The organism is Pseudomonas sp. So3.2b (assembly GCF_019464415.1).
Lineage (GTDB): Bacteria > Pseudomonadota > Gammaproteobacteria > Pseudomonadales > Pseudomonadaceae > Aquipseudomonas > Aquipseudomonas shahriarae.
The window spans coordinates 170,305-226,302 of record NZ_CP080494.1 but is presented as its reverse complement, the minus strand read 5'-3'; the positions used below and the strand labels follow the sequence as shown (position 1 = coordinate 226,302).

Genomic DNA, 55,998 nt, shown 5'->3' with positions numbered 1-55,998 from the left:
ACGACTGCTCATACAGCCCAGAATTCCTTACTCAAGAGCCGAAGCAGTAGTCTGGATCTGATCAAGTGGCTGGCGATGCTGACCATGGTTATCGATCACTTACGCTTGGTGTGGCCGGAGATGAGTAATCTGTTCATTCTGGGGCGGCTGTCTTTTCCGCTGTTCTGTCTCGCCATTGCGGCCAACGTGGCGCGCTCCAAACCGGGTGAGTGGCTGACTGCTGCGAACGGACGCTACCTCGCCTTGATGCTGTTGTTCGCCGCCATTTCAGAAGTGCCTTATCGCTACATCAGCACCTCGGGATCATTCAACGTGTTGGTTACCCTGGCGTTAGGGCTGGTGATTGCCTGGGGGTGGCAACATCGCACTTTGTTGAGCGGCGCTATGGCGTTGATGGCCGCTGCAGTTGCCTACGTGCTGGATGATCCTCTGATGTACGGCTTCTACGGTGCACTTGTTCCAGCGGCTGTCTTAGTAGCAATAAAGAACCCAGGTGTTCTTTGGCTGCTGCCAGCGGCTCTATGCCTGTTGAGCAATACCCGCAGTAGCATCGTAACCAGGGCGTTGGACTTGGAAATCTATTCAATGCTGGCTTTGAGCACCGCATTCGCGGCCCCCTTGATCGGACTTTGGCTTCTGCGTCAGACCTTCTCCTTCAAGATCTGGCCGGTCGGGCAATGGGGCTACTGGTTCTATCCGGGGCACCTTGCCGCTCTGCAAGCCCTACGGCTCCTAGTCTGAATGTCCGACAGCTAGCCTTAGCAAATCTTAGGAACTTACAATCATTTGTTGGGCCATCGGCGATGTTGATCATCGATCACGTATGGATGTTCGTGATCCGCACCTTCCTGGCCGTCGACGTGCGTGTGATCGCCCGGCAGATTCTCATGGGTGTGCTTGATAGAGTCTTGGTCATGAGCTGGACGCCAGATCACGATGCTGACCACCAGCGCACTACCTGCCACGACAGCGAGCCCAACAAACGACGCAGTGAGGCTGATGTTCGCACCCAACCATCCCGCCAATGGGTAGGTAATCAACCAGCAAGCATGGGATAGCGCAAATTGGGCGGCAAACAACGCTGGGCGATCTTCGGCATGTGCCGAGCGACGCAACAGTCGACCGCTCGGGGTTTGAGCCAAGGAGTAGCCCACCCCAAGCACCACCCACAGCGGTAGCAGGAAGTTATAGGTGGTTAGGTTGATGCCAACTGCTAAGCCTGCGACCAATACTCCTCCACCAAACAACATGGCCGTTCGGTCTTTGATATTTTTCAACAGTCGAGGCAAGACCAGGGCCGCCACCATGGAACCGCCACCAAACGCGGCCAGCGCCAATGCCGTAGAACTCTGCGGCAGAGCGAAGCGCGACTGCACCAGCACCACCGTATTGACGATGACCATAGCACTGGCGGCCGCAACCGTAAGATTGAGAGCCAACAGCCCTCGCAAGCGAGGTGTGGCCAGAAATATGCGCATGCCACGGGTGGTTCGTTCGTAGATGCTGCGTCGTGGTATCTGCTTCGCCTTAGGCAGCAGCACTGTGGCGACTAGGGCCGCTGAGGCAAGGAACCCAATGACCGTGCCGGCGAACAGGCTATGGAAGCTGATCACCGTCAACAGTGCAGCGGCAAGCATCGGGCTCGCGACACTTTCAAGATCATAGGCCAGACGTGATAGCGACAAGGCACGGGTGTAGTCGTCTTCATCCACCAGTATGTCTGGAATGGTCGCCTGGAACGTCGGAGTGAACGCTGCCGAAGCGGACTGAAGGACGAAAATCAGCACGTAGATTTGCCAGACTTCCGTCACAAACGGAAGAGCCAGTGCGACCAGTGCTCGCACCAGATCCAGAGAGACCAGCATTGCCCGGCGGGGTAAACGCTCTGCAAAAGCGGCTGCGATTGGCGCAACGCCAATGTAGGCCGTCATTTTGATCGCCAACGCCGTACCGAGCACAGCGCCCGCATTGGCACCTGCAAGGTCGAACGCTAATAGGCCTAATGCAACAGTGGCAAGACCCGTCCCAATGAGCGCAATCACTTGAGCCAAGAAGAGGTGGCGGTAGGTACGGTTGGCTAGGATTTTCAGCATGAAATATCTCAAATAGCGAAGTGCGTAACCATGTGGTTACCGAACTTTCCACGAAGAGACGCAATCAGCTGGTTTCGTCTCTGTTGATTGCTGCATCCTCCCAGGGGGGATGTGGTTCGATCCTAAACCATAGACCTAGGCAGCTCAAGAGATAGGCGCTACGCCATCTATCGAATTATTGAAGTGCCGGGCCGCCCATACGGCTTGTATTGGTACTGCGCGGCGAGGCGACGTGCTGAATGTTTCGAATGCAGCATTCAGATGCTGCAACGCTGCTGGTCGGATGGATTCCCTCCCTGGGTTGTATGGCCAATTGGAACGTGTGATTATATTGTTCTAATAGGTAGGGGGGGTATGGTATGAGTCACATGAGATCAAGCAAAGACAATCTTCTTAAGCGCGTAAAGCGAATCGCTGGGCAAGTCCAGGCGATTGAGCGAGCACTCGACTCTGATGATGACTGCTCGAAAACCCTGCTTTTGGTCGCTTCTGCCCGTGGCGCTATCAATGGGCTGATGGATGAAATTATCGAAGACCACGCTCGTGAACACGTCGCGAATCCGACACTCAGCAATGACGAAAGAGCGAAAGGTGTCGACGAGCTGCTCGAAGCCATTCGCCGCTATTCCAAATAGGATTTGCCCAGATGAGTAATTCGTACGCCGAGTATTCCCACGACCATATGTTCCTTGGGAAATCACATGAAGAAAACGCCAAGCGAACCTTGTGGGTGGTGGCCCTGACCGTCGTAATGATGGTTGCTGAAATCACCGCAGGTTATCTCACTGGCTCAATGGCGTTGCTTGCCGATGGTTTTCACATGGCAACGCATGCAGGAGCACTCGGCATAGCCGCAGCTGCTTACGCTTACGCTAAAAGACATGCCTCAAGTGCTCGCTACAGTTTTGGAACTGGCAAGGTGGGAGACTTGGGTGGCTTCGCTTCTGCTCTGATTTTGGGACTGGTTTCCTTGGGAATTGCTGGAGAGTCGCTGTTTCGTCTCTTTCAACCGACTCAAGTGCAATTCGGGACAGCGACTCTAATCGCGATTGTCGGACTAGCAGTGAATGTGGTGAGCGCGCTTTTGCTGTCTGGCGGTCATGATCATCACCATGGGCATGACCACGATCACGATGAATCTCACCATGCGCATGGCCACGACAATAATTTGCGCTCTGCTTACGTTCACGTCATTGCAGATGCACTGACATCAGTTCTGGCCATCGCAGCCCTTCTTGCTGGTCGATACCTTGGTTGGGTATGGCTCGACCCTGCAATGGGGATTGTGGGTGCCGTTGTGATTGCACGCTGGGCTTGGTCGTTGATGCGGGTGACTTCGGGTGTATTGCTCGACCAGACAGATGATCATGTCGCTGAAGAGATTCGTGAACTGGTTGAGCGACCGGGAGATGCTTCGATCATTGATCTTCATGTCTGGCAGGTTGGGCCGCAAGCCCGCGCCGCGATTGTGAGTGTTCTGGGCAGCCCAGCAGTCAATGCAGAAAACATACGAGAACGGCTTGCGACGGTTCATGAGATCACTCATCTGACAGTTGAGTACCGCACGAAGTTGGGCGCTGACGCACCCGATCAGATCGCCGTTCTGGCTTAGCAATGAAACCGCAGCACGCATAAGTTCGACGAGGAATTGAACAATGGCAAAGGACATCGAAAATCCCTGTATTTCTGTTTGCCAGCTGAACAGCGAACTGTGCGTTAGCTGCGGTCGCACCAAGGAAGACATCAGAAAATGGAAACGAATGAAGCGTCCAGAAAAAATGGCCGCTGTACAACGCGCGACCCTGCGTCTGAAGAGCCTTCAAAAAAAGAACTCTTAAGCCACCGTCATTTACGTTTTCTACTGTTTCAGCCGAGACAGATGTCCTGATTCGGGAAGGTACGCTGAGGGTGCAACGCCATCTCCGAACTTAACACTATCGCGATCAACTGCGCAGTGCTTGTCAGCATGCGGAGGATGGGGTCATCTCAAATTCTTATTGAGGACTGCGGTTCGGGGTTATCTGATTAGGCACAAGCATGCCTTTACGACGGCTGTTGATCGTCTTTAGCCATGGCTTGAGAATGAAATCGAAGGAGCATGTCCCGCTGCATGGTCATGAACGCTGACCATGCTGTGACGGGAGGGATGGGGTGGGATTAGTTTTGAGGGTACTCAGCAATGACCTGATCTGTGCCAGCTTTGGTCAGGCCGATTATCTGGTAGGCCTCATGCACTCCGTCGACTTCCATTCCTGGAGAACCAGGTGGCATGCCAGGAGCAGCGATCCCGAGAAGGTCGTCGCGTTTACTCATCGCAATTATTTGCTCAGCTGGCACGTGGCCTTCAACAAACTTCCCGTTGATCATCGCGGTGTGACAAGACGAGAGTCGTGGAGCGACACCCAGATCTAGTTTGAGAGCACTCATGTTGGTTTCTTCATGATCGATGACGGTGAAGCCATTGGCCTCAAGATGCTGAATCCATTTTTTGCAACATCCGCAGTTTGCATCACGATGCACATCGATGGTGAGGGCCTGCGCCGCTTGAGCCGTTGAGCCAATGAACAGCGCGGCGAATGTTGCGATACGCAGAAATCGACTTGAAAGTCGGAAGCTACCTGTCATGAATATTTCCTTTTCCCTCGGAGACGGCGAGATGTTCCATGAAGCAATAGAACCCCACTCAAGCGTTTATGCCGCTGCAAAGGTTACATTGAAGGATCTACTTTAGAGTCGGGGAGCCAACTCCCCGATCATTTGAATCCGTAGGGCTAGTGCTCAAATCGCTCAGAACCACATCCGAATACCAGCTACAAATCGGGCCTCGTTTGTTTTTTCCCCTTCATCGCTGGCCAGGTCAGCCGTTTTACCGTATGAGCGATTCCAGCTAACACCAATGTAGGGTGCGAATTGACGAGTAATTTCGTAGCGCAACCGCAGGCCTAGTTCGGTGTTGGCCAATCCAGATCCTATGCCGCGCTGAGGATCATTTTTCCCGTACAAGTTTACTTCGGCGGTCGGCTGCAAGATCAGGCGATTGGTCAACAGGATGTCGTAATCGCCTTCAAATCGAGCAGCGGTTTGACCGTTCTCACCAATATAAGCAGTCGCTTCAGCTTCAAAGTTATAGAGGGCCATGCCCTGAATACCGAGCGCTCCCCAGGTTTGAGGTGACCCGGGTTTGAAATCTTGTCGAATACCGGTGACGACATCCCACCATGGACCGATGGCGTGTCCCCACAGAGCCTGAAGTTCAGCGTTTTCGGTTACGCCATTTGTACGTTCACCTTCCGAACGCAACCAGAGGCGGTCGACGTCACCGCCGATCCACCCTTTTGCATCCCAAGCCAGCGCACTGCCGTTGTCAGCGTCTTGGTACTCAAATTTATCCAGGAGGATGAACGAGTTAATTTTTTTATCGTGCACACCATGGCCTGGTACGTCTGGAAAAGCGGCGGCCCGGTCAGCGTCGGTAAGTACGGGGATCGGGGTTCGGCTTGTGGTAGTCGCCCCTCCATCCATGCTTTGCATACCGTCCATTTGCCCGTTATCCATGCTCATCTTGCTGTGATCCATCGCGGCATCTTTCGCTTTGGCTGGTTTGGATTTTTGTGCAGTTGAAGGCTTTGCGTCCGCACTTGATGGCATCGCCATCGACGGATCCATCTCTTCAGCGGCTTGAGCCATAAAAAAGAATGCTGGACCGGTGGAGACTGCAAGTGCCATCAGCGTTGGGCGTAAAAACTTACTGGTCATGATCTCAATCTGCCTTTTTGGTTTTTTGGTCATGATCCATCGACTCATGGCTCATCTTGCTATGGTCCATTGACCCGTGATCTAGCTTCGAATCGTTTGCCGCTGCTGGCTTGTCCGTTGCTGTAGCAGGAACAGTGGTTGAATGATCGCTGCCATTTTCCTCTGCCAGCACCGTGGACGAGAGTCCACTCAGCAGGACAGCGGCAAAGAGGCAACCCACGAGGGAATTACGATTTAGGTATGTGCTCACAGATCGTCTCCTTTACTCATCAACCCGTACTTCACGGAACATGCCCATTTCCATATGGAAAAGCAGATGGCAGTGATATGCCCAGCGGCCTAAGGCATCAGCGGTGACTCGATAGCTGCGTTTGGTACCTGGTGGCATATCAATCGTGTGCTTGCGCACCATGAACTTGCCGTTCTCATCCTCGAGGTCACTCCACATGCCGTGAAGGTGGATGGGGTGGGTCATCATGGTGTCGTTCACCAAGGTGATGCGCAGACGCTCGCCATACTTCAGGCGCAGCGGTTCGGCGTCAGAGAATTTGATGCCGTTGAACGACCACGAAAACTTCTCCATGTGACCGGTCAGGTGAAGCTCGATGGTACGATTTGGCTCGCGGCCGTCAGGATCTTGGAAAGTGCTTTTCAAGTCGGAGTAAGTGAGCACTCGACGACCATTGTTCCGCAAGCCTATGCCAGGATCGTTCAGCTTTGGCGTTGGACTCATGGCTTGCATGTCAACCAAGGGATTGTTGGTTTCAGAGGCTGGGTGAGTCTGCATTTCTCCACCCATACCGCCCATGCCAGCCATCCCTGACATATCGCCACTGCCCATTCCTGCCATCTTGCTGTGGTCCATGCCAGCCATGTTGGACATGTCGCCTTTGTCCATGCCAGCCATCTTGCTGTGGTCCATGCCAGCCATGTTAGTCATGTCACCGCTGTCCATGCCGGTCATCCCGGTCATGTCACCTTGGTTCATCCCTGCCATCTTGCTGTGATCCATGCCGGCCATGTCGCCGCCGCCCATTCCACCCGAGCTGCCATGGTCCATACCAGCCATACCGCCCATCCCCATGTCATCCATAGTTACTATAGGACGTGGGTCAATCGCAGGTATCGGTGCCTTTAGGCCGTCACGCACTGCAAGTGTTCCGCTGGCGTAACCTGTGCGATCCATAGACTGAGCGAAGATGGTGTAAGCCTCATCAGTAGCAGTCTCCACAATAACGTCATATGTTTCAGCTACCGCAATACGAAACTCGTCGACGCTCACCGGCTTGACATGTTGACCGTCTGCGGCAACCACGGTCATCTTCAACCCAGGAATGCGGACGTCGAAATAGCTCATGGCGGAGCCGTTGATAAAGCGCAGACGGAGTTTCTCACCCGGTTTGAAAATACCAGTCCAGTTACCGTTGGGTGCCTGGCCATTCATGAGATAGGTATAGGTATCCGCGCTGACATCGCCGAGGTCAGTAGGACTCATGTTCATCTCAGCCCACATCTTTCGATCTGCTACCGTCGAAGACCAACCTTTGCTGCTGACATCGTCTATGAAGTCTCCGACGGTGCGCTTGTGATGGTTGTAATAGCCCGATTGTTTCTTGAGCTTCGCCATAACGCGACTGGGATCTTCGTCGGTCCAGTCAGTCAACATCACCACGTAGTCGCGATCGTATTGAAACGGTTCAGGTTCTTTCGAATCGATGACGATTGGACCGTAAACGCCTGCCTGCTCCTGCAAACCCGAGTGGCTGTGATACCAGTAGGTTCCGTTCTGATGAAGCTTGAATTTGTATTCGTACATGCCATCGGGTGCGATGCCATGGAAGCTCAAGCCAGGCACACCGTCCATGTTGGCGGGTAGGATGATCCCGTGCCAATGGATTGATGTGTCTTGGTCTAGACGGTTTTTTACACGCAGAGTGACGGTCTCCCCCTCACGCCAACGCAGCAAAGGTCCGGGCAATGATCCGTTGATGGTCATAGCTGTGCGAGGCGAGCCTGTGATGTTTACAGGGCTTTCACCAATAAACAGATCAAATTCGTTACCGGAGAGTACGCTCGGCATACCAGGACTTGTCACCGCCCATACAGGAGTGCGCCAAAGGCCAAGGCCGCCGAGAATGCCACCAGCGGCCAAGCCTTTCACGAATGTCCGCCTAGAGGTTTTGGAGTGCATGCCGTTATGTCCAATCAGTCAAAAGGGAAGCCGCGCGAAACAACAAATGAATTGTCTGGATGAGACTCACTCACCGTTACAAAAGACGAACTCAAACGGTAAGCGAGCTCAGAAGTTGCCACATTTAAACCACCACAGTGATTACATTTCTGTCAGCTTGTGAGCGTAGCTCAAATATTTAGCAATTTTTGTGGTCCATCGCCCTGGCTTTGCTTTCCGCGACAGGAGGCTGGGCATTTTTCGTTTGGGCTACTTGGTACGATTCCATCGAGTTACTCCTGGCCGCTTCCATACGTTCGAAAGTGCGGTCACCTCCGCCTTCAGCCATAGCAAAAGAAGATACGGTCAGAGCAGCGATGACGAACAAGGTTTTGATAGGGTTCAATAGGGTTCATTTGGGTTTCCTCTGATAGATGGTAGCCCCTGAATCCACAACAAAGTTGATGCTCAGGGAAGAGCTTAAGGCTCAATAAGACTATAAGACTGATTCCCTGTCAGGCAGCTTAGGCCAATATTACAGTTGTGTCAGGTTCCGATATTTCTCTTGAGGTGCGATGTACTTAATCCGTATGGTCTATCCACTGTCGGAGTTCGCTGAAACCAATCTCCTAAAATTTAGCCGTTCGGTGTTCTGTGCTTTCGGTCACTTTCACAGGGCTTGACGTTTTTTGAATTTGCACCGGAGTTATAAGTCGACTTAGACGCACCACATTCAACACATAAGTGTTTGATATAGGTGAAAATTGGAAATAGTAGCGTAACGGAAGGTGGCCGCTTGTGAGCATTAATTTTGAAAAAGCGCTTGGCTCCGCCGAAAGAGCGTTAGTTTATCGCAGCCAAAGAGCCGAGGTACTTAGCAATAATATCGCTAACGCCGATACTCCTAACTTTAAGGCTAGAGATTTGGAGTTTTCTGCTGTGCTCGCCAGCCAGACAACACGAGGCTTGAATTCTCCATTCTCTTTGAAAACAACAAACATAAAACATATTGCCATTAACGAATCAGCAAGTGATGGTCAACGTGATGCTTTGTTTTACAGCACGCCTTACCAACCTTCAATTGATCAAAATACTGTGGATGCACAGCTTGAAGTTGCAAAGTTTACTGAGAACGAAATTCATTTTGAAAGCGCTTTTAATAGATTGAACGGAGCATTTAAGGGGCTGCTTAAAGCTCTGCGAGGTGATTAGTAAAATTTACCCAACAATGAAATCAGCGCCTTAAGCGCTGATTTGCGATGGGAAACCGAGTGATTCGACAGCTTTACGAACTTGCTCTGGGTTTTCGCTACTTTCAACGCTTACCTTACCTGCCGCGCGATCCACGGAAACTTTAGCCTCGCTGTCCAACGATTGAATCGCTTTAGTGATTTTGCTGACGCAGCTACCGCAACCAATGCCTGATACGTTTAAGACGAACATGGTTATTCCTCTTGTGCTGAGCGGTCTCTTTTCACCGCGATGACAGCATCAACGTTGACACCGCGGTAAGGTCAAGAGTTATGTTTTGTGGGGTGCGAGCAACGGTTTCGCTCAAGCTATATGGGTATTCCTCAGTCTCAAAGCATTGAAAACTACAGACGCAGAACTGACGCTCATGGCTAACGCAGCGATCATTGGCGACAGTAGGTGCCCCGTCAGCGGATAGAGTAGGCCTGCGGCCAAGGGAATACCCATTGAGTTGTAAAGGAAGGCGAAACCCAAGTTTTGCCGCATGTTTTTTACTGTCGCAACCGAAAGTGCCCGTGCCCGTAGAATCCCCATCAGGTCGCCTTTTACCAGCGTGAGCTGAGCGCTATTCATCGCGACATCAGTCCCTGTACCCATGGCAATGCCCACATCTGCACGCGCCAAGGCCGGTGCGTCGTTGATACCGTCGCCGGCCATGGCAACCTTTCGACCGTATCGCTGGAGGTCCGCCACCAGGCGCTCTTTGTCCTGAGGTTTAACTTCTCCATGAACCTCTTCAATACCCATCTCCTTGGCGACAGCACGTGCGGTGGTGAGCCCGTCTCCGGTGGCCATGATGATTTTTACGTTATCAGCTTTAAGCTTGGTGACTGCTTCTTTGGAGGTCGGTTTTATCGGATCTGAGACCGCCAGTAATCCTGCCAGAACCCCGTCAACTGCTAGATAGATGATGCTGATGCCTTCAAGGCGCAACAACTCTGCACGGTACTGTAAGACCTTAGTGCTTACACCGGCAGCGTCCATCAGTGCTGTGTTGCCCAGCTGTACCTTCTTGCCATCAACAAGGCCACTGACTCCAATCCCAGACCCGGACTCAAACGATTCAGGCTTGGTGAGCGCGATATTTTCAGTTCGGGCGTGATCGACGATGGCGTGCGCCAAAGGATGTTCGCTGCCTTGATCAAGGCTAGCGGCCAGTTGAAGAACATCGTGTGGGTTGAAATCTGGTGTGGCCTCCACACTGTGAAATACCGGCCGTCCCTCTGTCAGGGTCCCCGTTTTATCGACAATCAGCGTGTCGATCTTGCAAAGGTTTTCAATAGCACTGGCGTCCCTGAACAGCACACCCATACTGGCCGCTTTACCCGTCGAAACCATGATCGACATGGGCGTTGCGAGACCAAGTGCACAGGGGCAAGCGATGATAAGTACGGCGACAGCGTTGATCAGGCCGAAGACCCAGCTGGGTTCCGGGCCGAATAGTCCCCAGCCTAAGAATGTCAGCAACGCAATCGCGATAACCCCCATCACAAAGTAGCCGGCGATCGAGTCGGCCATTCTTTGCATTGGCGCTTTGGAGCGTTGGGCTAGAGCAACCATTTGCACTATCTGCGATAGCATGGTGTCGGCGCCGACCTTTTGCGCCTCCATCACCAAGCTCCCGTGAGTATTAAGCGTGGCGCCGATCAAACTATCCCCTGGTCTTTTCATTACCGGCACAGGTTCACCAGTGAGCATGGACTCATCCACCGCACTTTCTCCCTCGAGCACAGAGCCATCAACTGGCACCTTTTCACCAGGTCTGACCCGCAAATGGTCGCCCAAGTGAACATGGGTAAGAGGAATGTCTTCCTCCTGACCATCGGCGTTGATCTTGCGTGCAGTTTTGGGAGATAGGCCTAGAAGGGACTTAATGGCGGCGGAGGTTTGTGACCGTGCTTTTAGCTCAAGAATCTGCCCAAGCAAGGTGAGCGAGATGATGACTGCAGCGGCTTCGAAGTAAACGCCGATGCGTCCATCTTGCATGAAGGTGGTGGGAAAACTTTGGGGAAAGAGGGTTGCTGCGACGCTGTAAAGATAAGCTGCGGAAGTACCCAAACCTATCAGAGTCCACATATTTGGACTGCGATTTCTAACAGATGCTATGCCCCTTACAAAAAAGGGCCACCCTGCCCATAAGGTGACCGGTGTCGCAAGAGCAAACTCGATCCAGTTTTGAACCGAGCCATGGAAGAGTTGTAATGAATGGCCCGCCATGGCTAGAACGGTCACTATCACGGTTAAAGGCAGAGACCACCAAAAGCGGCGCGCGAAATCACGGAGCTCGGTTTTGTCATCGTCATCTAGCGCCGGAATGACAGGTTCTAATGTCATGCCACATTTTGGGCAATTGCCGGGCCCTGGCTGTTTTATTTCCGGGTGCATCGGGCAGGTAAATTCAGTGGCTACTTGGAGCGCGGGCTCTGTAGCCGCGATGCTGGGTTCAGTGCTGGGATGAATACCGCTGTAGTGCTCTGGAGCTGCCCGAAATTTCTCTTGGCATTTCTGGCTGCAAAACTGATAAATCTGTCCCTGATAAGACTCGCCAAATTTACTTGGAGGCGTAATCGTCATGCCGCACACCGGGTCACGTAGATCAGCGTCAGGGGGCGAGGCTGCGTGGGTAGGACCGTGATCGTGGTGGCTCGGTTTATTGGGCATAGCTATTTCTCTTCCTTGTTGGCTTGCGCCTGATTGCCATGGTCATGTGCGCCATGTCCATGCCCAAAAAAATGCATCAATGGACAGATCAACAGAATGAGATAGGGCAAGTATGGATAGACGTGGCTGAAATGCTCCCGCACCACGTAGAAGGCGCCGATCACAATGAACATAATCAGCACAACGCCTGTTTTGCGCGTCCAAAATGGGGTGGTGATGCTTCCAGCCGGATGCTGATGGTTATTCATGATCTAGACCCCAGCGTGTGAGCGAATTGCTCTGATGTCTGCCTCAGAGCGTAGCCAACTCTTGAGGAGACGCGGGTTTAGCGGTCAGTTCAGGCTCACTTCAGGTCAAATTGACCGACCATCCCAGACTGGTAATGACCTGGCACGTTGCAGGCAAATTGAAGTCCAGTTGTATTGTTGAAGGTCCAGATCAATTCCTTTGTTGCTCCTGGCTCGATCAGCATGCTGTTCGGGTCGTTGTGTTCCATTCCAACCATCTTCATCCCTCCCATGCTGTGACCCATGCTGCCCGTCATTTTCCCTGACCCGGTGGGTGTAAGCGTTCCATTCTGGAACATGCTCGCCATTTCTTTTTGGTGCGCCGCATGAGCGGCGGCTTGGCCGATATTGAATTCGTGCAGCAGTGCGCCCTTATTACGAAGGACAAAACGAATAGTCTCACCAGGCTTCACATCGATGTTTTTAGGCATGAAGAAAATATCACCCATCTCCACATCTACCGTACGGGTCACCGCAGAAGCGACGCCAGGCTGGCCGATGTCCTCTTTGCCATGACCTACGTCTGCCATGGCCGTCGCACCGAAGAATAAGGTGATCGCCGCAATAACTGGGGTAACGAGCTTAGCTTTCATGATGACCTCAAGAGCAAATGGAAAACACTAGCTATGCTAAACGGATAGAGCTGCCAGCTAACTGACGTGAACACTACATTTCTGTCAGTTTCCAAGAGTAGTACGGCGCGCATATGACGCCGTACCAACCGAGCGGATCAAACAGCCCATCGGAGGTACCCGGTTACTGATGGTTCTCAGAAAGCATCAGTTTGTGTTCGCGCTGCATTTGGTTCAAAACGTCATCAACCATAGCGTCGTGCTTTTCCATCCAGGAAAGATGTTCCTGAGGCGACATTGATGCTTTTGGGTGATCCTGATGGAGTTGGTTCATGATTTCGCCCAGCAGTTTCATATGCTCGGCCATGTGTACATGGCGCTCTCCCTCTGGGGCTTTTTCAGCTTGCACCAAGGTCGCTTCTGCTTTGTCGCGTAGGCTTTCCATACGCTCCGCAATCCGATCTGCGCCACCTTCAGCCAAAGCAGACGCTGAGATGAGTATCGAACCCACAAAGAAAAGGATTTTTAGATGATTCATGAGGAAGCTCCTTTTTGATCTGTTTTCCGGCTCCCCCAAGGTTTCATGCGGAGGCGTCGGTCGAGTACTAGGGAGTACCCATGCTCGAACCCTAGACAGCACTCGCTGACATCTACCTGAAGCCAATATTACTTTTCTGTCAGTTGCTGGTTGGCAGAAGCATTTCCTTGCAGACTCATCATCACAATCATTCGAGAGCCACCCCCATGAGACTTCTGGTTGCGGAAGACGAACCCAAAATAGGCATTTATTTGCAGCAAGGTCTTGCTGAGGCAGGGTTCAATGTTGATCGCTTTACCAATGGTAAGGAGGCGCTTCAACACGCGTTGAGCGAGGCTTATGACCTGCTGATTCTCGATGTGATGATGCCTGGGCTGGACGGATGGGAAGTACTTCAGAAGGTGCGGGCATCCGGAAAAAATGTCCCCGTGCTTTTTCTCACGGCGCGAGACCGCGTCGAGGATCGCGTCAAAGGACTTGAGCTGGGGGCAGACGATTACCTCATAAAACCCTTCGCTTTTTCTGAATTGCTTGCCCGCGTCAGAACGCTGCTGCGAAGAGGGAGTACAGCCCCCTCCCAAACTCATATGAAATTGGCTGATCTTGAGGTTGACCTGCTCAAGCGCAGGGTTGTCCGTGGAGGCAAACGTATATATCTCACGGCCAAAGAGTTTGCGTTACTCGAATTGCTGCTCCGTCGTCGAGGTGAGGTGCTGCCTAAGTCGCTTATCGCTTCCCAGGTGTGGGACATGAACTTCGACAGCGATACGAACGTCATCGAGGTCGCCGTAAGGCGGCTCAGAGCAAAGATTGATGATGATTTTGAGGTCAAGCTTATCCACACCTCCCGAGGCATGGGCTACATGCTAGATGCGCCGGATTCTGGGACGGGGCTGGAATGAAGCGAATGTCTCTGACTACCCGCATGAGCCTGATGTTCATGCTAGCTGTAACGGCGGTGCTCACCGTCGCTGGACTCAGTTTTAACAGCCTTAGCCGGCATCATTTCAAAATGCTAGATCAGCAGGCGCTAAACGAGAAGCTACACTCGACCCAAAGAATTTTGACGGGATTGAGTAGCATTGACCAGTTCAGTGATGTTAAGCCTGAGTTGGAGGCGCTGCTGGGTGCTCACCGAGATTTGATAGCCCTGATCTTCGATGGTCACGGCAAGACCCTTTTTGCTGATCCAGGTCCAATCGATATTCCTGAAGACTTTCGCACGACCTCAAACAACAACGTTTGGGAGTGGCGTGATGATGAGCAAACGTTCCGGGGAATAACGGCGCAGGCGATTGTGACTGGACAAGAAAAACCGCTGACCGTTATGTTGATCTTTGACGTTACGCAACATATGGCGTTCTTTGAGACGCTTGAACGCTGGTTTTTGATAGGGTTGTTTATAAGCGCGCTGGTCAGTGCGGCGCTGGGCTGGATGGTCGCGAGCAGTGGACTAAGACCTATTCGCCAGGTTACTCAAGTCGCTGCGTCAATGTCTGCTAAATCGCTCAAAGAACGGATTCCTTTAGCGGCCGTGCCTAAAGAGCTTCAGCAGATGGTGCTTTCTTTCAATGCAATGTTATCTAGACTTGACGATGCATTTGTTCGCTTATCAAACTTCTCTGCGGACATTGCTCACGAACTACGAACACCAGTCAGCAATTTGATGACACACACCGAAGTGGTGCTTTCTCGAAAAAGGAATATTGAAGATTACGAAGACAACTTGTATTCGAATCTTGATGACCTGAAGCGTATGGGGCGGATGATCGATGACATGCTTTTTCTAGCGAAATCAGATAATGGTCTGATTACTCATGAAAACAAACCGATAGACTTGGTAGCGCTAGTAGAAAAATTACTCGAGTACTACCGCTTGTTGGCTGATGAGCAAGGCATCGACCTTAAGGTGACAGGGAGGGGCAGCGTCCGAGGTGACGTTCTTATGCTCGACAGGGCTATCTCTAATCTGCTCTCGAATGCCCTCCGGTACACCCCCGCAGGGAAATGTATCAGCGTCGATATAAGGCAGGAAGGGACGTCAATCTCTGTCTCCGTGGAAAACCCTGGAGAACCTATCGCTCCTGAGCACCTTGAAAAACTGTTTGATCGATTTTATCGAGTGGACCCCGCTCGTAGAGAAGGAAACCCAAGTAATGCGGGGCTAGGCTTATCAATCACTCGATCCATTATCGAGTCGCATGGCGGCAAGATATGGTGCACGTCGTCAGATGGAAAAACAGCCTTTCATATACAGCTCCCATGTGCGAGTGCAGAAAATGCCTAATCAACGACACCATATACACCCGAGCAGCTATGTGGTCTTGCGAACGGTTTTCACGGTGTGAACGTCGCAAAACGGAAGCCCGTTTTAACCATTTTTTCAAGAAATTCAGCGTCCCAAAGCAGGTCCAAGCTGACTGAAATGTAATCGAATAGTTTGCGTTCGTGTGGCATCGTGTACTTGCGCTGTGACGTTGGAATTCTTGTGATTATTCCTGTCCAGCCCGCCCTAGAACACGGAATTTGCTAGGTAGCTCGCCAGTGTTTTTAATAAGCGTAAAAGTAATAACTAGATACTCATCAAAAACCTAGAATCAACAGCTTTTGCTGTGAGGAGTCTTGCATGTCATTCCTTAAAACCACCACCGTAGCTGTAGCACTGACAGCGGGTTTGATTTTGAGTGCAGTTGCTCAAGCACATCCAAAGCTGCTTTCTTCTACTCCAGCAGAAGGGTCGGATGTTGCTGCTCCTGCGAAAATTGAACTGCAATTTTCTGAGAATCTAACGACTCAGTTTTCCGGTGCTAAGCTGATCATGACCGATATGCCTGGCATGCCTAACTCCCCAATGGGCGTTAAAGCAGCCGTTGCAGGCGGTGGAGATCCTAAGACGATGGTTATTACGCCTGCATCGCCATTGACCACAGGTACTTATAAAGTTGAGTGGCGTGCCGTCTCGTCTGACACTCATCCAATCACCGGCAATTTTTCTTTCAAAGTGAAATGATTCATGAGCGACTCAATAAATATAGCTGTTCGCTTTGCTCTATATTTTGATCTGATGCTGTTATTTGGACTGGCAATATTTGGTCTTTATAGCCTGAGGGGAAAAGAGAGAGTATCGGGAGCGGTTTTAAATTTTGAGTCGCTTCTTTACAGTACATCTGTTTTAGGTGTAGCTCTGTCTCTAGCAGCCATGTTGTTGCTTGCGAAAGCTATGAGTGGTGTGTCGGGCTTCATGGAGCTACATCACCATATTTTTCAAATGGTTCTCATGGGGACTGACGTCGGTTTGACCTGGATGGTCCGGATAGTGGCGTTGCTGACGGCTGTTCTCGGCGTTGCTCTGAGCAAGCGCTTTCCGACACTCAGTCTTTGGATTGTCACTGTATGTGGCGCCATTGCGCTAGCGACGCTGGCATGGACAGGGCATGGTGCGATGGACGAAGGGAGCCGTCGTTACTGGCATTTTACTAGCGACATCTTCCATCTCTTGGCCGCAGGCGGTTGGTTGGGTGCGTTGGCAGCATTTGCACTGCTGCTGCGTTTAAAATCGCTGAAAGGTGATCAGGAAGTACGAGTTCTTGCTCGGGTACTGACAGGGTTTGAATCGGCCGGCGCGGTGATTGTAGTGATCATCAGTATAACGGGCGTGGTGAATTATCTATTTATCGTAGGACCGAGCCTCGATGAGGTGATGCTCAGCACTTATGGCCAGTTGCTATTTTTGAAAATCCTGCTATTTGCAGGGATGATCGTATTAGCCACGCTTAACCGTTTTCATCTAAGCCCCTTATTGGAGCGATCAGTTCGCAATGGCGAATACGCTGTCGCGGTGAATGCCTTGCGCCGTAGCATGAAACTTGAGTTTTCAATGGCGGTCATCATTATCTGTCTTGTCGCATGGTTAGGTACTTTAAGCCCTGTCATGGAAATGAGCGCAGCATAGACGTTGGTAACAGCCAATACAGGAGTCTTAAGGGTGAATTGTAAGGGCCATTTGCACCGTCTACACTTTAGCCCATGAAACGCTATGTGCGGTGTTGCCTGATTTTCCTAATTAGCTTGGCGCTTCCCCTTAGCGGGATGGCGGGTGTTCAGGCATCGACTGAACCATGCCCGATGAAAACCATGGGTATAGCGATGATGGATGGTATGGGTCAAGACTGCTGCCACGACATGAAAAGTACCGCTGAGCATGGCAAACCTTGTAAGTCGGGCCAGGAATGCAAAACGGGCGGCATGCTGCAAGTCTCGATCATCAAGCCTCCTATTACCTTGTCCAGTCCAATCGTTCTGCCCTTCTCCAGCCATTTCCCACTCGTACAAACCCCTTCTGGGTTATGGCGACCTCCCCGTACTTGATTCCTGTACCACACTGAGCCTCATTCCGCGTTAGCGGGATGGCATATCTGCGCGCATGTCTTATGAAGCGCGCGGTGGATCATCACAGGAATCGTGAACATGAACTCCAACTGCTTTTGCACAGGTTGGTCCCTCGTGGCCGGCCTGGCGGCAAGCGTACTGGCATTGCCGAGCCTTGCTGGTGCATTGACACTCGATGAAGCGCTGCGGCTGGCCGAAAACAATGCACCGTCGTTGACCGCACAAGACGCCAAAATTCAAGCAGCCACCAGTGCGGCCATTCCCGCCGGCGAACTACCCGATCCCAAGCTACTGCTGGGCTTGCAGAACTACCCCATTGGTGGTGCCGACAGATGGAGCATCGACCAGGACTTCATGACCATGCAAGTGGTCGGGATCAGACAGGAGATGCCCAACAGCGATAAGCGCAAAGCACGTATCGAGGTCGCGGATGCGGCTGTTGATCGAGCGTCCGCTGAGCGTCGAGTGGCGCGTCTGAACGTCCGACAGTCCACGGCATTGGCCTGGATCAGTAGCTACTCGGTTGAGCGTAAAGATGCGATGTTCCAGGACTTCTACAAAGAAAACCGTCTTCTGACCGATACCGTCAGATCTCAGATTGCGGGTGGCCGCGCCCAACCCGCCGATGCGGTGACACCTAAACAGGAAGCTGCCCAACTGGCGGAGCAGCAGGATGATTTAGTTCGCCAACGTGCACAGGCCCGGGCGGCCCTCAAGCGCTGGATTGGCCCAGCTGCCAATGACAAACCGGCGGGCAGCTTGCCTGATTGGCCCATTGAAACCTCTGGATACTCCCATAAGCTGCAACATCACCCTGAATTGGCGGCGTATGTGCCGATGACCCGTGAAGCACAAGCCAAGATCCGTGAAGCTGAGGCGGAAAAGCAATCTGACTGGAGCTGGGAATTCGACTATCAGCATCGAGGCAAACAATTCGGTGACATGGTTAGCGTCCAGTTTTCATGGGATCTCCCGCTGTTTCCTGACTCTCGGCAAAACCCCAAAATTGCGGCAAAGCACGCCGAACTCAACCAACTTGAAGCTGAGCGGGAAGCTCTGTCGCGCGAGCATACCCAGCAACTGGAGGATGAGTTGGCCGACTACGAGCGACTCAATCGTGCAGTCACCCGTAATCAGGAAAGCTTGTTGCCGCTGGCTAAAGAAAAGGTTGAACTCACCATGGCTAGCTACCGTTCCGGCAAAGGTGATTTGAACTCGGTTGTGGCCGCCCGACGCGAACTCATCGAAGCCCGTCTCAAGCAGATTGACGTTGAAGAGCAACGTGCTCTCACCAGCGCTCGCTTGTATTTCTCTTACGGGGAGCCCGCTCAATGAATTTCAAAGTATGGAAAGGGACTTTAGTTGTCGGCATCTCGATTGCCTTGGGTGTTGCCGGAGGTTACTGGTTAGCCCAACCGCGAATGAGCGAAGTAGCTGGTGTCGAGCCGGATCAGGAAGCCAAAGCCTCTCCCGATCGAAAGGTTCTGTATTGGTATGACCCCATGTACCCACAACAGAAATTCGATAAACCGGGTAAGTCACCCTTCATGGACATGCAGATGATCCCCCAATACGCAGATACCAAGGGGGACAGCGGCGGCATTCGAATTGATCCAAGCCTGACTCAGAACCTTGGTGTGCGACTGGCTAGTGTCAGTCGAGGGGTATTTGCCTCGACACTGAACGTGGTAGGTGTTCTGGCCTTCAACGAACGGGACGTTGCAGTCATTCAGGCCCGTACGGCGGGTTTTGTCGAGCGCGTGTACGCCCATGCACCTGGTGATGTGCTGAAAGTGAATGCAGCCTTGGCAGATATCTTGGTGCCGGATTGGGCAGCTGCTCAAGAGGAATTTCTCGCCCTCAAGCGTAGTGGCGATGCTGACTTGCTGACAGCGGCCCGCCAGCGATTGAGGCTCACCGGAATGCCAACTAAGTTAATTGCTCAAGTTGAGCGCAGTGGCAAAGTTCAACCGAACCTGACTCTGACCAGCCCTATTGGTGGTGTGCTTCAAGAGCTGAGTGTGCGTGAAGGTATGACGGTGGCCGCAGGCGAGACGCTCGCGCGTGTTAATGGTTTGAGCAGTGTCTGGCTGGCCGTGGCGGTACCAGAGTCGGAGGCTGGGTCAATCGTCGTAGGGCAAGCAGCCGAAGCGCGTTTGTCCGCGCTCCCTGGAGTTGTGCTCAAGGGCGTCGTCAGTGCGATTCTTCCGGAAACCAGTTCGGACAGTCGCACACTTCGCGTTCGAGTTGAGTTACCCAATCCGGATGGCCGACTCAGGCCAGGTTTGACCGCGCAGGTAAGTCTCAATCGTTCGACGGAGCAAAGTGTTTTGTGGGTGCCGAGCGAGGCCGTCATTCGTACCGGTCGACGTACGTTGGTCATGCTCTCTGAAGACGCTGGTCGATATCGCCCGGTGGAGGTGCAGTTAGGCCAAGATAACGATGGCAAAACGCTGATATTGAAAGGCTTGGAAGAGGGGCAAAAAGTGGTGACTTCTGGCCAGTTCCTTCTCGACTCGGAGGCCAGTCTCAAGGGCGTTGTCGCAAGCTCACTGGACGTTTCGCCATCTACTGTAACCGCAGGCGCTTTGCATGAGGCCGATGGTCAGATCGTTGAGATCAACGACAAAGAAGTCACGCTCGCCCACGGTCCCTTCAGAACATTGGGTATGTCAGGCATGACGATGACTTTCCCTCTCGCCGCTCCAGCTCTGATGAAGGGTCTTAAAACGGGCGACAAGGTTCGGATCGCTGTCAGCCAGACGGAAGATGGTCTGCGAGTTGAGCGTCTGGAACGCTTTGGGAGCCAGCCATGATCGCGGCCCTTATTCGCTGGTCGGTGGCTAACCGCTTTCTTGTGTTGCTGGCGACGCTGTTTGTCACGGCATGGGGGATCTGGGCGGTTCAAAGTACGCCCATTGACGCATTGCCAGACCTGTCGGATGTTCAGGTAATTATCCGTACACCATATCCAGGCCAAGCCCCACAGATCGTAGAAAACCAGGTCACCTATCCATTGGCAACCACTATGCTCTCTGTGCCTGGTGCCAAGACTGTGCGCGGTTATTCCTTCTTTGGCGACAGTTTCGTTTACGTACTATTCGAAGACGGAACTGACTTGTACTGGGCCCGCTCGCGCGTATTGGAATATCTGAGCCAGATACAAAGCCGGCTTCCGGCCAGTGCCAAGCCCGCATTAGGACCTGATGCCACTGGGGTTGGCTGGATTTTCCAGTACGCCCTGGTAGACCGAAGCGGCGGGCATGACTTGGCGCAGTTACGTGCCTTGCAGGACTGGTTCCTCAAATTCGAGCTTAAGACCCTACCGAACGTTGCGGAAGTGGCCACGGTGGGTGGCATGGTAAAGCAGTACCAGGTGCAGCTTGATCCGGTGAAGTTGGCCAGCTTGGGGATCACGCAGTCTGAAGTGACCGAGGCGATCGGCAAGGCCAATCAGGAAACTGGTGGGGCGGTGCTGGAGATGGCGGAGACCGAGTTTATTGTGCGGGCTTCCGGGTACTTGAAGACCCTCAATGACTTTCGTGCTATCCCACTCAAACTGGGCACGGGTGGTGTGCCGGTCACTCTGGGCGATGTTGCCACGATTCAGATGGGGCCTGAGATGCGTCGAGGCATCACCGAACTCGATGGCGAAGGTGAGACCGTCGGCGGCGTGGTAATTCTGCGCAGCGGTAAGAATGCTCGAGAAACCATTGCGGCGGTCAAGACCAAACTCGACGAGCTGAAAAGCAGTCTGCCGGCGGGGGTAGAAATCGTCACCACCTACGACCGCAGCAAGTTGATTGATCGTGCCGTGGAAAACCTCAGCCACAAGCTGATCGAAGAGTTCATCGTCGTCGCGTTGGTCTGCGGAATCTTTCTCTGGCACCTGCGTTCATCTCTGGTGGCAATCATCTCCCTGCCGGTTGGGGTGCTGATCGCCTTCATCGTAATGCGCTATCAGGGTATCAACGCCAACATCATGTCCCTTGGCGGGATTGCCATCGCCATCGGCGCCATGGTCGACGCTGCCGTGGTGATGATTGAAAACGCCCACAAGAAGGTCGAGGCTTGGCACGTGGCTAATCCTGGGGAGGAACTGAAAGGTGAACGTCATTGGCACGTGATGACTGAAGCGGCTGCCGAGGTAGGACCCGCATTGTTCTTCTGTCTGCTGATCATCACCCTGTCGTTCATTCCGGTGTTCACGCTGGAGGCTCAGGAAGGACGTCTATTCGGTCCATTGGCGTTCACCAAAACCTACGCTATGGCCGCAGCGGCTGGACTGTCGGTAACTCTAGTTCCGGTGTTGATGGGGTATTGGATTCGCGGACGAATTCCTAATGAGCAACAGAATCCGCTAAATCGCTGGTTGATCCGGATCTACGAGCCCGCTCTGGACGCCGTATTACGTCGACCTAAAGTAACGCTGCTGGTTGCATTGCTAGTCTTTGTCAGCGCGTTGTGGCCGATCTCTCGTCTGGGTGGTGAGTTTCTTCCCCCGTTGGACGAAGGGGACCTGCTCTATATGCCGTCAGCTCTGCCTGGATTATCGGCGCAGAAGGCCGCGCAACTGCTTCAGCAGACTGACCGTCTAATAAAGACAGTTCCAGAGGTCGAACACGTTTTCGGAAAAGCCGGCCGCGCTGAAACCGCGACTGACCCGGCACCGTTGGAAATGTTCGAGACCACCATTCAATTCAAACCACGCGAGCAGTGGCGCCCAGGCATGACCCAGGAAAAGCTCGTTGAGGAGCTAGAACAAGTGGTGCGTGTCCCAGGATTAACCAACATCTGGATACCGCCTATTCGTAACCGTATCGACATGCTGGCCACCGGCATAAAAAGCCCGATTGGCGTGAAGGTTGCCGGTACCAACCTGACGGAGATCGATGCCGTCACCCAAGCCATCGAGCGTGTTGCCAAGGACGTCTCAGGTGTCAGTTCAGCGTTAGCCGAACGACTGACCGGTGGCCGCTATATTGATGTAGATATCGATCGCAAAGCTGCGGCACGCTATGGGTTAAATATTGCCGATGTGCAATCAATCGTGGCCGGCGCAATCGGCGGTGAAAACGTCGGGGAGACGATTGAAGGGTTGGCTCGTTTCCCAATTAACGTACGTTACCCTCGTGAGTGGCGGGATTCGCTCGGCGCTTTGGAGCAGTTGCCGATCTACACCCCGCTAGGCAGCCAGATCACCCTTGGCACCGTGGCGAAGATCAAGGTCAACGACGGGCCGCCAATGCTCAAGAGTGAGAACGCACGGCCTTCAGGCTGGGTGTACATCGATGTGCGTGGCCGGGACATTGCCTCCGTAGTCGCCGATCTACGCCGGGTCGTCAGTGAGCAGGTCAAGTTGCAGCCCGGCATGAGCCTGAGCTACTCAGGTCAGTTCGAGTTTCTCGAAAGGGCCAACGCACGACTCAAACTGGTGGTGCCTGCCACGCTGTTGATCATCTTCGTGTTGCTCTACCTGACATTTGCACGCCTTGATGAGGCTTTGCTGATTATGGCCACGCTGCCATTCGCTCTCACGGGCGGGGCATGGTTTCTCTATCTGTTGGGATTCAACCTGTCGGTTGCCACCGGGGTCGGCTTTATCGCCTTGGCCGGTGTTTCTGCCGAATTTGGCGTGATCATGCTGCTCTACCTGAAAAATGCATGGACCGAGCGTCAAGACCTCGGTGACAACACAGAACGCGGGTTGATGGCCGCGATTTGTGAAGGCGCTGTCCAGCGCGTTCGACCTAAGGCTATGACCGTGGCAGTGGTTATCGCTGGTTTGTTACCTATACTTTTGGGAGGCGGTTCCGGTAGCGAGGTTATGAGCCGCATTGCCGCCCCGATGATTGGCGGTATGGTTACGGCACCCTTGCTATCGCTGTTTGTGATCCCGGCGGCCTATCACCTCATGCGTCGTCGACACTTGTCCGTTGAGCCTGGCAAGCACTGACGCGTAAAAACGCATACGAAAGGGGCTGCGCTTGCAGCCTCGTTTGAGCTGCACAGCTCGTTTTCATCAGTCTTACATGCGCTGTGGTCAGTGCCATTACCCACCAGCACTTGCCAGAAAACGAACGCCGCCACCACCGCCTTTCGATGAGCCAAAAAAGCATCCTGCTAAAAGGCGACTCAGCATTCGTCACCCTCAGATCTCTCTTGAAATCGGGACGAATGACCCTAATATGATCTTATCTTGCCATCATCGTTTTCAATCATGGATGTTTTTCGGGGGTCGGTCGAAATGGCAGAAAAAGAAGACGCTAAGCCCGCGAGCGGGCGCTTTAACACGAATGATGAGACGAAGCGGATCGTATGGACACAGACCGCTGGTCATTGTGAACTGTGCGGTACGGATCTAACGTTCGACTATCGTGCCGGCAAGCCAATGAAATGGGGCGAAGTGGCGCATATCTTACCCGCCAGTCCCAAGGGGCCTCGGGGACGCGCGGATCATGATGCTGAGGCGCACACTAACGATACTGCTAACCTGATGCTCCTGTGCCCAGGCTGTCATGACAAAATTGATCGTGACGCAGATGGCTACCCTGAAAATGATCTGAGCGGTTTGCACCAAGCGTACCTTGAACGCATCCGACTCGCCGCAACGACCCCCGATGGTGGCAGAGCCATTCCTCTCATCGTCCAGAGTCAGCACTTTCAGACGATCAACGATATCCCCGTTCGCGATCTGTTGGCTGCGATGTCCGCCGAGGGATTAACCGCCTTCGATCAAGGCATCAAAATCGCCTTCGCTGCGCCCGGACCACGTGGCAGGGACACTACCTATTGGCAGAACGTCAAAGACAGCGTCCAGTATGAGCTGGAGCAGCAACTCAAACGTCGCGGCGGCACTTATGGCGATTCGCCCGCGCTAGCAGTAGTCGGCTTGGCCGACATTCCGGCCTTGATGATGTTGGGCCAGAGTATCGGCGACCGTTCCAAACGCTTGATCTTCTCTTTTCATCGCGAGCATCTTTTGCGCTGGCCCGATCAGTCTGCTGAGCCGCCTAGTTTTCTGTTTACGCCTCCACCCAACGGCGATGGCCCACTGGCGTTGGTGCTCTCCATTTCTGCGCAAGTTCCAGTACGCGACGTGACCGACGCTCTACCCGGTGCACGTATTGCAGAGCTGTCGATCCCAGAACCAAGCTACGCGATGGTACAGAACCGTCGGGTGATTCATGCTTTTCGCGACGCACTTCAAATACGACTGAGCCAGCTTGAGGCTCTGACTCCTGACCCCATCCACGTCTTCGCCGCCATTCCTGCGGCATTGGCCATCGAGTTTGGCGCGTTGCTCACAACACAGCATCAACATACATACCTGATCTTCGATCGGGACAAAGAAAACCAAGATCGGTTTACGCAAACACTGCAATTGGGTCCCGTGGCCCAGGAGGCTATGTAATGCTTTTGAGCAACGAACAGACCAAGCGCAGCAGTTGGGAATATTTTCTGCTTCGCGCCGCGAGGGAGATCTCGCTGTCGGAAGCGCAGTACGAAAAAATCAATGACCGCTACTCCCAACTGGAAAAAATCCTCTCGGCTTCCGACAATCCGTTGCTCGCTGAGGCTCATATTTTCGTTCAGGGCTCAATGCGGCTGAAAACGACCATTAAGCCAATTCCCGGGGCGCCTGCGGATCTGGACACCATTGATGCGGACGCGATTATCTGGCTCCCTCACGCTCAAGGCGCTGGTGCGAAGGAAGTTCTAGAGGCGATTGAGCAGCGTTTTAGGGAAGGCTCCCGCGTTCAGGAAGAAGTTAAGCAACTACGTCGTGGTATTCGAATCGTTTATGCAGACGAAAATCCAGGTTTCCACATCGATGTCACACCTGCCCGGGCGATCAACGGAAATGGCGAAGCAAACGGCGAGGGTAAGCTTGAGGTTCCGGATCGAGTCACAGGATGGAAAGCGAGCAGCCCTATTCCTTACTCGAATTGGTTGCAGGTCGCTTCCGCCCAGGAAATCTCTCTGGAAAGCTTAGTGGTTGCCAAAAGCCAGCGGATGCTTGATGCCGCGACCCAAGATCCTTTGCCGCATTATCAGGATTACATCGATCAAGATCCCCTGCGTGCGACCATTAAGCTGCTCAAGCGGCATCGCGATGAATGGGCCATCAAGACAAGGAGCGCTGATACTCGCCCAATATCTGCGGTCATCACCACTCTAGCCACGCACGCATACCTGGATGTCGTAAAGGAGTCGCAGTCGAAGCCTCTGGCACCGCTCGATGCAATTTTGGAAATCGTTCGCAGAATGCCGCAGCACATCGCGCATAGAGGTAGCGACTGCTATGTCTGCAACCCTGCCGATAACGGCGAAAACTTTGCAGAGAAGTGGAATCGACCGGGCGAGGGGCAAGGCTACCGTCAGGCATTCGCCAAGTGGCATGCGGACGCCAGTGCATCTGTGTCATTAGGTTTGGAAAGTTTTGAATCCAATGACTCCTTTGCCGAGGCAGTGAAAAAGAACTTCGGTATTGCGCCGGCGTTCATCACGGCAGTGAACAATGAAATCCCTGCGAATTGGACGATGCCCGGTCGACCGGATGGCACTACTCGAAACTCTGCTTCGATGGGTTCGCTCTTCGGAGGGGCCAGCGGTGGCGGAACCTCTCAGTCGAGCGTAAAGCCAGTTGGACGCCTTGGCTGATCCTATTAAGACACCATTGCAGCGCGGAATCGCCGCACTGCGTAACACCCTAGGTCAGGATGCTGCCGATGCATTGCTCCAGCCCGCACCCATGCGGGCTGACGAAGCGGCGTGCTTTCACTTCCCCTTGCCCACCGATTACACGGGGCAGGAGCGGCGACTGCGTATAGGTTTCCCCTCCAACTTTCCCCGCGGGCTCTTGCGGCTGAACGTCGAACCCTCTCCATGGCTGGTTTGGCCGCATGCCACTAAGTCGGGGCTTTGCCTTCATGGCTTTCAGGAACGCCCCATCATGGGCTCCCCGGAGGTCGTGGTAGAGGACAGCCTTGCTCGCTTGGCCCAGATCGTTTCGTTGTCCAAGATGGGATCAAACCAGGCAACACGCGATATCGAATTTCAGAATGAGATCACTACCTACTGGTCGTTTCAGCACGGGCAGTCATTCCAGAACCTCTTACTGTTGGATCGACCTCAGGCTGCCTCGCAGTTGTTTGCGCTCAGCGATCCGCGCCGAGCTGTGCCATCCGGTCAGGAAACGGTTTGGTTAGCATCGAATGTAGCTGCACTCAAAGGGCATTACCGACGGGTCGTCGGGCGCTCTGCTGTCATTCGTGCGGCCGAAACTCCCGGTTTTTACGTCAAGCTTCAGACTTATCCGGATATCCGCACCCCGGATCCAGAAGATTTATTGCTGTGGCTAAAGCCACACCTTCAACCAGACGATGCCGAGCAATTGCTGGCATGGTTTGAGCTGCATGGAACGTTGGCGAGTCGATGGATTGTTCTGGAGCTTCCAGGAGGCGCAGATGCTCCAACATATTGTCTCAATGTGCGTTCGCTCGGTGTACAGCAGGAGCGGGGGGCAAAGTTTGGCTTGCGTACAGCTCGCCGGCGGCCAGCTATCGCAAATGCTCATCCTCCGGCGCTCGTCCGAGCAACTGCCCTGGATGTGCTTGATCGAGCGTCTATCCTGTCCCGCGATATAAGCGGCACTGCACAGCACCTTGAAAATGCTCGAGTCGTTTGTGTTGGCGTTGGCTCATTAGGCAGTACGGTGGCAATACAATTGGCACGATCCGGTGTCGGCCACCTTACCCTCATCGATCCTGACACTTTGGTGTCAGCCAATCTGGGGAGGCACGTTCTGGGAGCGGATAGCCTAGGGAGGCTGAAAGCCTCAGCGTTGAGGGACAAGATTCTGTTAGATCTTCCGACGACAGAATGCACCGCTTATTCGACTTTTGCCGAAGTAGTGATGAGTAGCAAACCAGAAGTGTTCGATAACGCAGATCTGGTGGTGATCACGACAGCAGACTGGCAGTCGGAGGTCACTGTATGGCGAACCAAATCCAGCGGCGCTCCTTGGGGGCTTTTACAAGCCTGGAGCGAACCGTATACCCAGGTCGGCCATGCTCTATTCGCACCAGGCGGCACCTTTGATGGCCGTCAGTTGTTCACGGACGTCGGCGATTTTTTGCATAGATTTACAGAGTGGCCGGGAGGCGGTGTTGTTCCACTGCCCGCGTGTGGCGAGAGCTTTATCCCAGGCGGCTCGCTGGGAATGACCAATATCGCCTCTATGGTGTCGCACACGGCCTTACGCGCATTGACCGGCAAGATCGCCACTGCATCTTGGGTCAGCAGCATTTATAGGCCTGAAGATGTGCTGAGCCTAGGAGGCCAATACCATGGGCCCAAACTGCCAGAGGGGACGCAGCAAATCCTACTCGAACGCGGATGGCCGGAAGATAAGGACGAAATGGTATGACGGATATCGCATGGCGCTGGCGATGGCCGGAGGTGGACTCCGAGCTATTGGTGTCCCAGGCGGTCGCGGACATCTTGGATAGTCATCGGCAGGGCCTTTTTGGCGTGGAGCGAGGTGGACAGTTATTCGTCAACCCTGTTGATCCGAAAGGTTTGCTGCTGGCCTTGGCCACGTTGCCTCATCGCGCCGATCGGTCAGGCTGGTCTTGGCTAGAGTTGGATGCGGCGCGGTGCCGTCAGGAGATCCAGGCTGCCAACGAACAAGGGTTACGCCTGGTGGGCTATTGGCATACGCATCCCCAATCCGTTCCGGTGATCTCTCCGGCAGACATCGGTAGTTTCTCCAAATTTGCTGCACGTTACACGCAGGATCTGCCGCACCCAATAGCCATTATTGTCGGCAAGTCCGAAAAACCAGAAGGTATCAAGGCGTGGTCGTTCAGGGACGGCAGATATGTTGAGGCAACCTGGGTCAGATGAACTTCAAGTCAGTGCGGTGGAAGGCAGGTCAGCGTTTATAGTTACCCGCTAGCATTAGGGCGAAGAGCTCTGCCTGAAAGCGGGCATCATCCAATGCGTTATGGTTCGGTTCGCTGAGTGGCTTCAGCGCAGCGGTCATTTTGGATGATTTTGTTTCCTTCCAGCTGCAACCTACAGCGCCCATAAAGTAGGCCTTCATGTCGATAGCGGTAAAACCAAAGGGGTTGGTTTCCAGGTATTTGTGGAAGTAGTAATTGACGAATGACCAGTCAAACGGTGCATTGAGTCCTACGAAAATGACCTTTTGCCCCGTTTGGCAGGACGATCTCAGCCACTGATCAAATGTCAGCATCGCCTGTTGCGGAGCGAGACCCTCGCGCTCCAGCTTCTCCAGACTCAGCCCCGATACTGCCAGCGCTTCGGGGTCGTGTTTCGGACTGTCAGGCCGTAGTTCAAGATATATGGACGTTTCAGGTTGGGCTACAAGACAAGCTCCAATGGAAAGCAGACTGTAATCGCCTGGTATAGGCCCAGAAGTCTCGACGTCGACGGAAACATAAAGCTCATTAGGGTGCATGTCATATCCTTTCGTGTAGTTAACTGATCACGCTCAGGCTCTTAGCCATGTGAAGGTGGAAAGGCAGGTATATCCATTGCCCCATTTTTTGCTGTTTCACTCGCTATCCGGCGTTCGAGCAGCGGCAGTGCCTGTCTACCAGCGGATTGCGCGTTCCTTTGGTCAGCTCTGGGCCCAACCATGATGATGTGTGTCATTCTCTGATGGCGGATGAGGGCCGGACGATCATGAGTGAAACTGAGCGTTGGATAGTAAAATCCCAGAAAACTGAGGACGGAACTGGCGACATCATCATTGATCTGCCTCAAGAGTTGCTTGACCAAATGAGGTTAGGTGTTGGGGACGACTTGGAGCTAACGGTATTGAATGGCACATTAGTCCTGACGCCCGTCCGCAACGCAACATCAGTGCGGCCCATGTTTGCTGGCGTCCTGCGTCAGGATGCCAGTCATGCTTACCGCATGCGTCTGGAGACGCTTCTTCATATTTCTGTCAATGCTTCGGATCTGGACATTCACGACATGATAGTAGCTGGCTTCTCGGCCAGCCTGATCAAAATGCTTTGTGATGATGGAACCCTCAGCGACGAAGAACGCGACAGAATCATTCAACCCAAAACGCTCAAAACAAAACTGTCAGCCAATCAGCTTTTAACGTCGCATGAGAGCGATCGCCTGTTCCGTTTTGCACATATTACCGCTATGGCCGAGGTGGTCTTCGGTGACAAAGGGAAGGCCAAACATTGGCTTTCCAAACCCAAAGCCCGTTTTTTAGGAGAAAGCCCATTGGCGATGGTCACTACAACCTTTGGCACACATCTAGTCGAAGAAATGCTGATTCAAGTGTCTGAGGGCATGTCATTTTGATTCAGTCGCAGCCAAACGGACTCTACCGCTCCTTGAGTAACATGGATTTCATGCACCAATACCGGCGTCGCATAGCCGAATACGGCATGCACGGGCATCCATGAAGCACTAGGTTTCACCCGCATCGGCACCTACCGCTAGGTAGGGTTCACGCACGGCAATGGTATAGCTGTGTACTGGCGCAAACCACTTTATCCGGTGACAACTCGATAGAAATCATCCCGTTCAGTGAGATGAAGGGAGAAGACGGAACAGCCATGAGATCACCCTGCTGCTATCCGTCGGCATCGGAACCTGGTGATCCGCTGGGAGCTAAGCTGAATGATGCTTCTCGTTCGAATCGGTTTTTTGGATCGGCAGGAGGTACAAATGAATTTGGCAGATTATGTTTCAGTGCTTTCTGCAGGCGAGAAAATAGACGGATGCCAACTCGCCCCCTCAGATGCAGTGGCTTTCGCCAGTCTGCATTTTCCTTCCCGTGCCTATTGTCTTGTTGCTGATTGGGCAATATTGGATCTCGACATTACAACACGTCAGCGAAAAGCCATTACGGATAGACAGCTAATTCCTGCTCTCGTTTACGCTTTGACCGTTATCCAAGACAGTAAAGGCCGCTTCCCGCCTGGTGATTGGGTCCGATCAACGCTGGGTGTTTCCTTCACCAATGACTGCTTATTTCGAACAAAAAACACAGTGTATGTGCTGATGGGGACCGGTCGAAGGTTGCGCACGGATTTAGACATCGCACTGAGCCTGTGTTGAAAAAAGACTATTTCCGCACAGGTGATTGACCGGTCGCGCTCACATGGTGTTTCGGCATAAATGATTGCTCTCGCTGTTGTGTCAAACTATGTTGTTACCAATCGAGCCCCGTATTTGAAGTGCGACCCGTCTGTGTCAGTCTATGTTGCTGTTGTGTGGCCCCCGGATCATCCTACAGGCCCCGATTTACGAGAGGGGCTGTGTCAAACTATGTTGTTGGTAACCAGGGTTGAAGCTACGAGATAAAGTCTGTCGGAATGAAATAAAGTTTGTCGCTGGCGCCTCCTGCCCCCCGGTTGAGCAGCCAGCGACGCTTTCCTGCTTGCCTCCTTGCTCTCGACGCCGCTCTAGGTTTTATCGAAAAAATGATCTTAGCTATTCAGCCTGAGGAGACTGTGCGTTCCTTTATGGAAAAACTCCTCGCCCAAATGCAGGGGGGAATTAGTTGCTATGGCTTGAACAAGATGCTTAATAGGCATACTAACTACCCGTTAAAGGAGGTTTTTAAGAGTGTTCAAGATGTCTCCTACTATAGGGTTGAATACATAGGTCATTCGAGGTGCTACGACTTAAATAGAACCCCAACAGGTTTTGTCCTGTTTGTGTTGCCGAAGATATTGAACGCTTAGGGTTTTCCTTCTGGCGACGTGCTCACTGTTGTGAGACTGAAAGTCTGCGCTGATCACGGGAAAAGTTGCTACGAAGTTGCTAGCGCCAATCAGCCGTTCAGGGGGATGTCTCAGCGGCTTTGGCGTAAAGCACGATGACCACACTTCGCCAGACGATGTTCCGGCCACAGGATTTCCAACATGGAGAAACTCCGTGGCCGGCTCGCTTACGCTTACTTGGAAACCGTGCCGGCGGTAATGGCAGGTGCAGCGCTGCGTCGCAAAATCAGGACACCACCTATTGCAGCCAAGGTCGAACCTATCAATACACCGACTTTTACCTCGTCAATCAGGTGAGCTGATCCAGCAAACGCAAGGTTTCCGATGAATAGACTCATGGTGAAGCCGATGCCACACAAGAGCGCAACGCCGTAAAGCTGTGCCCAATTGCTGCCTTCCGGCAGCTTGGCCAAGCCCATACGAATGGCCAGAGCAGCCAATAGGAAAATACCAATCTGCTTGCCCACCAACAAGCCGAGCGCTACACCCAGCGGAACCGGATCGACTAGGTTTTCCATAGAAATACCGGCAAGTGAAACACCCGCATTGGCGAAGCCAAAAATCGGCACCACAGCGAAAGCTACCCACATGTGCAGCTTTTCTTCCAGGAACAGCAGTGGAGACCGGACTTCCTCTTCAGGCTTACCCATTGGGATGCACAGCGCTACAGCGACACCCGCAAGGGTGGCATGCACCCCCGATTGCAGCACGAAGAACCACAGCACACCACCGACCAGCAAATAGGGGAACAATCGTCTGACGCCCCATCGATTCATTGCGATCAGAATGACCAAGGTTGCGAGCGATGCCAGCAACATCGGCATGGAAAGACCAGTGGTGTAGAAAAAGGCGATGATGACCACAGCCCCCAGGTCGTCAATGATCGCCAAGGCAGCGAGAAAAACCTTCAGTGAAGTCGGGACTCGCTTACCCAGCAGCGACAAGACGCCCAGGGCGAATGCGATGTCGGTAGCGGCTGGTATAGCCCAGCCTTTCAAGGTCTCAGAATTACCCCAGTTGATTGCGATGTAGATCAATGCAGGCACAACCATGCCGCCTAAAGCACCAAATCCTGGCAACGCACGCTGGCCCCAAGTGGAGAGCCCGCCTGCCAGTACCTCTCTTTTGATCTCGAGTCCGACCATCAGGAAGAAGATCGCCATCAGGCCATCATTGACCCAATGCTCGACAGACATGCCCAACCAGACACTGTGCAAGGCTGCAAAATAACCTTGCGAGAGAGGCGAGTTGGCCACAATTAGTGCCGCGAGTGCTGCGCCCATCAGTACAAGACCGCCAGCGGATTCCGACGATAGGAAGCGAGCCAGAATTGCGGCAGCTCTAGGGGTTTCGGCTTTAGCTTGATGATTGGTCATCAACATCCTTTGGATCATTTAAAAAGGTAATATATTAACACTTGGCCCGCGCACGCGGGGCGGGGTCTAAACAGCATGAAACAGTTGATGCTGAAGGGCTTAGTTAGCGAGCACTCCTCAACGCAAGCCTCTGAAATAGGGCTTACGCCCAAGCATCCGAAACGATATCAATGCCGTCACTGACTCAATCCACCGTCCCTCTTTCGAATAACTCGATGAGTCGTCCCCCCGCTTGATACCATCCAGCACACTTATATGACGATTTAATGTCTGGAAGGCCTTTGCGTGAATGTTATCCATCGCTGGTTAAGACAACCCCGTGCACGCCTGATCGCCTTGATCGGGTTGGTTCTGATCGTGCCTTTGTGCCTGCGTGCGGCTCTGGGTTGGTCGAATCCACTTGGTTATCTTTCAGATCTGGGAATTGCGAGCCTGCTGATAGTACTCCTGCATCGCCGTCCTTGGTGGTTAGCGCTTCCTGTGTTGCTGGTATGGGGACTTATTACTCTGGCGACTGCCGAACTGGTCAGCGCGGTCGGTAGACTCCCAAACTCCTCTGACCTGCACTACCTGGTCGACCCTCAGTTTTTGGAAAACTCTACAGGTGGTGGTTTCGCCCAGCCTTGGCTGGCCGCCACTCTGATTGTTGGACTGGTAATTTGGCTGATCACGCAGTACCTGGGACGCTTGTCTCCCGCTCCGGGTTTACCACGAAGCGCGTGGGCAGCACCGCTACTGCTATTGATCGCCCATTGGGGTGTGCAGCACCTGTACCCCTCAGAAGAAGACCAGTGGCGCTTGTTCAACCTCCCACATCAGTTAATGGCCGCGAGCGTTGGCGCTGTTCAGGCAAGCGCGGAAGAGTGGCTGGAAGGTGAGGCTGTCGATGAACTACCGAAAATGGCGGGGCTCACTGAACTCGATCTGGACGGACAGAAACTGCTCGCGACACCGGGGCGTGCGCGCAATGTGTTGATCATCGCACTGGAAGGTATTCCCGGCGCCTACGTCGGCGTCAACCGCAAAGCCCTACACAGCAGCTATCAAGAAAACCTCATGCCGAATCTCAGTCGTTGGGCAGAGCGCGGCATGAATACGCCGGATTATGTACTGCATAGCCATCAAACCATTCGTGGTCTGTACGCAATGCTTTGTGGGGATTACGACAAGCTGGACAACGGAACGCCTAAAGGCGTTGAGATGTTGACCCAGAACGAACGGAACCAGGCGTGCCTCCCTGCCCAATTGCACAAGAACGGATTCGCCACGCACTACCTTCAGGGCGCGGGCCTGCGCTTCATGGCCAAAGACAAGATCATGCCGCACATTGGCTTCGGTGCGACCCATGGCCTGGAATGGTTCACCAACAGCAACTACCTGGAGTTCCCTTGGGGCAAGGACGACAAGGCCTTCTTTGAAGGGGCGCTGGACTACGTCGGCCAACTGAAAAAGCAGAAAAAGCCGTGGATGCTGACCCTGCTGACCGTTGGCACCCACCAACCCTATTCGGCCCCTGAAGACTACCTTGAGCGCTACGACACACCCAAGGAGGCCGCCGTCGGGTATCTGGATGATGCTCTCGGGCAATTCCTCAGCGGCCTGGAACGTCAGGGCATCTTGAAAGACACCCTGGTGGTGATTACCTCGGACGAATCCCACGGTATCGATGGAGTGCGCCTGGCTTCCTCTTGGGGCTTCAACCTGATGTTAGCGCCCGAGCAGGATCAGTTGCCTGGGGTAAAGTCTGGAGTCTACGGGCATGTCGATCTGAGTGCTTCGATACTCGACTACTTCGCCTTACCCGTCCCTTCAGCCTTAAGCGGTCGTTCCCTGTTTCGTGACTATGAAACAGGCCGCGAGATCATGTCGTTCACCAACGGCAAGCTGCGCTATCACGATGGCCAAGGCACGTTGACCGAGTGTGACTTTCAACAGCGCTGCCGGAATTACAACAGTGCAGGGTTCATTGCCGATCACGCTACCCTTGCCGGACAGTACGGCGGCAAACGAGCACGAGAAATCACAGCAAGAGCCTTGGCGCTGGATCATTCGCTGATCCGGACACCGTTGAACCAGCATTACCAATTCGGCAGTCCCGCCATCATCCCGCTTCAGGCACAGATCAAGGATGACTGGGCCGACAACCTGATCGGTGCTCAGTATCTGGAAATGCCCAAGGGCTCACAAACACGCGTGCGTCTGACCGTGCGCTCTTTAGATCCCCGGCAGGATGCCTACATCCTGCTGAAAGCCAAGGAGTTGGAGCAGGATGTGCCACTGGGGCTGCCAGCAGAAATGGTCGTCACTGCCGATCAGCCGTTGGAGATGGACTTCAGTTTCGATAATCCGCAGCCGCGTAAGGCGTTCTCGTTCCATCTGTTGGGCTATGGGCTAGGTGCCGTTGAAGTGAGTGACTTCAGCGTGATTACCGAGTTGCTAGAAGCTCCGGAGGCGCTGGAAGAGTCCCAGGTTGATAACGTAGCTAAATCAAGTTAGGGCGTTATGCATAATTAAGATTAAGTTGAGCGCATTAATATGCCGGGTTTAACAAAGCAACACAGGAGTGTTGCAAAAACTGCATGCTATATACTGAATAAACAGAGGTTTATTAAAAGTCAGCAGTAGTATTTATGCCTCCCCGTTTTTGCTTTGCGCAGTATTCGGTTGCCTGCACCATTGGATGAAAATCTAGAAAATTAAATTTTTCACCAAAACATTTTGTCACATTAATTGCTATTGATAATTTGATCTGCATCAGTAATTGCCAACCGGTTGATTGCGTTACATCTATAGTTCCTGTCAGCTGGACGGAACTATAGGATGTAAGACCGAAAAATAATGTTTTCAGTCTTATATTCCCACGCTCGCTCATGATCACCTCAGCCCGTCTCACTTGAGCTGTGCACACAGGAGATACTCATTGATGAAGCAGGTGGTCGACGCATCAACGGAGCAAACACCAATCCCTCCGCATTCCGTGGCCTGGCACTCCCTACCTGCAGAGCAGGTGACAAACCTGCTTGAGGTCAATGAGCATGTCGGGCTGGAGGCCGCCGAAGTTCAAGCGCGGCTTGCCCGCACGGGTTTCAATCGTTTGCCAGAAGCCGCACGGCGACCCGCGTGGCTGCGATTCATGCTGCAATTTCACAACATTCTGATTTATGTGCTTCTAGGATCCGCTGCGATTACCGCGATGCTGCAGCATCTGTGGGACACGGTGGTGATTCTTGCAGTGGTTATTGCAAACGCAATCATAGGTTATGTCCAAGAGGGTAAAGCGGAAAAGGCCATGGACGCTATCCGGCAGATGCTGGCGCCGCACGCCGCCGTGATTCGTGCGAGTCAACGTTTGAGTGTTGTAGGCGAGGAGTTAGTACCGGGCGACATTGTATTGCTGGAGGCCGGAGACAAAGTACCTGCTGATCTACGCCTGCTGCACGTGAATAGACTGCAAATCCAAGAAGCAATTCTCACCGGTGAATCCGTACCGGTAGAGAAACACACCGAACCAGTGGGTGTTGAAGCCGCTCTGGGTGATCGTACCTGCATGGCGTTCAGTGGCACGCTCGTGACTTGCGGCCAAGCAACCGGGGTTGTAATTGCTACCGCAGCAGCAGCTGAAATAGGACGCATCAGTACGCTGCTTGCTGGAGTTGAAACGCTGACCACGCCGCTGGTGCAGCAAATGAATATATTTGCACGTTGGCTGACGATCTTGATCTTGTTAGTCGGCGGCCTTCTGCTCGTGTTCGGCCATTATGTCGGGCACTACGAGTTCACAGAGATCTTCATGGTCGTGGTGGGGATGTCGGTAGCGGCGATACCTGAAGGACTGCCCGCCGTCCTTACCATCACGCTGGCTGTCGGCGTTCGTGCAATGGCTCGCCGCAACGCTATCGTGCGTCGCCTGCCGGCCATCGAAACACTCGGCTCGGTATCCGTTATCTGCACTGACAAAACCGGCACACTGACCCGCAACGAAATGATGGTCGCAACGGTCGTCACGAGCGATCTGCTCTTCACGGTTGATGGTGCAGGTTATCAGCCAGCGGGAAGCATCAGTCTTGCCGATCAGTTAATCGACATATCATCTCACCCCGCGCTCTCAGAATTGGGGCGAGCAGCAGGTCTTTGCAACGATGCCTCGCTGCGCCTGCATGAGGATGTATGGACGGTGGAGGGGGATCCGATGGAGGGGGCCTTGCTGGCGTTTTCCGGAAAAGCTGGAATCGATAGCGATGAAGATCATCGTACCTGGCCACGAACCGATGCCATTCCGTTTGACGCGAAACACCGCTTTATGGCGACCCTCCATCACAATCATGATCGCCATGCCTCTATCTATGTAAAAGGCGCGCCGGAGCAAATACTGGCCATGAGCACGCAGCAGTTCGTAACCGCCGGCGTGACGGAGCCCCTCAACGCGGACTACTGGTACGAACAGGCGAACACTATCGCCGCAAAAGGGCAGCGTGTATTGGCGTTTGCCGCTAGATCAGTTCAGCCAGAGCACACCGTGTTGGAGTTTGGGGACGTGCAAGGGAAGCTAACCTTGTTGGGTATGGTCGGGTTAATTGATCCGCCGAGACCCGAGACGATAGAGGCCGTTCAACAATGCCAGGCGGCGGGCATTGTCGTAAAAATGATCACTGGCGATCATGGCGGCACCGCCGCCGCAATCGGTCGGCAGATTGGCTTGCAAAATCCCGACAATGTGCTGACTGGTATAGACCTGGACTCCATGAACGATGCAGCGCTCAAGGAGGCGGTGAAGAACGTCAATATCTTTGCACGTACCAGCCCTGAACATAAACTCAGGTTGGTCATGCTGCTGCAATCGAATGGCATGACCGTGGCAATGACCGGCGATGGCGTCAACGACGCACCCGCGTTGAAGCGTGCCGATGCGGGTATTGCCATGGGGGGGAAGGGCAGTGAAGCCGCCAAGGAAGCTGCAGACCTGGTGCTGGCCGACGACAACTTCGCATCCATCGTGGCGGCAGTGCGCGAAGGGCGGACAGTCTACGACAACATCAAAAAAGTGTTGAGCTGGACGCTGCCTACCAACGCGGGCGAGACCATGACCATCATCGTGGCCCTGCTGCTCGGCCTTACACTGCCGGTCACGGCGATACAGATTCTGTGGATCAATCTGATTACCGCCGTGACACTTGGCATCGCACTGGCGTTCGAGCCTACCGAAGAAAACACAATGCGCAGACCGCCCCGTTCGCGCAAAGAGCCTCTGATAAGCGGTGCATTGGTTTGGCATATGGTACTTGTTTCAATTCTGTTCCTCTGCGGCGTTTACGGCATTTTTTCTTATGCGCTCGACCGTGGCTACTCCGTGGAGTTGGCCCGTACCATGGCGGTGAATACGTTAGTCGTGATGGAAATATTCCATCTGTTCTTCATTCGTAATCTCTACAGCACATCGCTTACCTGGAGGGGCATTCGTGGCACCAAGGTCGTGTGGATGACCGTCGCAGTGGTGACCTTGGCTCAGTTCGGCATCACCTACGCGCCACCGCTGCAAAAGGTGTTTGCCACAGAAGCGATCCCCTTCCTGGATGGCCTACTTATCATCGGGGTTGGTGTTGCGCTCTTTGCGATCATCGAGATTGAAAAACAGATTCGAATCCGCCTGTCCGAGTAGAACTGATTGCAAGCTGGCAATCCCCAAACGACAAGCATCTTCATGCCACTGAAAGAGGATTTAGAAAATGCATAAAATACTTGTAGCTGTCGATGGTTCCGAGCATTCGGAGCGCGCGGTGCGTTACCTTATTGGGTTGATCCAAGAGGGCGGATTGCTGGGCGGAAGTGTTGAGGTGCATCTGCTGAATGTGCAGCCACTTTTACCAACGCGAATTGCACACGACATGAGTGCGGATGAGATTGATCGTTACTACGGTGATAAAAGTGCTGAGGACTCACAAAACGCTGGGGTGCTTCTGAAGCAGGAAGGGATTGCATTTACACTTCATACCCTACAAGGCGATGCAGCAAGCCAAATCGTGGGGTGCTCCCACTCTTTAGGATGTGACAGCATCATCCTAGGCTCACATGGCAACGGCTTTCTTGCAGGGATTTTTCTGGGCTCTGTTGCGGCAAAGGTGATTCAGCTCTCAGATATACCAATCACCTTAGTCAAATAGGAGATCGTCAAATGCTTGATAGCGCGACCCCATAAGTGGGTGATCCAAGGTGGATGTTCTGGAAAGGCTTTGATTGAGTTGAGTCGTGCGCAACATAAGCCATCGACTTTTCCATGCGTGTGGTTCCCTCGACATTTGATGTTCCGAGCGACTGAGAAGCAAATCACGTGCTCCTCAGTTCCTACTCCCGGCTGATGAATTCAATCTGGAGTGAAACCTGGTTGGGGGTATACGCAGCTACTGACTTGCGAATTTCTTCCCGCGCCTCATCTGCGCTTCCCCACAGGCCGCAAAAAACGAGGGCCTCCTGCGACAGTTTGAATTCTCTAATTTCAAGGGCATGGTTTCAGGATTGAAAACTGTCCCGCTTGGGGCCCCTCGGGGCTCCAAACGACGTCCTTCTCTCCTTACAGCTCCTAGCAAAAGGTGCAATTACAGGTGGAAGTGGCCCGCCGCCTCGGGCTGGTAAAGCACTTTCCTGATTTCAATCCGACGGGTCCGATCAGAAATTCGCCAGTCGATGGCGTCCCCCTCCTGATAGCCCAGGATGGCGGCGCCGATGTCGGAATACACGGAGTGCTTCCCTGCGGTGCTGTCCGCGTCTTCAGGGTAGACCAAGGCCACTTCGATCTCTTCTTCGTCCAGTTGCAGCAAGGCTCTAGAGTTCATCGTGACGACATTGCACGCCACCTGCTGCGGCTTGACGACAATGGCTCGTTCAAGCTCATGTTCGAGTTCAACAACGGTCGGGCCTTGCTCGAGCGCGATTAGGCTTTCGAGCCTGGCCTTGTCGATTTCCGTAATGTAGATCCTGGTGGCGTCGCCAGCGGCACCTTCGCGCAAGAACTGGAGATAGCGCCCCGCCGTCATGGAAAATGACTTCAATGTCGGCGTTTCGCCTTCAAGCAGAAAGCCGCTGCGTAGAAAGGCGTTCAGCGAGCGCGCGTTGTCCGGGTGGATCTTGGCGATGAGCTTCTTGGCCCGCATGTCGAGGAAGGCCAGTTTCATGCCTTCGCGAATCGTGCGGGCGCCAAGGTTCTGGCCCCATTTATCGCTGTCTCCGATGACCAGGACTATCTCGCAATCTGAGCCGGTCTTGATCAGACGGACAAAGCCCACCGGGGCGTCATGTCGGTCATAGGCCATGAAGAATCGGCCGCCCTGGTTGAATAGATGGGTCAGGATCGGCGATTGAGTCCGATCGATGACTTGCTCGATGGAGCGGGAGACATGACGCGAATCGCTCAGATAGCAGGTGACGCGTTCATCCTCCAACCAATCCATCAGCGTCAGCGCGTGCGCCCGAGTAATTTCAGGGCACAGCGAAATGAAAGGCTTGTTCATCTTCATCACACTTACTTGTAAAGGATGGAAGCCCGTCATGGCTTTGGCCATGACGGCTCTTTGGGCAACCGACCATGTTAAGACATAACGCGGGTAATGCCGAACCCTGCTCCTTGGTCCGACCCAGAGGCTCGCCGCAAGCGGTTCCATCAAATGTACGTGGATGTCGTGTGATTACTGGGTGCAGCTGTTTTGCGGTTCCTCTATACGACGCGGTAGGCCCCGAAATACGGGCACTCTTCGCGACAGTTTTAGCTCTCTTTGGGAGCGTCGTTAGCCTTTGGATCGGTGTGACTCAGGTCCACCAATACCGCACCAAATGAAAGAAAATCGGCGCCGCAAAACACACCGAATCCAACCGATCCAGCATCCCGCCGTGTCCTTCGATCATATGCCCCCAGTCCTTCACCCCTCGGTCGCGCTTGATCGCCGACATCACAATCCCGCCGGCAAAGCCCAGCAGGTTGATCAGCAGCGCAATCAGGAATGACTGCCAGGGGTTGAACGGGGTGGTCCACCACAGTGCGGCGCCGATCAGGGAGGACAGCAGGATCCCGCCGACAAAGCCTTCCACGGTCTTCGACGGTGACAGGTTGGGCGCGATTTTGTGTTTGCCGAACAGTTTGCCGCACACGTACTGCAACACGTCCGAGAGCTGCACCACGATCACCAGGTAGGCGATCAGCAGCAGGTTGCGGCCCTCGTAGCCGACGATGTCGAGGGTCAGCAGGGCGGGTACGAAGGAGACGCAGAACACCGCGATCATCAGCCCCCACTGTACTTTCGATGCGCGCTCCAGGAAGTGCGTGCTGTCGCCGCCCAGCGAGGCAAGGATGGGCAGCAGGAGGAACACGTAGACCGGAATAAAGATCGAGAACAGGCCGTACCAGTCAAAGTAGATCAGCAGGTATTGCAGGGGCAGCGCCAGGTAGAACGCGGCGACCAGTGCGGGGTAGTCGCTGCGGCGGGTGGGCGTGAGGGTGAGGAATTCGCGCAGGGCGTAGAACGACACGGCGTAGAACAGCAGGATTACCGCACCGGTGCCGAGCCAGAAGGCGACGCCGATCACCACCACCATCACCCACCAGGCATTGATGCGGGCGTTGAGGTTGTCGATCACCGCATTGGGTGTGCCACGGGTGCGCAGCTTGAGGATCAGGCCGATCAGCGAGGCGAGCACCAGGATCATGCCGATGCCGCCGAACAACATCAGGGTTTGGCTATCCATGTCAGGAATGCTCCGGGGCGAGGGCGAGCAGGGCGTCGCGGCTGCGGGCAAGAAACAGGGCCTTGTCTTCACCGTCTGCAAGCTGCAGCGGTGCGCCAAAGCTGGTGGTGCACAACAGCGGCAGCGGCAGCACACGGCCCTTGGGCATCACGCGGTTGAGGTTGGCGATCCACACGGGGATCAGTTGCGCCTGTGGGTAACTTTTTGCCAGGTGATACAGGCCGCTCTTGAAGGGCAGCAGGCCATCCTCCAGGTTGCGCGTGCCTTCGGGGAAAATGATCAGCGAATCGCCGTGCTCCAGGGCTTCGAGCATCGGTTGCAACGGGTTATCCACAGGGTCTTTGCGTTCGCGGTCGATCAGCACGCCGTTGAATACCCGGTTGATGATGTAGCGGCGCAGTGCGCTCTTGTTCCAGTAGTCGGTGCCGGCCACCGGGCGCGTGGCCTTGCGCAGGTTCTGCGGCAACGACGCCCACAGCAGCACGAAGTCGCCGTGGCTGCTGTGGTTGGCAAAGTAGATGCGCTGCACGGGTTCTGGGGCGCAGCCCAGCCACAGGCTGCGGGCGCCGGTCACTGTGCGGGCCATGGAGGTAATCAGGGTCGCGACCAGGGGTTCGAACATAAGGATTCCTTATCCGGCGAAGGGCAGCCACGGGCTGGCCAGGATGACGGCCAATGTCAGTAACACTTGCGCGCCCAGCAGGTAGGCCTGTTTGCGCAGCAATTTGAGGGCGCCACGCCGGCGTTCGGTCCAGGGCCGGCTTGCGCGGTTGGCGGGTTGCAGGCCCAGGGTTTGCAGAGTCTGGTCCAGCTCGCCGGTGCGTTCTATGTCCTTGGCCATCAGCGCAAACAGGTCGGCGTCGAAGGCCACCCGTAGCGCCCAGTACTTTTGCAGCAGCCCGAGGACAATCATCCACAGGCTGAGCAACAGGCAGATCGGCGTGATACTGACCATCAACAATTGCGCCAGGCCAAACAGTACCCCGAGCAGGGTCAGGCCTGTGGATAACTGATCCAGCGAACGGCCGCGGCGCAGCAGGCTGGCGACTACCTGGAGTTGCATATCAGCGGGCATAGGGCAGTGCTCCCAAGGCTTGGCGGTGATCGGCATGCAGGACCACATCCGATCGTGCTGTACGAATAATAGCCAGTGCCTCGTCCACCGTGGCCGCCCGTCCGCTGTGCAGCAGCCAGGCCGCCACGGCGCTGGCGCTGCGGGAATAGCCGAGGGCACAGCACACCAGCAACGGGCCGTGCTCGCGCAAGCGCTCGATGGCTTGGGCCGCCTCCAGGCACTGTGCCGGTGTGGGTGCGGTCAGGTCGAGGACGGGCAGGGCATGGTAAGCGCGGCCCTGTGGATAAACAGGCAGTTCGGCACACAGATCGACCACCGCATTGAAAGAACTCAGCTGCGCTGGCGTCGGAATTCGCCCCAACCATACGTTATCCACAACCCGGTCAGGCTGCGGATGCTTGCGCGTCCACAGCCGCGAATTGAGCCACGCCGCCGCGAGATAAGGCGCATACAGCCAGCGTGCTGCCGGGCTGAGGCGGCCATCTGCGCGTTTCTGAAAGCCTGCGGCGCCCAGCAGCCAGTAGTTGAGCGCCACCAGCAACACCGCGACGGCAGGCCACAGCAGCCATAGCCAGGCACCGCCCCCGGTAAAGGCCACTATCGTCAGCACCAGGGCGCCCATGGCGTAGCGCAACCCCAGGCGCCAACGTTTCGGGTCTTTGGCCGGCCGCGCATGCAACAGTGGGCTGGGTTGATCCACCGGCCATAGCCACACACACAGCCAGCCGGCCAGGGCGCCTGTGGGTAAGTCTATAAAGTGGTGTTGGTAAGTGGTCAGCACCGAAATGCCAATCAGCGCGAACCAGCCATGCACCAGCCAGCGCCACAGGCCTTGGCTATGCCGCTGGTACATCACCCACAGGATCACCAGCAAAGCGATATGCAGCGAGGGTGCCTGGTTGAACGGTTTGTCGAACCCGGCCAGTACCGCAAACAGCCAGCCGAACACGCCGTCCATTTCCGGGCGCTCAAAGGTGAAGCGCAGCGGCCATAGCAGGAAGCAGCTCACGGCAATCACCTGCGCACTGAGCAGACGCAGGGCATGTTGCTTGAGCTCATGGCGGCTGTTAGGCAGCAGCAGGGAGAAGCCGTAGAGCAGGTCGATCGACCAGTAGGGCACGATGGTCCAGGCCCAGAACGGCATATGGGTTTCCCAGCCGAATACCAGGGTGCCCACGTCGCTGCGCTGGCTGGTGACCCAGGTGGCTAAGCCGTAGGTGCTGAAAAACAGCGGCGCCAACAGCAGCAGCCAGAGCAGGGCTGGTTTGAAGAGACCTGGTTCGCGCATGGTCAGATCTTCTGCGCCAGCGACACGCTGAAGATGCCCCACTCATCCACACGCTGGGTGATCTTGCGAAAGCCCGCGGCTTCCACCAGTTGATCCATTTCCGCCTGGCTGCGACGGCGCATCACCCAGGCCTGGCCCTGGCGATGGCTGGTCAGGGCGCGGGCGATCAGTTCCAGTTGCGGGTGCCACGGTTGGCCGGTGTACACCAGGTATCCGCCGGGCTCCACGGCTTCGGCCAGCCCTGCCAGGGAACCACCGACCATGGCGTTATCGGCAAACAGTTCGTACAGCCCGGACACCACTGCCAGTGTCGGCGTGGGCGCCAGTGCGGCGAGGTCGGCCCGGTCAAAGGCATCGCCTTTGACGAACTGCGCAATCTCCCCCAGGCCTTTCTCGCGGATCAGCGCGCCACCGTCGCGCACGTTGATATCGCTGTAGTCGCGCAACAGGATTGACTCAGGCAGCGGCGAAACGCCCTGCAAGGCTTCCAGAATGTACCGACCATGCCCTGCGGCAATGTCGACGATACGCACTTCGCGCCCGTCGTCGCGCAGCTTGGCCATGGCCAGGCGCAACAACTCTTCAACATGCAGTTTGCGCTGGCGAATCCCGCGCCAGCCGATGGAGTTCAGGTAGTTGGTATCAATCATCCGCCCCAGCGCGCCCTTGCCGGTGGGGGTATTGCGGTACACGTAGTCCAGGGTACTGCCCGAGTCGAAGCCGGTGTCGAAGCCCAGCTTCACGCCCTCGGACAGCTTGCGGCCCAGGCCCATGCTGGCGCGGGTCATGCGCCAGTACAGGTCGCGCAGGGAGTTGTGCGGCAGCGGCGCGGCGAGGGATTCGGATTCGGCGCAGGTCGCGCCGATTTTGTCGGCGTCCAGCAGGCTGGCGCGGTCCAGCGGGTGCGCGAAGTTTTGCAGGATAAAACGCCTGGCGCTGGCCAGTGCCACGGCGCGGTCACGTTCGCCGAGGGTGTCGTGGAAAAAGCCGGGCAGGATGTGCAGTTCCTTTTTCAGGCTGCCAAGCCGCTCGAAGAACTGTTGCTGGGGTTTGCGGTGCACCACAAAGTCCGAGCCGGAGATCAGCAGTTGGGTCGGCACCTGGATCGCCTGGGCATCGGCGACCACGCGGTCGGCCGCTTCGTACAGGCCCAACAGCACATTTACCGAGATCGCCTTGGTGATCAGTGGGTCTGTGTCATAGGACGCGACACGCTCGGGGTCATGGCTGAGGAACTTGGCCTTGACGTAGCTGTTGACGAAAAAATTGCCGCGAAAGCGCCGCATCAGCGCCAGGCCCGGGCGAGCGAAGGGCACGTAGAGCTTGACCTTGAACGCCGGGGAGGCGAGCACCAGGGCCCTGATATTCGGGGCGTAGTCGTGGACCCAGGTGGCGGCAATCACTGCGCCTACGCTCTGGGCGATCACTGCAAGGTTTTCTGGCGCGATGCCATAGGTGGCGCCGATATGGTCGCAGAAGGTCTGCACGTCCCGCGCGCTGGTGGCAAAGCTCGGGCTGTCGCCACGCTCGCCGGGGGACTGGCCATGGCCACGGGCGTCCCAGGCGAAGAAATCGAACTGTGGCAGGTCCAACTCGTCCACCAGGTGCGCAATGCGCCCGGAATGCTCGTGGCCACGATGGAACAGCAGGATCGCCTGGCGTGGCTCAGGCCCGGTGGCACTGGTCGCGGGCCAATGCCGATAGAAAAGCTCTACGCCGTCATGGGTACTGAAGGTGTGCTGTTGCTGTTCGCGCATCGCAAGATCCTTATGCCGTCGGAGAGATGTCGGATTGTTCTTTGAGGCCCTGGCGCACACGGTTGACCAGGGTGTAGGCGAGCAATGCCGCCACCAGCCACATCACCCCGTCGACCCAGCCGGCGCCGAGCCAGCCCAGGGCCACGCCGGTGGCGAGTACGCCAAGGACAAACGCCCGATCACTCTTGCCCATGGGCCCGTCGTAGCGGCGCGAGGCACCGACCATCGGCCCGAGTACGCCGGCGTATTCGCTGAACACCGCCAGCAGCGTCACCAGCAACACCGGCGCCAGGCTGACCCCGGGGAGCAGGGCAAATGGCAGGATCAGCGCGCTGTCGGCGATCACGTCGCACAGTTCATTGAGGTAGGCGCCCAGGCGTGATTGCTGGCCGAATTCCCGGGCGAGCATGCCGTCGATGGCATTGAGGGCCATGCGCAGGATCATCCACAGCGGGATCAGTACGAACACCCAGGCGTGCTGGGCGAACCCCGCGATCAGCAGGCCGACGAGCAACGACACGATCCCGGCCAGCACGGTGATCTGGTTGGCGGTGGTGCCGTTGTCATACAGGCGCTGCACCAGGGGCCGCAGCAGGTTTTGAAAACGCGGTTTGAGCTGATAGATCGAAATCATGAGGGTGACGCTTCCTTGTCCGTGATCCCACGAAAAATCTGCTGTGAGTGTGACGATAAATCGCGGTGCGCACTAGTGATGGCTCCTACAACGGTTCAGGAAATCAGGAAAATTTTCACGGCGCTGTAACGCCCCTGCGGCACCTCACTCTAGTGCTGTGTCGGGACTGGACAAACCGTTCAGCCGACCCCCTACAGACCCATGAGGAATACCACAATGAACTTCAAGAACGCTGTTTCCGGTGCTGCCCTGGCCATTGCTGCCGCCACGATGTTTGCCGGTGTCGCGACCCAGGCGCAGGCCGCCGATGAGGCGAACGTGCATTGCTACGGCGTGACCTCCTGCAAAGGCATGAACGACTGCAAGACCGCTGAAAACGCCTGCAAAGGCCAGGCTGTCTGCAAGGGCCATGGCTTCAAGGCAATGACCAAGGCCGCTTGCGATGCGGCTGGCGGCAAAGTCGGCGAGTAACCGCGAATACGTGATCCCGCAGCGGTGTGCACGTCGCTGCGGACACTTTCCAGGAGTTCGTCATGTCGGTATCGGTTCCTTGCCTGGGCTACGGCCTGGGGCTACGCAGTCATTACTATCAACACATCATCGAGCAGTCGCCGGAGGTGGACTGGTTCGAAATCGTCTCCGAGAATTATCTGGTCCAGGGCGGCAAGGCCCTGTACTACCTGGACGCCATCGCCGAGCGTTATCCGCTGGTGATGCATGGGGTGTCCCTGTCCATTGGCGGCCCCCATGCCCTCGATAGGGACTACCTCAAGCAACTCAAGCAATTGGCCGACCGGGTCAAGCCGGCATGGGTCTCCGATCACCTGTGCTGGAGCCGGGGCAACGCCCATCAACTGCATGACTTGTTGCCGCTGCCCTACACCGAAGAAAGTCTCTACCACGTCGCCACCCGTGTGCGGCAGGTACAGGCGGTGCTGGAGCGGCCGCTGGTATTGGAAAATGTCTCCAGCTATGTGCGATCCAAGGCCGATGAATTCACCGAGTGGGAATTTCTCAGCGCCTTGAGCCACCTCAGCGGTTGCGAGCTGCTGTTGGACGTCAACAACGTGTATGTCAGTTCGCGCAACCATGGCTTCGACGCCTGGACCTTTATCCGCAACCTGCCGCCGCAGAGCATCCGCCAACTGCATTTGGCCGGGCATATGGACTACGGCGACTACGTGGTCGATACCCATGACCATCCGGTGTGTGATCCGGTGTGGCAGCTGTTTCAACAGACACTGGAACACCTGGGGCCAGTGGCGACGTTGCTGGAGCGCGATGACCATTTCCCGCCGTTTGCCGAGCTGCTCGACGAGTTGGGCAAGGCCCGTGAGTTGGGGGCGGATGCCTTGGCCCGGAGGTCGCTATGCGCCTGACCGACTGGCAACTGGCGTTTGAACGGCATTTATTGGCAGACGCCGACGACACTGGCTTTGCCGGCACCTTGATCGGTGGCCCGACACTGGATGTCGACACCGGCCTGGCGATCTACCACAACGCCTATCGGGCCCGTTTGCTGGAAGTGATGCAGGGGGATTTCCCGGCGGTGTGGCATTGGCTGGGGGACGACGAGTTTGCCGGGCTGGTGGTGGCCTATGTGCAGTGCTATCCATCCACGCATTTCAGCCTGCGCTGGCTGGGGCAACGGTTTGCAGACTTTATCGACGAGCATCTGGTCGCCGAACAAGCCGCCCCCCTGGTGGAGCTGGCGCGCCTGGAATGGGCCTTTACCCTGGCGTTTGATGCGCCTGCGGGCCAACCCCTGACTCTTGAAGACATGGCCCGGCTGGCGCCCGAGGCCTGGCCGTTATTGCAGGTTGAGTGGACGCCGGCGGTGCAGCAAGTGCTGTGTCGCTTCAACAGCCTGCAGATCTGGCGTGCGGTCAAGGCGCAGGCTGGGTTTCCCGGTAGCCAGGCGTTGCCGCTGGCCGAGGTGTGCCTGATCTGGCGTCACCAACAGGTGTGCCGTTACCGGAGCCTGGAGCCTGCCGAGGCGTACGCCCTGGCCGGGATGGCCGACAGCGGGTGGAGTTTTTCAGAACTGTGCGCGGAATTGGCAGTCACTTATCAAGAGGGCGCGCCGCTGCAAGCTGTCACGTGGTTGAAACAGTGGGTTGAGGACGGTTTGCTGCAACGTCGGGCACCATAAAAGGGCGTTATCGAACCGATAGCCTGCTACTTTTTGTGGATGGTCTACCCTCATTTCGGACGTCTGAAACAAGGGGGGACTACTCATGCTCGCGCAACTTCCACCGGCCTTACAGAATCTTCAGCTACCGCTGCGTCTGCGACTCTGGGATGGCCATGAATTCAACCTGGGCCCGGAGCCCAGCGTTACCATCGTGGTCAAGGATCCGGTGATGGTGACGCAACTGACCCACCCCACGCTCGATTCCCTGGGCGCTGCTTTCGTTGAAGGCAAGCTGGAGCTGGAAGGCTCGATCAGCGATGTAATCCGGGTGTGTGACGAATTGAGCCACGCCCTGCTCGAGGAGGACGAGCACGCCGGCCCGGTGCGTTCGATTCACGACAAGGCTACGGATGCGGCCGCGATTTCCTACCACTATGACCTGTCGAACGAGTTCTACCAGCTCTGGCTGGACCGCGACATGGCCTATTCCTGCGGTTACTTCGAGACCGGCAGCGAATCCCTCGACCAAGCCCAACAAGACAAATTCCGCCACCTGTGCCGCAAGCTACGCCTGCAGCCTGGGGAGTACCTGCTGGATGTCGGTTGTGGCTGGGGCGGGTTGGCGCGGTATGCGGCCCGCGAGTTCGGGGTCAAGGTGTTCGGCATCACCCTGAGCAAGGAACAATTGGCACTGGCCAAGGAGCGGGTAATCGCTGAGGGCCTGGAAGACCTGGTTGAGTTGAAATTGCTCGACTACCGTGACCTGCCCCAGGACGGGCGGTTCGACAAAGTCGTCAGCGTCGGCATGTTCGAGCACGTCGGCCACGCCAACCTGGCGCAGTACTGCCAGACCCTGTTCGGCGCCGTGCGTGAAGGGGGGCTGGTGCTCAACCATGGCATCACCGCCAAACATACCGATGGCCGCCCGGTGGGGCGCGGTGCCGGCGAGTTTATCGAGCGTTACGTGTTCCCCAATGGTGAGCTGCCGCACCTGGTGATGATCAGCGCCGAAATCAGCGAAGTCGGCCTGGAAGTGGTCGACGTGGAAAGCCTGCGCCTGCATTACGCACGCACCCTCGACCACTGGAGCGAACGCCTGGAAGACAACCTGGAGGCGGCGGCAAAAATGGTCCCGGCCCAGGCACTGCGTATCTGGCGCCTGTACCTGGCGGGTTGCGCCTATGCGTTTGCGCGTGGGTGGATCAACCTGCACCAGATCCTGGCGGTCAAGCCCCATGCCGATGGCAGCCATGAGTTGCCGTGGACGCGGGAAGATCTCTACCGCTGAGCCAACCGATGGCTGAGTGTGGGAGCTGGCAAGCCAGCTCCCACCTTCTGTCCGGCGCAATTTATAAGATAGGGGAAATCAGCCGCGCCACGCGCATGCCCAGTTGCTGCAGGCGGCGGGTCTGCTGGCTTTCTTCCTGGCTGGTTTCGTGGGCCTGGGCGAAGTCATCCAGCAGCATGTGTTCCACCTCGCTGGCGAAGGCTTCGTCGACTGTCAGCAACATCACTTCGAAGTTGAGGCGGAACGAACGGTTGTCCAGGTTCGCACTGCCGATGGCGCTGATTTCCCGATCTACCAGCACCACTTTCTGATGCAAAAAACCCGGTTTGTAGCGGAACACCCGGACCCCGGCGCGCACCGCTTCAATCGCGTACAGGCTGGAGGCGGCATACACAATGCGATGGTCGGGGCGTGACGGCAGCAGCAAGCGCACGTCCACGCCACGCAACACCGCCAGGCGCAGCGCGGCGAATACCGCCTCATCGGGGATGAAATACGGGCTGGTGATCCACACCCGCTCAGTCGCCGCATGAATGGCTTCGACGAAAAACAGCGAACAGGTTTCATACGGGTCCGCCGGACCGCTGGCCAGCAATTGGCAGAGCACGCCGTCATCGGCATAGGTATCGGGCAGGATCAGCGGCGGCAGTTCGCGCGCGGCCCAGAACCAGTCTTCGGCAAACGATTCTTGCAGGCACGCCACCACGGGGCCGCTGACTTGCACATGGGTGTCGCGCCAGGGGGCGAGCGGCGGCTTCTTGCCCATGTATTCGTCGCCGACGTTATGCCCGCCGACAAAACCGGTCAGGCCATCGACCACGACAATCTTGCGGTGGTTGCGGAAATTCACCTGAAAGCGATTGAGCCAGCCGCTGCGGGTGGCAAACGCCTTGATCTGCACCCCGGCATCGCGTAGCGATTGCACATAGCGGTGGGGCAGGGAGTGGCTGCCGATGCGGTCATACAGCACGTAGATGGCTACACCTTCGGCGGCCTTGGCCCTGAGCAGTGCATGCAATTGGCGCCCCAGTTCATCGTCATGAATGATGAAGAACTGCACCAACACGGCAGTCTTGGCGGCGCGGATGGCGTCGAAGATGGCGCTGAAGGTGGCATCGCCATTGACCAGCAAACGCACCTGGTTGTTCGCCAGACACGGCATGCGTCCCAGCTTGGGCATGGCGCGCAGGGAGGCGTAGGCCAGGGAGTTACGCGCAGCCAGGGCTTCTTCGACCCAAGGGCGCCAGTTCAACTCAGTGATTGCCTTGTGCATTTCCTGGTTGGCCTGGCGCCGCGCCTGGATATAGGCGTCGAAGCTGCTGCGGCCAAAGATCAGGTAGGGGATCAGCGTCAGGTACGGCATGAACATCAGCGACAGTGCCCAGGCGATTGAGCCTTGGGCGGTACGCACGGTGAGCACCGCGTGCAGGGCAGCCAGCGAGCCGAGAAAATGCAGGGTTGCGATGAAGTAGCCAAGCAAGTGCGGGCCGAAGAAATCCATGGGCAACGGTACTCCTGACAATCCAATGCGTAACAGACCATGTTCGGCGGCGATTGTCGCTATTTTATTGAGCATGCAACGCCGACCACTTTACGACGTCTAACGCCGACAATTACCCAGGAGTTACCCGATGAATGCTCGTCTGCTTGGTTTGGCCATGGTTGTTGGTTTGACGCTGCCGGTGGCAGCGCAGGCGCAGATGTTGGCGCCGGGCTTGTGGGAATTGACCACCAGCAATATGAAAGTCGATAACCAGAATCTGCCGGACTTGTCGTTGATCCTCGGTCAACTGAAGCAACAGATGACCCCGGAACAACGCGCAATGCTGGAAAAACAAGGCATCACCATGGCTGGCAAGGGCGTGCAGGTCTGCCTGACCCCGGCCCAGGTGGCCTCTGATTCCATCCCGCTGACCGACCCGCAATCGGGTTGCAAGCAAGAGGTCACAGACAAGACCGGCAACCAGTGGAAATTCCGCTTCAGTTGCCCGAAAGCCCAGGGCACTGGCGTGGCCACGTTCCAGAGCCAGAAGGCGTTCACCACCACGGTCAACGGTACTTTCAATGCCACTGGCGTGCAGCAGAACGGCAGCCTCGACACCCATGCACAGTGGCTGGGCAACGACTGTGGCACGGTCAAACCCCGGGCCTGAACGGCTCCTGGGTTTTAGCGCAGAAAATGCAGGGGCAGCCCCTGGCAACTGTCGATCACCTGCCCCTGGTGCCAGGCCACATGGCCTGACACCAGAGTAGTGCTGACGCTATGGCGAAAGCTGCGCTCGGCAAAGGGTGTCCAGCCGCAGCGGGCGAGGATCGGTTGGCTGCTCACCGGTTTGCCTTCGGGCTCGGGTTTGATCAGCACCAGGTCGGCCCAGTAGCCCTCGCGCAGGTACCCCCGGTCGGGAATGGCGAACAGGTCGGCAACGCGATGACTGGTTTTCGCTACCAATGTGGTCAGGGGCAACAGGCCGTCCGCCATCAACGCCGGTAGCGCATGTTGCACCAGGGGTAACCCCGCTGGTGCCTCGCGGTATGGCCGCTGTTTTTGCTCCCAAGTATGAGGTGCGTGGTCGGTGCCGATCACATCCAGGCGATTGCTCAGCAGTGCCAGGCGCAGGGCATTGCGGTCGGCCCGGGTTTTGATCGCCGGGTTGCATTTGATCTGGTGGCCGAGGCGGGCGTAGTCGCGGTCGTCGAACAGCAAGTGGTGCACGCACACTTCTGCCGTGATGCGTTTTTCTGCCAGCGGTTTATCTTCAAATAACGACAGTTCCCGGGCGCTGGTCAGGTGCAGCACATGCAAGCGCGTGCCGTGGCGGCGCGCCAGCTCCACGGCCAGGGATGAGGAGCGATAGCAGGCTTCGGCGTCGCGAATCAGCGGGTGGGCGACGGCGGGGATCGCCTCGCCAAACCGGTTTCGCAAGCGTTGTTCATTGGCCTGGATGCTCGGCGTGTGCTCGCAATGGGCGAGGAGAATGGTCGGCACCTCTGCAAATAAACGCTCCAGGACGCGTGGATCATCCACCAGCATATTGCCGGTGGAGGCGCCCATAAACACTTTGACCCCGGCGACCTGCCGCGGATCAAGGGCAGCCACGGTGTCGAGGTTGTCGTTGCTGACACCAAAGTGAAACCCGTAATTGGCTACCGAGTGCAGTGCGGCGCGGCGTTTTTTGTCGGCCAGAGCTTCCAGGGTCAAGGTCGCGGGCTGGGTGTTGGGCATATCCATGAAACTGGTAATGCCCCCGGCCACTGCGGCGCGGGACTCGCTGTAAAAACTGCCTTTGTCCGGCGCGCCAGGTTCGCGGAAATGCACTTGGTCGTCGATCATGCCCGGCAGCAGCCATTGGCCTTGGGCATCAATCTCAATCTCGGCCGTTTGCCCCTGGATGCTGCCGGCGATTTTTTCGATACGGCCGTTGGCGACCAGCACGTCGGCATCGAATTCCTGGCCTTCATTCACCAGGCGGGCGTTGCGGATCAGCAAGCGGCTCATGTTTAGAACTCGTTTTGCAGGGCTTTGTAGCCGCGCACCAGGTCGACATTGGTACGCGCCACGTCTTCGGAAAACTCCGATGCGCTGACGCTCACGGGCGGGAACTGCGACAGGTCGGTGTTGGGGCCGATGCGCGTGGTGGACGGCACATAGAACGCGGCGGGCAAGTCGCGGCCATCGACCACCGAGTTATGCCGCACCACGCAGCCATCACCGACCACACAGTTGAACAGCACACTGTTGAAGCCGATAAACACCCGGTCGCCGACAGTGCAGGGGCCGTGGACAATCGAGCGATGGGCGATGGAGCTGAACTCGCCGATAGTCACCGCCGCACCGGATTTGGAGTGGATCACCACGCCGTCCTGGATATTGGAATTGGCGCCGATGGTGATCGGGTCCATGTCGCCGGTGGCGTCGACTTCGTCGGCGCGGATCACCGCATAGGGGCCGACAAATACGTTCTCGCCGATGATCACCTTGCCGCAGATGATCGCGGTTTTATCGACGTAGGCCGACTCGGCAATGACCGGCAGATCGCCGGAAGGATTCTTGCGGATCATGCTTTAGGTTCCTTGAGAGGCGCGGTGATGATGTGCAGTTGATCGTTTTCGATAGCGTTGTAAAAACAGGTGGGTCGGCCGGTGTGACAGGCAGGACCTTGTTGGTCGACGATCAGCAACACGGCATCGCCGTCGCAATCCAGGCGTGCTTCGATCAACTGCTGCTGGTGGCCAGAGCTTTCGCCTTTGCGCCACAACTGCTGGCGCGAGCGTGACCAGTAGCAGACCTGGCCGCTGGCGAGGGTCTCGTCGAGGGCCTGGCGGTTCATCCAGGCCAGCATCAACACTGCGCCGCTGCCGTGTTGCTGGGCGATGGCGGCGATCAGGCCGTCACTGTTCCACGGCAGGGCATCCAATACGGGGGCCAGGGGAAAACGGCTACCCACGGCTGCCGCTTCCAGGTCGAGCATCGTCAGTTTCATGGGGTGCCCGAGGTGCCTCTCGTCCAATGGCTTTCGGCCACGGCGTCATGGGCGTGCAGGCTTTCGGCGTGGATGACTTTGAGTTGAATGGCTTGCACCGCATCCGAGCGTTTCAGTGCCAGGTTCAGGCGGCGCGCGGCGTCTTCGCAAAACATGAGGTTCTGGCCGTTGGCGAGGGCGAACGCCTGTTCATCGGCGCGCTTTACAGCGGTTTGTACGGCGGTGCCGAGGGCTGCTTCGGCCTGGTCGATCAAGGCTGTCAGGGGCAAGACTTGGACGTCGGGTTGCAGATGGACCTGCAACAGCGCACTGCTGCGTTGGCTATGGGGCGTGGCGACGATGCCATTGGCGCTGCCAAGCCAGGCCAGTACATCTTCGTGTTGCAACGACTTGTTGCCGAAGTGATCAACAAATTGCTGTTGAATCAACTGCCTGGCGAGGGCCGCAGAGCATGGGCAGGTGGAAGAGTAGGTCACGTCAATTTTTAGTTCCACGTGGAACATCTGTTTTTCCAGACGCGCTTCGATGGTCACCGGGTAAGTCTTCCAGCCCGATAGCGGGCTGACCAACGCCGGGCGTTTGAGCAGCAAATCGGTGTGAATCCGCAGGTAGGCGCTGCTCGATAACCCTTCATGGCTATCGAGAAATCGCTGCAACACCTGACGCAGCAGCGCCGGTTGCAGGTCTTGTTGCTCGAGCATTTCCAACGCCAGGTACAGGCGCGACATATGAATGCCCCGCGCCTCGCCGTCATCCAGGCTCACGCCGGCATCGGCCTTGGCACTCAAACGTTGGCCGTCGATCAGGATGGGAAGAGCAATGCCGCACATACCCACCCAGTCGAGGGGCAAGGCTTGGCGAGAAGCCTGCGCGGCGATATCGGGCAGAGTCAGCGCATTCATGAGCAGGTCCATCGTTGGAGATAATCTGACATGTTATAGTATAACAATTAGATCGACGATGATTTTTCTACGACCGCTCTAGCACCCGCTGATACGGCTGCAGGTGAACTTGGCGCTGGAGCCTCCGGAACTGGAGAACCGGTTGATCGTGGTCCAGCCCACACGCCGTGTGTAGCCGACCCACGCCTCACCGTCTGAGGCCAGACCGGTAAAGAACGTCAATTGGCCGTAGCGGCTATTGGTCTGCGCCCAGTAACGCTTGCCGATCACCTCGAATCCGCGCAAATACGTGGTGTTGCCTGCGGTCGCGACACTGTAGGCATTGCCCTGGGAATCGACACAGGCCAGCAGGGTGGCGCTGCGGGTGCACGTGGCCAGGGGGCTGGCTACTTGGGCGCCGGCCTGGGTCGCTACCAGCAGCAACACACCGCATAACAGGGATTTCATCGCGTTTCTCGGGGCCTGGAGGCGTTCAAGGATTGCGCCCTTCGTCGTGACGGGCAAGAGGGGATTAGCTTATTTGCATTGTTATACTATAACATCAAAATACAGCCTGACCCGTGAACCGACCTGATGACTGAACAAGACCTGCTCGCTCAACCACCTGCTGATTATATGAATGAGGCCCAGCAGGCCTTTTTCCGCGAGCTGTTGTTGGCTCAGCGCTATGACCTGCAAGCGCGCATCGAAGCCGAGTTCATCGTGCTGCGCGAGCAGGAACCCCATAGCGATCCCGCCGATATCGGTAGCGCCGAAGAACAGCGCCAATGGCAACTGCGTCTGCTGGAGCGGGAAAAGAAGCTGCTGGACAAGATCGACGAGGCCCTTGAGC

56 protein-coding genes (3 of these 56 running past the window's edge) are annotated in these 55,998 nt (G+C 55.7%); 29 read left to right on the top strand and 27 right to left on the bottom strand.

Annotated features, from left to right (window positions below; genetic code table 11):
* Position 1, top strand: a 1-nt sliver of a protein-coding gene (locus K1X80_RS01030; protein WP_032856630.1) for a YqaA family protein. 437 nt of this gene lie to the left of the window's left edge; just 1 of its 438 coding nucleotides falls inside the window; its start codon lies off the left edge, out of view; the stop codon is cut by the window's left edge — 1 of its three bases falls inside, at position 1.
* Positions 1–741: the 3' portion of a TraX family protein gene (locus K1X80_RS01025; protein WP_050593284.1), read on the top strand. 3 nt of this gene lie to the left of the window's left edge; only the last 741 of its 744 coding nucleotides appear in the window; its start codon lies beyond the left edge, outside the window; it ends in the stop codon at positions 739–741. The genes K1X80_RS01030 and K1X80_RS01025 overlap by 4 nt, the downstream gene beginning before the upstream one ends.
* A 41-nt stretch (positions 742–782) precedes the next feature.
* Here K1X80_RS01025 and K1X80_RS01020 read toward each other — a convergent pair whose 3' ends face one another.
* On the bottom strand, positions 783–2,093 hold the full coding sequence (locus tag K1X80_RS01020; protein WP_032856631.1) for an MFS transporter: 1,311 nt from the start codon (positions 2,091–2,093) through the stop codon (positions 783–785).
* A gap of 359 nt (positions 2,094–2,452) precedes the next feature.
* Here K1X80_RS01020 and K1X80_RS01015 point away from each other — a divergent pair, with 359 nt between their 5' ends.
* From K1X80_RS01015 to K1X80_RS01005, 3 genes are read left to right on the top strand one after another with little or no spacing between them, the layout of a single operon-like run.
* A complete protein-coding gene (locus K1X80_RS01015) occupies positions 2,453–2,728 on the top strand; it encodes a metal/formaldehyde-sensitive transcriptional repressor (protein ID WP_025992775.1) in 276 nt (91 codons plus the stop codon).
* A gap of 11 nt (positions 2,729–2,739) precedes the next feature.
* Positions 2,740–3,705 (top strand): CDF family Co(II)/Ni(II) efflux transporter DmeF, encoded by a 966-nt coding sequence (gene dmeF / locus K1X80_RS01010; RefSeq protein ID WP_032856632.1) that lies wholly within the window; start codon positions 2,740–2,742, stop codon positions 3,703–3,705.
* Positions 3,706–3,748: 43 nt separating this feature from the next.
* Complete coding sequence (locus K1X80_RS01005) at positions 3,749–3,931, top strand: DUF1289 domain-containing protein (protein WP_017341650.1); 183 nt, start codon at positions 3,749–3,751, stop codon at positions 3,929–3,931.
* A gap of 319 nt (positions 3,932–4,250) precedes the next feature.
* Here the strand turns inward: K1X80_RS01005 and K1X80_RS01000 are convergent, their stop codons facing one another.
* The 5 genes from K1X80_RS01000 to K1X80_RS28020 form a co-directional block, all read right to left on the bottom strand.
* Positions 4,251–4,718: a DUF411 domain-containing protein gene (locus K1X80_RS01000; RefSeq protein ID WP_032856633.1), complete on the bottom strand. Its 468-nt coding sequence runs from the start codon at positions 4,716–4,718 to the stop codon at positions 4,251–4,253.
* A gap of 162 nt (positions 4,719–4,880) precedes the next feature.
* Positions 4,881–5,882 (bottom strand): copper resistance protein B, encoded by a 1,002-nt coding sequence (locus K1X80_RS00995; protein ID WP_032856634.1) that lies wholly within the window; start codon positions 5,880–5,882, stop codon positions 4,881–4,883.
* Positions 5,854–6,099 (bottom strand): hypothetical protein, encoded by a 246-nt coding sequence (locus K1X80_RS00990; protein ID WP_099170805.1) that lies wholly within the window; start codon positions 6,097–6,099, stop codon positions 5,854–5,856. The genes K1X80_RS00995 and K1X80_RS00990 overlap by 29 nt, the downstream gene beginning before the upstream one ends.
* Before the next feature lie 12 nt (positions 6,100–6,111).
* Positions 6,112–8,040, bottom strand: coding sequence for a copper resistance system multicopper oxidase (locus tag K1X80_RS00985; protein ID WP_032856635.1), 1,929 nt, complete (start codon positions 8,038–8,040; stop codon positions 6,112–6,114).
* A gap of 178 nt (positions 8,041–8,218) precedes the next feature.
* Entirely contained in the window at positions 8,219–8,425 is a 207-nt protein-coding gene (locus K1X80_RS28020; protein WP_032856636.1) for a co-regulatory protein PtrA N-terminal domain-containing protein, read from the bottom strand.
* Between the two features lie 392 nt (positions 8,426–8,817).
* On the opposite strand from K1X80_RS28020, the gene flgB reads away from it, so the two are divergent.
* A complete protein-coding gene (flgB, locus tag K1X80_RS00980) occupies positions 8,818–9,231 on the top strand; it encodes a flagellar basal body rod protein FlgB (RefSeq protein ID WP_080761982.1) in 414 nt (137 codons plus the stop codon).
* 30 nt (positions 9,232–9,261) lie between these two features.
* On the opposite strand, the gene K1X80_RS00975 is transcribed toward flgB, so the two are convergent.
* The 5 genes from K1X80_RS00975 to K1X80_RS00955 form a co-directional block, all read right to left on the bottom strand.
* Positions 9,262–9,462, bottom strand: coding sequence for a heavy-metal-associated domain-containing protein (locus tag K1X80_RS00975; RefSeq protein WP_074321237.1), 201 nt, complete (start codon positions 9,460–9,462; stop codon positions 9,262–9,264).
* A gap of 111 nt (positions 9,463–9,573) precedes the next feature.
* Complete coding sequence (locus K1X80_RS00970; protein WP_080761981.1) at positions 9,574–11,931, bottom strand: heavy metal translocating P-type ATPase; 2,358 nt, start codon at positions 11,929–11,931, stop codon at positions 9,574–9,576.
* 2 nt (positions 11,932–11,933) lie between these two features.
* Positions 11,934–12,179: a DUF2933 domain-containing protein gene (locus K1X80_RS00965; protein ID WP_050587200.1), complete on the bottom strand. Its 246-nt coding sequence runs from the start codon at positions 12,177–12,179 to the stop codon at positions 11,934–11,936.
* Positions 12,180–12,274: 95 nt separating this feature from the next.
* Entirely contained in the window at positions 12,275–12,811 is a 537-nt protein-coding gene (locus tag K1X80_RS00960) for a plastocyanin/azurin family copper-binding protein (RefSeq protein ID WP_019334911.1), read from the bottom strand.
* A 163-nt stretch (positions 12,812–12,974) separates the two neighbouring features.
* Complete coding sequence (locus tag K1X80_RS00955) at positions 12,975–13,328, bottom strand: co-regulatory protein PtrA N-terminal domain-containing protein (RefSeq protein ID WP_019334912.1); 354 nt, start codon at positions 13,326–13,328, stop codon at positions 12,975–12,977.
* A gap of 206 nt (positions 13,329–13,534) precedes the next feature.
* Between K1X80_RS00955 and K1X80_RS00950 the strand changes: the two genes are divergently transcribed.
* From K1X80_RS00950 to K1X80_RS00900, 12 genes are all read left to right on the top strand, one after another.
* On the top strand, positions 13,535–14,230 hold the full coding sequence (locus K1X80_RS00950; RefSeq protein WP_032856637.1) for a heavy metal response regulator transcription factor: 696 nt from the start codon (positions 13,535–13,537) through the stop codon (positions 14,228–14,230).
* Complete coding sequence (gene copS, locus K1X80_RS00945) at positions 14,227–15,615, top strand: copper resistance membrane spanning protein CopS (protein ID WP_032856638.1); 1,389 nt, start codon at positions 14,227–14,229, stop codon at positions 15,613–15,615. The genes K1X80_RS00950 and copS overlap by 4 nt, the downstream gene beginning before the upstream one ends.
* A gap of 339 nt (positions 15,616–15,954) precedes the next feature.
* Complete coding sequence (gene copC / locus K1X80_RS00940; protein ID WP_220172615.1) at positions 15,955–16,338, top strand: copper homeostasis periplasmic binding protein CopC; 384 nt, start codon at positions 15,955–15,957, stop codon at positions 16,336–16,338.
* A gap of 3 nt (positions 16,339–16,341) precedes the next feature.
* Positions 16,342–17,280, top strand: a complete 939-nt coding sequence (gene copD / locus K1X80_RS00935) for a copper homeostasis membrane protein CopD (RefSeq protein ID WP_019334915.1) — start codon at positions 16,342–16,344, stop codon at positions 17,278–17,280.
* 74 nt (positions 17,281–17,354) lie between these two features.
* Positions 17,355–17,696 carry a hypothetical protein gene (locus tag K1X80_RS28015; protein WP_080761980.1) on the top strand — a complete coding sequence of 114 codons (342 nt, stop codon included), beginning with the start codon at positions 17,355–17,357 and terminating at the stop codon, positions 17,694–17,696.
* Positions 17,697–17,795: 99 nt separating this feature from the next.
* On the top strand, positions 17,796–19,052 hold the full coding sequence (locus tag K1X80_RS00930) for a TolC family protein (RefSeq protein ID WP_032856639.1): 1,257 nt from the start codon (positions 17,796–17,798) through the stop codon (positions 19,050–19,052).
* Positions 19,049–20,533, top strand: coding sequence for an efflux RND transporter periplasmic adaptor subunit (locus tag K1X80_RS00925; RefSeq protein ID WP_032856640.1), 1,485 nt, complete (start codon positions 19,049–19,051; stop codon positions 20,531–20,533). The genes K1X80_RS00930 and K1X80_RS00925 overlap by 4 nt, the downstream gene beginning before the upstream one ends.
* Positions 20,530–23,673, top strand: a complete 3,144-nt coding sequence (locus K1X80_RS00920) for an efflux RND transporter permease subunit (protein WP_032856641.1) — start codon at positions 20,530–20,532, stop codon at positions 23,671–23,673. The genes K1X80_RS00925 and K1X80_RS00920 overlap by 4 nt, the downstream gene beginning before the upstream one ends.
* 291 nt (positions 23,674–23,964) lie before the next feature.
* A complete protein-coding gene (locus K1X80_RS00915; RefSeq protein ID WP_032856642.1) occupies positions 23,965–25,131 on the top strand; it encodes an SAVED domain-containing protein in 1,167 nt (388 codons plus the stop codon).
* Positions 25,131–26,381: a nucleotidyltransferase gene (locus K1X80_RS00910; RefSeq protein ID WP_019334920.1), complete on the top strand. Its 1,251-nt coding sequence runs from the start codon at positions 25,131–25,133 to the stop codon at positions 26,379–26,381. Before K1X80_RS00915 ends, K1X80_RS00910 begins: the two co-directional genes overlap by 1 nt.
* Complete coding sequence (locus tag K1X80_RS00905) at positions 26,365–28,149, top strand: ThiF family adenylyltransferase (protein WP_032856643.1); 1,785 nt, start codon at positions 26,365–26,367, stop codon at positions 28,147–28,149. Before K1X80_RS00910 ends, K1X80_RS00905 begins: the two co-directional genes overlap by 17 nt.
* A complete protein-coding gene (locus tag K1X80_RS00900; protein WP_019334922.1) occupies positions 28,146–28,628 on the top strand; it encodes a Mov34/MPN/PAD-1 family protein in 483 nt (160 codons plus the stop codon). The genes K1X80_RS00905 and K1X80_RS00900 overlap by 4 nt, the downstream gene beginning before the upstream one ends.
* A gap of 28 nt (positions 28,629–28,656) precedes the next feature.
* Here the strand turns inward: K1X80_RS00900 and K1X80_RS00895 are convergent, their stop codons facing one another.
* Positions 28,657–29,205 (bottom strand): 3'-5' exonuclease, encoded by a 549-nt coding sequence (locus K1X80_RS00895; RefSeq protein WP_032856644.1) that lies wholly within the window; start codon positions 29,203–29,205, stop codon positions 28,657–28,659.
* Between the two features lie 227 nt (positions 29,206–29,432).
* On the opposite strand from K1X80_RS00895, the gene K1X80_RS00890 reads away from it, so the two are divergent.
* The gene (locus K1X80_RS00890) at positions 29,433–30,071 is read left to right on the top strand and encodes an antitoxin Xre/MbcA/ParS toxin-binding domain-containing protein (RefSeq protein WP_224793261.1); all 639 of its coding nucleotides are present in this window, start codon (positions 29,433–29,435) and stop codon (positions 30,069–30,071) included.
* A 369-nt stretch (positions 30,072–30,440) separates the two neighbouring features.
* Positions 30,441–30,833, top strand: coding sequence for a DUF6957 family protein (locus tag K1X80_RS00885; RefSeq protein ID WP_143513845.1), 393 nt, complete (start codon positions 30,441–30,443; stop codon positions 30,831–30,833).
* Between the two features lie 841 nt (positions 30,834–31,674).
* On the opposite strand, the gene nhaA is transcribed toward K1X80_RS00885, so the two are convergent.
* Complete coding sequence (gene nhaA, locus K1X80_RS00880; RefSeq protein ID WP_057961239.1) at positions 31,675–32,877, bottom strand: Na+/H+ antiporter NhaA; 1,203 nt, start codon at positions 32,875–32,877, stop codon at positions 31,675–31,677.
* A 285-nt stretch (positions 32,878–33,162) separates the two neighbouring features.
* Here nhaA and K1X80_RS00875 point away from each other — a divergent pair, with 285 nt between their 5' ends.
* Entirely contained in the window at positions 33,163–35,373 is a 2,211-nt protein-coding gene (locus K1X80_RS00875; protein WP_128593102.1) for an LTA synthase family protein, read from the top strand.
* Positions 35,374–35,485: 112 nt separating this feature from the next.
* Here the strand turns inward: K1X80_RS00875 and K1X80_RS00870 are convergent, their stop codons facing one another.
* Positions 35,486–35,749 (bottom strand): hypothetical protein, encoded by a 264-nt coding sequence (locus tag K1X80_RS00870; protein ID WP_128593103.1) that lies wholly within the window; start codon positions 35,747–35,749, stop codon positions 35,486–35,488.
* Between the two features lie 51 nt (positions 35,750–35,800).
* Between K1X80_RS00870 and K1X80_RS00865 the strand changes: the two genes are divergently transcribed.
* Both K1X80_RS00865 and K1X80_RS00860 read left to right on the top strand, forming a co-directional pair.
* A complete protein-coding gene (locus tag K1X80_RS00865; protein WP_152988018.1) occupies positions 35,801–38,533 on the top strand; it encodes a cation-transporting P-type ATPase in 2,733 nt (910 codons plus the stop codon).
* A 67-nt stretch (positions 38,534–38,600) separates the two neighbouring features.
* Entirely contained in the window at positions 38,601–39,035 is a 435-nt protein-coding gene (locus K1X80_RS00860) for a universal stress protein (protein ID WP_057961231.1), read from the top strand.
* Positions 39,036–39,467: 432 nt separating this feature from the next.
* On the opposite strand, the gene K1X80_RS00855 is transcribed toward K1X80_RS00860, so the two are convergent.
* The 7 genes from K1X80_RS00855 to K1X80_RS00825 form a co-directional block, all read right to left on the bottom strand.
* Entirely contained in the window at positions 39,468–40,430 is a 963-nt protein-coding gene (locus K1X80_RS00855; RefSeq protein WP_169989914.1) for a bifunctional GNAT family N-acetyltransferase/nucleoside diphosphate kinase regulator, read from the bottom strand.
* A 244-nt stretch (positions 40,431–40,674) separates the two neighbouring features.
* The gene (locus tag K1X80_RS00850; protein ID WP_115129328.1) at positions 40,675–41,607 is read right to left on the bottom strand and encodes a phosphatidate cytidylyltransferase; all 933 of its coding nucleotides are present in this window, start codon (positions 41,605–41,607) and stop codon (positions 40,675–40,677) included.
* Position 41,608: 1 nt separating this feature from the next.
* Entirely contained in the window at positions 41,609–42,229 is a 621-nt protein-coding gene (locus K1X80_RS00845; protein WP_057440592.1) for a 1-acyl-sn-glycerol-3-phosphate acyltransferase, read from the bottom strand.
* Positions 42,230–42,238: 9 nt separating this feature from the next.
* Positions 42,239–42,682: a hypothetical protein gene (locus K1X80_RS00840; RefSeq protein ID WP_169990845.1), complete on the bottom strand. Its 444-nt coding sequence runs from the start codon at positions 42,680–42,682 to the stop codon at positions 42,239–42,241.
* Complete coding sequence (locus tag K1X80_RS00835; protein WP_057961224.1) at positions 42,672–43,970, bottom strand: phosphatase PAP2/dual specificity phosphatase family protein; 1,299 nt, start codon at positions 43,968–43,970, stop codon at positions 42,672–42,674. Before K1X80_RS00835 ends, K1X80_RS00840 begins: the two co-directional genes overlap by 11 nt.
* Before the next feature lie 2 nt (positions 43,971–43,972).
* Positions 43,973–45,727, bottom strand: a complete 1,755-nt coding sequence (locus K1X80_RS00830) for a bifunctional alpha/beta hydrolase/class I SAM-dependent methyltransferase (protein WP_057440589.1) — start codon at positions 45,725–45,727, stop codon at positions 43,973–43,975.
* Positions 45,728–45,737: 10 nt separating this feature from the next.
* Positions 45,738–46,361 carry a CDP-alcohol phosphatidyltransferase family protein gene (locus K1X80_RS00825; RefSeq protein ID WP_057961223.1) on the bottom strand — a complete coding sequence of 208 codons (624 nt, stop codon included), beginning with the start codon at positions 46,359–46,361 and terminating at the stop codon, positions 45,738–45,740.
* Between the two features lie 216 nt (positions 46,362–46,577).
* Between K1X80_RS00825 and K1X80_RS00820 the strand changes: the two genes are divergently transcribed.
* From K1X80_RS00820 to cfaB, 4 genes are all read left to right on the top strand, one after another.
* A complete protein-coding gene (locus tag K1X80_RS00820) occupies positions 46,578–46,832 on the top strand; it encodes a hypothetical protein (RefSeq protein ID WP_057440587.1) in 255 nt (84 codons plus the stop codon).
* 62 nt (positions 46,833–46,894) lie between these two features.
* Positions 46,895–47,740, top strand: coding sequence for a DUF692 domain-containing protein (locus K1X80_RS00815; protein ID WP_057961222.1), 846 nt, complete (start codon positions 46,895–46,897; stop codon positions 47,738–47,740).
* The gene (locus K1X80_RS00810) at positions 47,731–48,513 is read left to right on the top strand and encodes a DNA-binding domain-containing protein (RefSeq protein ID WP_057961221.1); all 783 of its coding nucleotides are present in this window, start codon (positions 47,731–47,733) and stop codon (positions 48,511–48,513) included. The genes K1X80_RS00815 and K1X80_RS00810 overlap by 10 nt, the downstream gene beginning before the upstream one ends.
* Positions 48,514–48,598: 85 nt before the next feature.
* Positions 48,599–49,783: a C17 cyclopropane fatty acid synthase CfaB gene (cfaB, locus tag K1X80_RS00805; RefSeq protein ID WP_120734377.1), complete on the top strand. Its 1,185-nt coding sequence runs from the start codon at positions 48,599–48,601 to the stop codon at positions 49,781–49,783.
* Between the two features lie 61 nt (positions 49,784–49,844).
* Here cfaB and cls read toward each other — a convergent pair whose 3' ends face one another.
* Positions 49,845–51,284, bottom strand: coding sequence for a cardiolipin synthase (cls, locus tag K1X80_RS00800; RefSeq protein WP_057444243.1), 1,440 nt, complete (start codon positions 51,282–51,284; stop codon positions 49,845–49,847).
* Positions 51,285–51,414: 130 nt separating this feature from the next.
* Here cls and K1X80_RS00795 point away from each other — a divergent pair, with 130 nt between their 5' ends.
* On the top strand, positions 51,415–51,936 hold the full coding sequence (locus K1X80_RS00795; protein WP_057961218.1) for a DUF3617 domain-containing protein: 522 nt from the start codon (positions 51,415–51,417) through the stop codon (positions 51,934–51,936).
* Between the two features lie 14 nt (positions 51,937–51,950).
* On the opposite strand, the gene K1X80_RS00790 is transcribed toward K1X80_RS00795, so the two are convergent.
* The 5 genes from K1X80_RS00790 to K1X80_RS00770 all read right to left on the bottom strand — a co-directional run bounded on the left by K1X80_RS00790 (position 51,951) and on the right by K1X80_RS00770 (position 55,613).
* Positions 51,951–53,279: a dihydroorotase gene (locus K1X80_RS00790; RefSeq protein WP_220172614.1), complete on the bottom strand. Its 1,329-nt coding sequence runs from the start codon at positions 53,277–53,279 to the stop codon at positions 51,951–51,953.
* Between the two features lie 2 nt (positions 53,280–53,281).
* Positions 53,282–53,842 carry a DapH/DapD/GlmU-related protein gene (locus K1X80_RS00785; RefSeq protein ID WP_115129320.1) on the bottom strand — a complete coding sequence of 187 codons (561 nt, stop codon included), beginning with the start codon at positions 53,840–53,842 and terminating at the stop codon, positions 53,282–53,284.
* Entirely contained in the window at positions 53,839–54,264 is a 426-nt protein-coding gene (gene hisI / locus K1X80_RS00780; RefSeq protein WP_198817633.1) for a phosphoribosyl-AMP cyclohydrolase, read from the bottom strand. Before hisI ends, K1X80_RS00785 begins: the two co-directional genes overlap by 4 nt.
* Positions 54,261–55,166, bottom strand: a complete 906-nt coding sequence (folE2, locus tag K1X80_RS00775) for a GTP cyclohydrolase FolE2 (protein ID WP_198817634.1) — start codon at positions 55,164–55,166, stop codon at positions 54,261–54,263. Before folE2 ends, hisI begins: the two co-directional genes overlap by 4 nt.
* A gap of 78 nt (positions 55,167–55,244) precedes the next feature.
* Complete coding sequence (locus tag K1X80_RS00770; protein ID WP_186625699.1) at positions 55,245–55,613, bottom strand: glutamine synthetase; 369 nt, start codon at positions 55,611–55,613, stop codon at positions 55,245–55,247.
* A 126-nt stretch (positions 55,614–55,739) separates the two neighbouring features.
* On the opposite strand from K1X80_RS00770, the gene dksA reads away from it, so the two are divergent.
* Positions 55,740–55,998, top strand: the 5' portion of a protein-coding gene (gene dksA / locus K1X80_RS00765; protein WP_186625698.1) for an RNA polymerase-binding protein DksA. 146 nt of this gene lie beyond the right edge of the window; 259 of the gene's 405 nt are visible here — the first part of the coding sequence; its start codon is at positions 55,740–55,742; the stop codon falls past the right edge of the window.

Excerpts from the sequence above, each read along its gene's own strand:
- K1X80_RS01020 (WP_032856631.1), bottom strand. The coding sequence starts at position 2,093 with ATGCTGAAAATCCTAGCCAACCGTACCTACCGCCACCTCTTCTTGGCT.
- K1X80_RS01015 (WP_025992775.1), top strand. The coding sequence starts at position 2,453 with ATGAGTCACATGAGATCAAGCAAAGACAATCTTCTTAAGCGCGTAAAG.
- dmeF (WP_032856632.1), top strand. The coding sequence starts at position 2,740 with ATGAGTAATTCGTACGCCGAGTATTCCCACGACCATATGTTCCTTGGG.
- K1X80_RS01005 (WP_017341650.1), top strand. The coding sequence starts at position 3,749 with ATGGCAAAGGACATCGAAAATCCCTGTATTTCTGTTTGCCAGCTGAAC.
- K1X80_RS01000 (WP_032856633.1), bottom strand. The coding sequence starts at position 4,718 with ATGACAGGTAGCTTCCGACTTTCAAGTCGATTTCTGCGTATCGCAACA.
- K1X80_RS00995 (WP_032856634.1), bottom strand. The coding sequence starts at position 5,882 with ATGACCAAAAAACCAAAAAGGCAGATTGAGATCATGACCAGTAAGTTT.
- K1X80_RS00985 (WP_032856635.1), bottom strand. The coding sequence starts at position 8,040 with ATGCACTCCAAAACCTCTAGGCGGACATTCGTGAAAGGCTTGGCCGCT.
- K1X80_RS00975 (WP_074321237.1), bottom strand. The coding sequence starts at position 9,462 with ATGTTCGTCTTAAACGTATCAGGCATTGGTTGCGGTAGCTGCGTCAGC.
- K1X80_RS00970 (WP_080761981.1), bottom strand. The coding sequence starts at position 11,931 with ATGCCCAATAAACCGAGCCACCACGATCACGGTCCTACCCACGCAGCC.
- K1X80_RS00965 (WP_050587200.1), bottom strand. The coding sequence starts at position 12,179 with ATGAATAACCATCAGCATCCGGCTGGAAGCATCACCACCCCATTTTGG.
- K1X80_RS00960 (WP_019334911.1), bottom strand. The coding sequence starts at position 12,811 with ATGAAAGCTAAGCTCGTTACCCCAGTTATTGCGGCGATCACCTTATTC.
- K1X80_RS00955 (WP_019334912.1), bottom strand. The coding sequence starts at position 13,328 with ATGAATCATCTAAAAATCCTTTTCTTTGTGGGTTCGATACTCATCTCA.
- K1X80_RS00950 (WP_032856637.1), top strand. The coding sequence starts at position 13,535 with ATGAGACTTCTGGTTGCGGAAGACGAACCCAAAATAGGCATTTATTTG.
- copS (WP_032856638.1), top strand. The coding sequence starts at position 14,227 with ATGAAGCGAATGTCTCTGACTACCCGCATGAGCCTGATGTTCATGCTA.
- copC (WP_220172615.1), top strand. The coding sequence starts at position 15,955 with ATGTCATTCCTTAAAACCACCACCGTAGCTGTAGCACTGACAGCGGGT.
- copD (WP_019334915.1), top strand. The coding sequence starts at position 16,342 with ATGAGCGACTCAATAAATATAGCTGTTCGCTTTGCTCTATATTTTGAT.
- K1X80_RS28015 (WP_080761980.1), top strand. The coding sequence starts at position 17,355 with ATGAAACGCTATGTGCGGTGTTGCCTGATTTTCCTAATTAGCTTGGCG.
- K1X80_RS00930 (WP_032856639.1), top strand. The coding sequence starts at position 17,796 with ATGAACTCCAACTGCTTTTGCACAGGTTGGTCCCTCGTGGCCGGCCTG.
- K1X80_RS00925 (WP_032856640.1), top strand. The coding sequence starts at position 19,049 with ATGAATTTCAAAGTATGGAAAGGGACTTTAGTTGTCGGCATCTCGATT.
- K1X80_RS00920 (WP_032856641.1), top strand. The coding sequence starts at position 20,530 with ATGATCGCGGCCCTTATTCGCTGGTCGGTGGCTAACCGCTTTCTTGTG.
- K1X80_RS00915 (WP_032856642.1), top strand. The coding sequence starts at position 23,965 with ATGGCAGAAAAAGAAGACGCTAAGCCCGCGAGCGGGCGCTTTAACACG.
- K1X80_RS00910 (WP_019334920.1), top strand. The coding sequence starts at position 25,131 with ATGCTTTTGAGCAACGAACAGACCAAGCGCAGCAGTTGGGAATATTTT.
- K1X80_RS00900 (WP_019334922.1), top strand. The coding sequence starts at position 28,146 with ATGACGGATATCGCATGGCGCTGGCGATGGCCGGAGGTGGACTCCGAG.
- K1X80_RS00895 (WP_032856644.1), bottom strand. The coding sequence starts at position 29,205 with ATGCACCCTAATGAGCTTTATGTTTCCGTCGACGTCGAGACTTCTGGG.
- K1X80_RS00890 (WP_224793261.1), top strand. The coding sequence starts at position 29,433 with ATGAGTGAAACTGAGCGTTGGATAGTAAAATCCCAGAAAACTGAGGAC.
- K1X80_RS00885 (WP_143513845.1), top strand. The coding sequence starts at position 30,441 with ATGAATTTGGCAGATTATGTTTCAGTGCTTTCTGCAGGCGAGAAAATA.
- nhaA (WP_057961239.1), bottom strand. The coding sequence starts at position 32,877 with ATGACCAATCATCAAGCTAAAGCCGAAACCCCTAGAGCTGCCGCAATT.
- K1X80_RS00870 (WP_128593103.1), bottom strand. The coding sequence starts at position 35,749 with ATGAGCGAGCGTGGGAATATAAGACTGAAAACATTATTTTTCGGTCTT.
- K1X80_RS00865 (WP_152988018.1), top strand. The coding sequence starts at position 35,801 with ATGAAGCAGGTGGTCGACGCATCAACGGAGCAAACACCAATCCCTCCG.
- K1X80_RS00860 (WP_057961231.1), top strand. The coding sequence starts at position 38,601 with ATGCATAAAATACTTGTAGCTGTCGATGGTTCCGAGCATTCGGAGCGC.
- K1X80_RS00855 (WP_169989914.1), bottom strand. The coding sequence starts at position 40,430 with ATGGCCAAAGCCATGACGGGCTTCCATCCTTTACAAGTAAGTGTGATG.
- K1X80_RS00850 (WP_115129328.1), bottom strand. The coding sequence starts at position 41,607 with ATGGATAGCCAAACCCTGATGTTGTTCGGCGGCATCGGCATGATCCTG.
- K1X80_RS00845 (WP_057440592.1), bottom strand. The coding sequence starts at position 42,229 with ATGTTCGAACCCCTGGTCGCGACCCTGATTACCTCCATGGCCCGCACA.
- K1X80_RS00840 (WP_169990845.1), bottom strand. The coding sequence starts at position 42,682 with ATGCCCGCTGATATGCAACTCCAGGTAGTCGCCAGCCTGCTGCGCCGC.
- K1X80_RS00835 (WP_057961224.1), bottom strand. The coding sequence starts at position 43,970 with ATGCGCGAACCAGGTCTCTTCAAACCAGCCCTGCTCTGGCTGCTGCTG.
- K1X80_RS00830 (WP_057440589.1), bottom strand. The coding sequence starts at position 45,727 with ATGCGCGAACAGCAACAGCACACCTTCAGTACCCATGACGGCGTAGAG.
- K1X80_RS00825 (WP_057961223.1), bottom strand. The coding sequence starts at position 46,361 with ATGATTTCGATCTATCAGCTCAAACCGCGTTTTCAAAACCTGCTGCGG.
- K1X80_RS00820 (WP_057440587.1), top strand. The coding sequence starts at position 46,578 with ATGAACTTCAAGAACGCTGTTTCCGGTGCTGCCCTGGCCATTGCTGCC.
- K1X80_RS00815 (WP_057961222.1), top strand. The coding sequence starts at position 46,895 with ATGTCGGTATCGGTTCCTTGCCTGGGCTACGGCCTGGGGCTACGCAGT.
- K1X80_RS00810 (WP_057961221.1), top strand. The coding sequence starts at position 47,731 with ATGCGCCTGACCGACTGGCAACTGGCGTTTGAACGGCATTTATTGGCA.
- cfaB (WP_120734377.1), top strand. The coding sequence starts at position 48,599 with ATGCTCGCGCAACTTCCACCGGCCTTACAGAATCTTCAGCTACCGCTG.
- cls (WP_057444243.1), bottom strand. The coding sequence starts at position 51,284 with ATGGATTTCTTCGGCCCGCACTTGCTTGGCTACTTCATCGCAACCCTG.
- K1X80_RS00795 (WP_057961218.1), top strand. The coding sequence starts at position 51,415 with ATGAATGCTCGTCTGCTTGGTTTGGCCATGGTTGTTGGTTTGACGCTG.
- K1X80_RS00790 (WP_220172614.1), bottom strand. The coding sequence starts at position 53,279 with ATGAGCCGCTTGCTGATCCGCAACGCCCGCCTGGTGAATGAAGGCCAG.
- K1X80_RS00785 (WP_115129320.1), bottom strand. The coding sequence starts at position 53,842 with ATGATCCGCAAGAATCCTTCCGGCGATCTGCCGGTCATTGCCGAGTCG.
- hisI (WP_198817633.1), bottom strand. The coding sequence starts at position 54,264 with ATGAAACTGACGATGCTCGACCTGGAAGCGGCAGCCGTGGGTAGCCGT.
- folE2 (WP_198817634.1), bottom strand. The coding sequence starts at position 55,166 with ATGAATGCGCTGACTCTGCCCGATATCGCCGCGCAGGCTTCTCGCCAA.
- K1X80_RS00770 (WP_186625699.1), bottom strand. The coding sequence starts at position 55,613 with ATGAAATCCCTGTTATGCGGTGTGTTGCTGCTGGTAGCGACCCAGGCC.